This is a genomic window from Streptomyces sp. NBC_00876 (genome assembly GCF_045207435.1).
GTDB lineage: Bacteria > Actinomycetota > Actinomycetes > Streptomycetales > Streptomycetaceae > Streptomyces.
The window spans coordinates 5,225,628-5,282,122 of the sequence record NZ_CP108800.1 but is presented as its reverse complement, the minus strand read 5'-3'; the positions used below and the strand labels follow the sequence as shown (position 1 = coordinate 5,282,122).

Below are 56,495 nucleotides of genomic sequence, written 5' to 3'. Positions count from 1 at the left end.
GCCGGGGCCGGTGGACCGTACCCGGCCGGGTCAGACCGACAGTCAAGCCGGCCGACCCCAATCCCCGCTCCCGGAGGGTTCTTCCGTGCCGGCTGGAACGCTGTACCGCGGCCGGGAAGGCATGTGGTCCTGGGTGGCTCATCGAGTCACCGGTGTCCTCATTTTCTTCTTCCTGTTCGTACATGTCCTGGACACCGCACTCGTCCGCGTCTCCCCCGAGGCATACGACGACGTCGTGGCCACGTACAAGACGCCGATCGTCGCGCTCCTCGAATACGGCCTGGTGGCCGCGATTCTCTTCCACGCGCTGAACGGTCTGCGCATCGTCGCCGTGGACTTCTGGGCCAAGGGCCCGCGCGTTCAGAAGCAGATGCTCTGGGCCGTGCTGGGCATCTGGATCGTGCTGATGGTCGGGGCCCTGTACCCCGTCCTCGGTCACGCCGTACGCGAAGTCTTCGGGAGCTGAGGCACATGTCCACCGAAACTTCCGCGATCGGCGCCGTCGAAGGCGCCGCTCTGTACGACGTCGACAATCCGGCGCCCGTGATCGAGCCGCCGCGCAAGCGGACCGGCAAGACCCCCAAGGGTTCGCGCACCAACTTCGAGATGTACGCCTGGCTCTTCATGCGCCTGTCGGGCATCGTGCTGGTCGTCCTGGTCCTGGGCCACCTGCTGATCCAGCTGGTGCTGGACGGCGGTGTCTCCAAGATCGGCTTCGCCTTCGTGGCGGGCCGCTGGGCCTCGCCGTTCTGGCAGGTCTGGGACCTGGCGATGCTGTGGCTCGCCATGCTGCACGGCGCCAACGGTCTGCGTACGGTCATCAACGACTACGCCGAACGGGACAACACCCGCTTCTGGCTGAAGATGCTGCTGTACACCGCCACGGTGTTCACCGTCCTGCTGGGCACGCTGGTGATCTTCACCTTCGACCCGAACATCCGCTAGGCGCCGGGCCCGAAGACCAGAGGTAAACCATGCAGATCCACACGTACGACACCGTCATCGTCGGCGCCGGCGGCGCCGGCATGCGCGCGGCCATCGAGTCGACCAAGCGCAGCCGCACCGCCGTGCTGACCAAGCTCTACCCCACCCGCTCCCACACGGGCGCGGCGCAGGGCGGCATGGCCGCCGCGCTCGCCAACGTGGAGGAGGACAACTGGGAGTGGCACACCTTCGACACGATCAAGGGCGGCGACTACCTGGTCGACCAGGACGCCGCCGAGATCCTGGCGAAGGAGGCCATCGACGCCGTTCTCGACCTGGAGAAGATGGGCCTGCCGTTCGGCCGGACGCCCGAGGGCAAGATCGACCAGCGCCGCTTCGGCGGTCACTCCCGCAACCACGGTGAGGCCCCGGTCCGTCGCGCCTGCTACTCGGGCGACCGCACCGGCCACATGATCCTCCAGACGCTGTACCAGAACTGCGTCAAGGAGGGCGTGGAGTTCTTCAACGAGTTCTACGTCCTGGACCAGCTGGTCGTCGAGGAGGACGGCGTCAAGAAGTCCGCCGGCGTCGTCGCCTACGAGCTGGCCACCGGCGAGATCCACGTCTTCCGGGCGAAGTCGGTCATCTATGCCTCGGGCGGCACCGGCAAGTTCTTCAAGGTGACGTCGAACGCGCACACCCTGACCGGTGACGGCCAGGCCGCCTGCTACCGCCGGGGTCTGCCGCTGGAGGACATGGAGTTCTTCCAGTTCCACCCGACCGGCATCTGGCGCATGGGCATCCTGCTGACGGAGGGCGCCCGCGGTGAGGGCGGCATCCTCCGCAACAAGGACGGCGAGCGTTTCATGGAGAAGTACGCGCCCGTCATGAAGGACCTCGCGTCCCGTGACGTCGTGTCCCGCTCCATCTACACCGAGATCCGTGAGGGCCGCGGCTGCGGCCCCGAGGGCGACCACGTCTACCTGGACCTGACGCACCTGCCGCCGGAGCAGCTGGACGCCAAGCTCCCGGACATCACGGAGTTCGCGCGTACGTACCTCGGCATCGAGCCCTACACGGACCCGATCCCGATCCAGCCGACCGCGCACTACGCCATGGGCGGCATCCCGACCAACGTCGAGGGCGAGGTGCTGGCCGACAACACCACCGTCGTCCCGGGCCTGTACGCCGCCGGCGAGGTCGCCTGCGTGTCGGTGCACGGCGCCAACCGCCTCGGCACCAACTCGCTGCTCGACATCAATGTCTTCGGACGCCGGTCGGGCATCGCCGCCGCCGAGTACGCCGCGAAGAACGACCTCGTCGAGCTTCCCGAGAACCCGGCGCAGATGGTCATCGACCAGGTCGAGCGGCTGCGCGACTCCACGGGCACGGAGCGCGTCGCCGTGATCCGGCTGGAGCTGCAGGAGTGCATGGACGCCAACGTGATGGTGTTCCGCACCGAGCAGACGATCAAGACCGCGGTCGACAAGATCGCGGAGCTGCGCGAGCGCTACCTCAACGTGTCCATCCAGGACAAGGGCAAGCGGTTCAACACGGACCTGCTGGAGGCCATCGAGCTGGGCAACCTGCTCGACCTGGCCGAGGTCATGGCGACGTCGGCGCTGGCCCGCAAGGAGTCCCGCGGCGGTCACTACCGCGAGGACTACCCGAACCGCGACGACGTCAACTTCATGCGCCACACCATGGCGTACCGCGAGGTCGCCGACGACGGCACCGAGTCGATCCGGCTGGACTACAAGCCGGTCGTCCAGACCCGCTACCAGCCGATGGAGCGTAAGTACTGATGGCTACCCCCACCCTGGACAAGGCCGACAAGGCTCCCGAGCCCGAGGCCGGCTTCGCCGACTCGCCGTACATCACGGCGACCTTCCGTATCCGGCGGTTCAACCCCGAGGTCTCCGACGAGGCCCAGTGGCAGGACTTCCAGATCGAGATCGACCCGAAGGAGCGTGTGCTCGACGCCCTTCACAAGATCAAGTGGGACCAGGACGGAACCCTGACGTTCCGCCGCTCCTGCGCGCACGGCATCTGCGGTTCGGACGCCATGCGGATCAACGGCAAGAACAGGCTCGCCTGCAAGACGCTGATCAAGGACCTGAGCCCGGAGAAGCCGATCACGATCGAGGCCATCAAGGGCCTCACGGTCCTCAAGGACCTCGTGGTCGACATGGACCCGTTCTTCCAGGCCTACCGCGACGTCATGCCCTTCCTCATCACCAAGGGGAACGAGCCGACCCGCGAGCGTCTGCAGTCCCCCGAGGACCGCGAGCGCTTCGACGACACCACCAAGTGCATCCTCTGCGCCGCGTGCACGTCCTCGTGCCCGGTGTTCTGGAACGACGGCCAGTACTTCGGCCCGGCGGCGATCGTCAACGCGCACCGCTTCATCTTCGACTCGCGCGACGAGGGCGGCGAGCAGCGCCTGGAGATCCTCAACGACCGTGACGGTGTGTGGCGTTGCCGCACCACCTTCAACTGCACGGACGCCTGCCCGCGTGGCATCGAGGTCACCAAGGCGATCCAGGAGGTCAAGCGCGCGCTGATCACGCGTCGCTTCTGATCCCCCGGGCATCGCCCGAGCACTCCGGAGGCCCCGCCTCCCGCAGACACACTGCGGGAGGCGGGGCCTCCTGCCGTACGGCGGATTCCTCAGTCCCAGGCCGCGCCGCCCTTGTGCTCCGCGAACACCATGATGCGCCGCAGCATGTCGTTGAGCAGCGCGCGTTCGTCCTGGGGCAGGACGCCCAGCAGGCGCTCCTCCTCGTGCCCGAGGACCTCCATCGCACCCAGCCAGGTCTTGCGCCCCTCGTCGGTCAGCTCCACATCGACGCGGCGCCGGTCGGTGGTGGAGGGTGTGCGACGGGCGAATCCCCGGCGCTCCAGCGCGTCCAGCCGGCCGGTGACGGAGGCGGGTGCGAGGTCGAGGTCGGCGGCGAGTTCGGAGGGGGCCGCCTTGCCGCCCCGGCCGGCGAGCTTGTGCAGGGTGTCGAACTCCTGGCGGTCCAGGTCGAAGTCGACCAGGGACTGCTCGCGCACCCGGCGCAGATGGACGGAGAGCTTGTTCATCCGCGTCACCGCGCCCTCGACATCGGGATCGAGTTCGGGAAGCACCGGCTTCCACCGCTCCACGTGTCCGTCGGTCCAGTCGCGTTGCTGCATGGGCCACAGCCTACGCCGGGCCCCCGCATGCTTCGGGAAGCTCATATTTCGTTGACGAATAGTTCGACGGCGAAATAGATTCCCGCCCATGCCTCACCCCTTACACACGCGTTCCTTCCGCCTGCTCTACGTCGGACGCAGCCTCTCGCTGCTCGGTGACGCCGCGATTCCCGCCGCGCTCACCGTCGCCGTCTATCTGACCACCGGCTCGACCGGGGCGCTGGCCCTGGTACTCGCCTGCGCGATGGTGCCCAAACTGCTCCTGCTGCCGCTCGGCGGTGTGATCGGCGACCGCTTCAACGCCCGTACGGTGGCGCTGACCACGGATCTCGTACGGTGCGTCACCCAGCTCTTCGTCGGCGCGGAGCTGCTCTCCGGCGCCCCGGCCCTCTGGCAGATCGCCGTGGCCGAGGCCATCGGCGGCGCCGCCGGGGCCTTCGCGATGCCGACCTCCTCCCCGCTGATCCGCGGCACCGTGGCCGAGTCCGGACTGCTGCGCGCCAACTCCCTGATGGCGGTGACCGCCAGCGCGACCCGGATCGGCGGCCCGGCCGTCGCCGGGGCGCTGGTCCTCACCGCGGGGCCGGGCTGGGCCTTCGTGCTGGACGGGGCGAGCTTCGCGGTGAGCGCCGCGCTGCTGGCCGCGATCGAGGTCCGGCACGTCCCCATCCCGCGGCGTTCACTGACCGCCGACCTCAAGGAGGGCTGGAGCGAGGTCCGCAGCCGTGACTGGTACTGGACGAGCCTGATCGCCCACGCCGCCTGGAACGGGGCGGCGGCCGTCCTGATGACGCTCGGCCCGGCGCTCTTCCTGGGCGACCTGGGCGGCAAGGGCGTCTGGGTCGCCTTCCTCCAGACCGGTGCCGTCGGCCTGCTGCTCGGCTCCCTGGTGGCCGGCCGCTCCCGCCCGCGCCGCCCGGTCCTGATGGCCAATATGGGCGGCGCGCTCTACGCGCTGCCCCTCTGCCTGCTGGCCGCACACGCCCCCGTCGCCGTGTCCATCGCCGCGTACGGGATCGCCCTGGCCGGACTCGGCTTCCTCAACCCCGTCTGGGAGACCGCCGTCCAGTCCTCCATCCCCGCCCACGTACTGGCCCGCGTGACCTCGTACGACTGGCTGCTCTCCCTGGCTGCGATGCCACTGGGTTACGCCCTGGCTCCGCTCGCCGCTTCCGCCTGGGGCGCCGAAGTCCCGCTCGCAGCAGCCGGATTGATGGCCGGAGCGGCCTGCCTGGCCACTGCGGCCGTGCCGGGCGTACGGCATTTCAAGGCACCCTCCGACACCGTGACGCGGACCACGGGAGTCCCGGCTTGAACATGTTCAAAGGCAGGTCTACAGTCCATGACAACAGCATTTGAACGCGTTCAAGGGAGGGTGGGGCATGGACCTCACTGTTGTCGCGTACGTCATCTATCTGCTCATCAGCGTGGCGCTCACCATCTGGGTGGCCCGCACGCTCAGCCGCAACGGCAAGGTCTTCCTCGCCGATGTGCTGCACGGGAACGAGAAGCTCGCCGATGCGGTCAACCACCTGCTGGTGGTGGGCTTCTACCTGGTCAACCTGGGGTTCGTGACGCTCTATCTGAAGAACTCCGACGGTGTCGCCGACGCCCGCGAGCTCTTCGAGGCGCTGTCGGTCAAGGTCGGCGTCGTCCTGCTCGTCCTCGGGGTCATGCACCTGAGCAACGTCTACGTGCTCAACAAGATCCGCCGCCGGGGCCTGATGGAGCGCGAGCAGACCCCGCCCGTGGCGCCGCAGGGCTGGGCGGGCCCGGGTCAGGGACCGTGGGCCGCCCCCGCTCCCCGGGCGTGAGGGCCCGTCATGGCGGAGCGCACGTATGGAGGATGGCCGCCCGTCGAACGGCTCACCGTGCTCTACGACGCACAGTGCTCGCTCTGCGTCCATCTGCGCCAGTGGCTGATGAACCAGCGTCAGCTGGTCCCGCTCGACCTCGTCCCGGCGGACTCCGAGGAGGCGCACCGCCGCTTCCCGGGCCTCGACCACTCCGGGACGCTGGAGGAGATCACGGTGATCGGTGACCGGGGGCAGATCTACCGCTCCACCTCCGCGTGGATCGTCTGCCTCTGGGCACTGGCCGAGCACCGCCCCAGGGCCCACTGGCTGACCACCCCGGCGGGCCGGCCGTTCGCCCGTGCGACCGTCCTCGCCGCCGCCAAGTACCGCTCGCTGACCGCCGCGCCCTGCCGGGCGGACGGGGGCGGCGGGAGCGGGGACGGCGCGTGCCGGGTGCGGGGGCCGGGGCCGGAGACGTAGCCGTCCCGGATACCCTCGGGACCGTGGTGAAGGAAGAGAAGGACGTGAAGGAAGTCAAGGCTCCCAAGAGCGAGCAGACCCGCACACTCATCCTCGAAACCGCGCTCCGGCTGTTCCAGGAGCGCGGCTACGACAAGACGACGATGCGGGCCATCGCCCAGGAGGCGGGTGTCTCCGTAGGGAACGCGTACTACTACTTCTCGTCCAAGGAACACCTCGTCCAGGGCTTCTACGACCGGATCGCCGCCGAGCACGAGGCGGCGGTCCAGCCGGTCCTGGACGGCGACAAGGACCTCACGGTACGCATCCGCGGGGTCCTGCTCGGCTGGCTGGACGTATCCGAGCAGTACCACCGCTTCGCCGCGCAGTTCTTCAAGAACGCCGCCGATCCGGAGAGCCCGCTCAGCCCGTTCTCGCAGGACTCGGTCGCGGCCCGCGAGGCGGCGATCTCCATCCATGAGCGCTGCCTGTCCGGCTCCGGCACCAAGACCGACCCCGAACTGGCCGAACTGCTGCCGCAGCTGATGTGGCTGATGCAGATGGGCCTGGTGCTGTTCTGGGTGTACGACCGCACGGACAACGCCGAGCGCACCCGCCGGCTGGTCGAGCGCACCGCCCCGATCGCCGCACGGGCCATCGCCCTGTCCCGCTTCCGGGTGCTGCGGCCGCTCGTGCGCCAGGTCCACGAGGTGCTGGAGGAGTTCCTGCCCGGGGCCGCCGCACGGGCCGGCGACAAGTAGCGCCCGGAAACGGCCGGGCGGCCGCCCCGGGATTCCGGGACGGCCGCTCGGTGACGACGCTGTGCGGTGACGAAGCTCCGACGTGAAGCTCCGCGGTGACGGTCAGATCCAGCCCAGTTCCCACAGCCGCCAGATGCCGGTGCCGTCGGAGAGGTACTGCGAACCGGAGACGTCGGCCTTGGCGACCACGTAGTCCTTCTTCTGCCACAGCGGCACCAGCGGCACATCCTCGCCGACCAGCTTCTGGAGCGCCTTGAAGTCGGCCGAGGTGCGGCTGCGGTCGCTGTACTGCAGCGTGTTGCTGATCAGCTGGTCCATCTTCTTGCTGGTGTAGCCGTTGTGAAGGCTGGAGTCGCGGCCGACGAGCGGCTGGCTGAAGGTGTCGGGGTCCGGATAGTCGGGGAGCCAGCCGATCGTGTACGCGTCGTACTTGCCGGCGGCGTAGCCCTTCTGGAACGCCTGCCACTCCACGGCCTTCACATTGACCTTGAACAGGCCGTCCGCCTCCAGCTGGCGGCGGATCTCCGTGGTCTCCTTCGTGTACGCGTCGTCGGCGCGGTAGGCGAAGGTGATGTGCAGCGGCAGCTGTACGCCGGCCTCCTCCATCAGCTTCCTGGCCCGCTTCGGGTCCGGCGAGGGGTACTCGTCGAAGAACGGGGTGCTGTGCCCGATGTAGCCCTGCGGGATCAGCGAGTAGAGCGGGTCGACGGTGCCCTTGTAGACGTCGGACACCAGCGGACCGCGGTCGATGATCGACGCGATGGCCTGGCGGACCTTGCGGTTGGCGAGCGGGGACCCGTCACGGACGTTGAAGACGAGGTTGCGGATCTCGGCACTGTCCGCCTCCGTGATGCGCTTGTCGGCGTCACCGGGGTTCAGCTCGGCGAGCGTCGACGGCGGGAGCTGACGGTGCGTGACATCGACCTGGCCGGACTGCCAGGCCGCCAGGAGATCGTCCGACTGCTTGTAGTAGCGCACGGTGACCGGACCGCCGGTCTCCTTCAGCGCACCCCGGTACCTCGAGTTCGGCACCAGCTGGGCGCTGACGCCCGGCTTGTACGACTTCAGTACGTACGGCCCGGAGCCGCTGACCTTGTTGTCGGCCCGCAGCTTGTGCTCCGAGTAGGCGTTCTTCTCGACGATCGATCCCGCTCCGGTGGCGAGCTTCTGCGGGAAGGTCGCGTCACGCGAGGAGAGGTTGAAGGTGATGACCCGGCCCTCGGTCACCACGTTCTTCAGGCTGGGGAACAGGACGGAAGGACCGACGTCCGTCTTGATCTCGAGCATCCGGTCGAAGGAGTACTTGACGTCCTCGGCGGTGATCTCGGTGCCGTCGGAGAACGTCAGGTCGTCACGGAGCTTGCACTGGTACGTCTGAAGCTTCCCGCCCAGGAACCCACAGCTCTCGGCGGCGTCCGGCTCGGGGACGATCGCCCCGGACTTGAACGTCATGAGGGACTGGTAGACGTTGCTGTACATCGCCCAGGAACCGGCGTCGTACGCGCCCGCCGGGTCGAGCGAGGTCACTTCGTCGGTCGTGCCGACCGTGACCGGATCGGTGCTCCCCTCGTCCGAGGGAAGCAACTGCCAGGCGCCGACGCCTGCGATGACCAAAACCGCGAGAATCGCGAGAATCCGTATCCGGATCGACCGCATTGCCGTGCTCTCCCTTACCAGCCCCACCTCGGCGTCGCGCTCAGATACGCAGATCACCGCACGTTCGCGCTCACCCAATCACACGATTTTCACATCCGGAAGAGGAAATCAGAGGCCTATGGCCTTTTGTTCGTTAGTTGAAACCTTGGGTCGATACGTCGAATACAGAGGGTTCACAACCGGTCACCCGATCGGTGATTCCGGAGGTGTTCGCCCGCGATTTACGCCTGCCGGGACGCGAGTTCGACGACGGTGATGTCGGAGGGGGCGCCGACGCGCACGGGCGGGCCCCAGGCGCCCGCGCCGCGCGTGACGTACAACTGGGTGTCGCCGTAGCGCTCGAGCCCGGCGGACGTGGGATTGGACAGCTCCGAGATGTAGTTGCCGGGCCAGAGCTGGCCGTCGTGGGTGTGCCCGGAGAGCTGGAGGTCCACGCCGTGCTCGACGGCCTCGTCGATGACGACGGGCTGGTGGGCCATGAGGACGGCCGCGCGGGCAGGGTCCCGGCCGCCGAGGGCGCGGCCGAAATCGGGGCCCTGCCCTTCGCTCTCGCCCGCGATGTCATTCACTCCGGCCAGATCGAATCCGTCGATCTCGACCCGGGCGTTCTCCAGCGGGTGCAGCCCCAATTCCCGTACGTGATCAACCCATTGGGCCGCACCCGAGTAGTACTCGTGATTGCCGGTGACAAAGAACGCACCGTGCCGGGAGCGGAGCCGGGCAAGCGGTTCGGCGGCCGGGCCGAGATCGGCGACCGATCCGTCGACCAGATCGCCGACGACCGCGATCAGGTCGGGCCGGGTCCGGTTGACCGTGTCGACGATCCGCTGGGTGTGGGCCCGGCCCAGAACCGGGCCCAGGTGGATATCGCTGACGACCGCGATCCGGAAGCCGTGGGCGGAACGGGGCAGCCGGGCGAGCGGAACGGTGACCCGCTTGACCCGCGGGCCGCGCAGCACCCCGTAGGTGCCGTAGCCGACCGTACCGAACCCGGCGACGGCGGCGGCGCCCCCGACGGCCCGGGAGACGAACAGCCGGCGTGACGGGGTGTCGGCCGGGGAGGCGGGAGGCGCTGCGGCCGGCGGGGCGGTCACGGGCGTGACGGTCCTGGTGGCCGACGCGGGCGCTCCGGCGGTGGCGGGCGTCGCGGTGTCTCCCGGCGCCGCCGCGTCCTGTGCGCCCGGTGCGTCCGGTGCGCCTGGTGCGCCTGGTGCGCCTGGTGCGCCCGGTGCGTCCGCGGCCCGGCGGGCGAGCAGTCGTCGCAGCAGCGGGCGCAGCGCCTCGCCGGCCAGCAGGGCGAGCGTCAGATAGAGCAGCGCGGCCAGCCAGAGATAGCCCGGCCAGGCCAGCACCTGCTGGAGCCAGAAGGGTGCGCCCGCACGGCCGGAGACCAGGGCGCCGACGCTCAGCAGCGGCAGGACGTACGCCGCCACGGTGCCGGCTCTGCGCAGGGGGCTGCCCGCCGCCGTCGTGTCACCGACGAAGCGGCGCCACACATAGCGGTGCACCAGCACGAGCAGCGCGAGCACCACGGCCGCCACCAGAGCGAATCCCACGACCGCCATGCGCACCCCCTATTCCGAATGTCCGCTTTTGTCGCGCATAAGGATCCGGCCGAAAGGTGACGCCCTACGCGCCTTGGCTGCGCAGGGCCCTGATGCCACGGAACCCGATCACGCCCACCGCCGTCCCCAGGAGAAAGGACGTGATGGCGAGCAGCAGATGCACCCAGAAGTACGCAGTCGGATCGCCCGCGTCATCGAAGGCGAGACCACTGCCGTCTTTCCATAGGTTTTTTACGAAAGTGACCCAAATGACCCAGCTCCACACCCCGAAAGCGAGCAGGAACCAGGAGACGGGGCGGCTGAGCTTCATGGATTCAGTATCTCCGCCACGCTCCGGCCGGTTCGCCCGGGGTGGGCTGTCCCGGCGGTACGTGCGGCGGGTCATAGCGCCGGTATCCATATTCAGATCAACTGCATGTACGTTTTCGACCGTGTCAGCTCTCAAGAAGACCGCGCTCACGGTCACCTCTGCCGCTTTGCTGTCCGCTTTCCTCGTCACCCCTGCTTCGGCGGTCGGCCGGGACGACGCCGACGACGAGCCGAAGCCGCCCGCCGCCATGTCGCAGGTCGGTGGCGAACAGCTCGGCCGGACCGGCACCCAGGTCAACCTCGGCGCGGGCGCCCCGGTGCTGCCCAAGGACCTGACGGGCAGATCGTGGATGGTCTCGGACGCGGAGACGGGCGATGTGCTCGCCTCGCACAATCCGCACTGGCGGCTGCCTCCGGCCTCCACGCTGAAGATGCTCTTCGCGGACACCGTGATGCAGGACCCGGCGCTCCAGCCGAAGACCCGGGAGTACACGGTCAAGGACGAGGACCTCGCCGATCTCGGCGAGGGCAGCAGCCTGGTCGGCGTCAAGGAGGACCTCAGCTACACGGTGCACGACCTGTGGCTCGGGGTCTTCCTGCGTTCCGGCAACGACGCGGTGCACGTGCTGGCCGCGATGTACGGGGGCGTCCCCAAGACCGTCGACGCCATGCGGGCGCACGCGGAGGAGTTGCAGGCGCTCGACACGCACGTGGTCTCGCCCGACGGTTACGACGCGCCCAAGCAGGTCTCCAGCGCGTACGACCTCACGCTGTTCGCCCGCAGCGGGCTCCAGAAGGCGGACTTCCGGGAGTACTGCGCGACCGCCACGGCCCAGTTCCCCGGCGAGCAGAAGAAGGGCGAGGAGCGCGAGAGCTTCGGCATCCAGAACACCAACCGGCTGCTCACCGGGGCCGACGGCGTCACCGCGTACAAGGGCATCGCGGGCGTCAAGAACGGCTACACGACGCACGCCGGCAACACCTTCACCGGTGTCGCCGAGCGCAACGGCAAGGTGCTGCTCGTCACCGTCATGAACCCGTCCTCCAACGAGACGCACGCCGTCTACAAGGAGGCGGCGAGCCTGCTCGACTGGGGCTTCGCGGCGAGCGGCAAGGTCAAGCCCGTCGGCGAACTCGTCCCCCCGAAGTCCGCCGAGACCGGGACCGGGACCGGTACGGGCAAGGGCGCCCAGGCCGACAAGCCGGCCGCGGACAAGGGCGGCCACGGGCCGGAGCGGACCACGAAGACGGCGGCCGCCGGCGGTTCCAGCGGTGTCGGGATCGCGCTGGGCATCGTCGGCGGGGTGCTGGTGCTGCTGGCCGGGGCGGGGTTCCTGGTCAACCGGCGCTGGCCGCTGCCGGACCTGGTGCGCCGCCTCCCCCGCCGCTGAGGGTGCTGCCGCCGGCCTCCTCGCCACCGGCTTCCCTGCCACCGGCCTTGCCGCCGACGGACGCGGAGTCCCGCTCCGCGTCCGTCGTGTCCTGCCCGTCCGTCGTGTCCGCTGCCTGCCCGGCCTCCGCCTTGCCGGGCGTCGCCGTCCAGGCGGCGCAGAACAGCAGCAGTTTCGCGGTGAAGTTGATCCACAGCAGCAGGGCGATCGGCACGCCGAAGGCCCCGTACATGCTCTTCGACGCGACGCCCTGCATATAGCTGCCGAGCAGCAGCTTGAGCAGTTCGAAGCCGGCCGCGCCGATCAGCGCGGCCACCACCAGCCGGCGCCGCGGCGGTTCGACGCCGGGCAGCAGGGTCAGCAGGTAGAGCAGCAGCAGGAAGTCGGCGACCACCGCCACCGCCAGGGCCGCGATGCGCAGCAGGATGCCGCCCGCGCCGCTCGAAGGGATGTCGACCAGATCGGCGAACCGGCCGACGGCCACGGAGCCGACCGAGGAGATCGCCAGGGTCACCAGGGCCGCGCCGCCGAGGCCGAACAGCACTCCGGCGTCCTTGAGTTTGCGCAGGACCGGATTGCCCTGGTCCAGATCGTCCATCTCCCAGACCGCGCGCAGACAGTCCCGCATCGAGCCGACCCAGCCGATGCCGGTGAAGAGCAGCAGCGCACCGGCGACCAGCCCGACCGTTCCCGCGTGGGCCACCAGATTGTCGATGCCGAGCTGGTCCGAGATGCCGGGCACCTGGTCGGCGACCTTCTCCTCGATCGTTTCCAGCTGCTTGTCGGAGAGCAGCGCCGCGCCGATCGCCGCTGCGACCGCGATCAGGGGGAAGAGCGCCAGGAAGCTGATGAACGTGATCGCCGCGGCGAGCCTGGCCCAGTGGACCCGCTCCAGCGTCTCGTAGCTGCGCCAGAGATGTGTCTCCATCAGCCAGGAGACGAGCGGCCCGATGACGGGGAGTTTTTTCAGCCAGTCCATGTCGTACGACTACCCTCCCCGGCACCGAAATCAGGCGTCCCGTCCGCACCGTAGAAGATGACGACTCCTCAATCACCCATTTCGGTGAGTGTTGTAACAAATCCCTCAAAAGTGTTTTCTCGGGCTATACGGTCACCCTCATGTCTGTCGACACCGTGTCCCTGACCGGCTGGGGCCGTACCGCCCCGACGACCGCGCTGCGTTTTCGCCCGCGCAGCTACGAGGAGGCCGCGGCGACGGTGCTCGGCTGCGGGCCGCGTGGCTCGATCGCCCGGGGCCTGGGCCGGGCGCATGGCGACGCGGCGCAGAACGCCGGGGGTTCCGTCCTGGACATGACGGCGCTGAACCGCATCCGCACCATCGACGCGGGCGCCGGCGTCGTGGTGTGCGACGCGGGGGTGAGCCTGCACCGGCTGGTGGAAGTGCTGCTTCCGCTCGGCTGGTTCGTGCCGGTGGCCCCCGGCAGCCGGTACATCACCGTGGGCGGCGCGATCGGTTCGGACGTCCACGGCCGCGACCACCGCACCGCGGGCTCCTTCTCCCGTTACGTCACACAGTTCGAACTCCTCACCGCCGACGGCGAGGTCCGTACGGTCCTGCCCGGCACGCCGCTCTTCGACGCGACCACGGGCGGCATGGGCCTGACCGGGGTGATCCTCTCGGCCACGCTCCGGTTGTGCCCTGTCGCGACGTCCCTGATGTCGGTCGACACCGAACGGGCCACCGGCCTCGACGACCTGATGGCCCGGATGACGACGGGCGGCCGCCGCCACCGCTACGAGTCCGCCTGGATCGATCTGACCGCCCGCGGCCGGGCGACGGGGCGTGCCGTCCTGACCCGGGGGGAGCATGCACCCCTGCACGCGCTCCCCGCGCACGCCCGGCGCACACCGTTCGACTTCGTCACCGACCGGCTGCCCGCCGCCCGCTTCCCCGTACCGGACCTCGTGCCCGCGGGGCTGCTCGGCCGGATGTCCGCGGCGGCGCTCAACGAGATCCGGTACCGCCGCGCGCCCAGGTCCCGCACCGGTGAGCTCCAGCGGATCCCCGCCTTCTTCCATCCCCTGGACGCCGTGCCGCACTGGAACCGGCTCCATGGCCGGAGCGGCTTCGTGCACTACGAGTTCGTCGTCGGACAGGGGCAGGAGGAGACGCTGCGCCGGATCGTGGGACGGATCGCCCGGCGGCGCTGCCCGTCGTTCCTCGCCACGCTCAAACGGTTCGGCGAGAGCGGCCCCGGCTGGCTGTCGTTCCCGGAACCCGGCTGGAGCCTCGCCCTCGACCTGCCGGCCGATCTGCCGGGGCTGGCCCGCTTCCTCGACGGACTGGACGAGGAAGTGGCGGCCGCGGGCGGCCGGGTCAGCCTGACCAATGACTCCCGGCTGCGCCCCGGCGCACTGGCCACGATGTACCCGCGGCTGGCCGAATTCCGGGCGCTGCGGGCCGAGCTGGACCCGAACGGGGCGTTCCGGTCGGATCTGTCGCGCCGGCTGTCGCTCTGACGGCGCGCCGGCCGCCGCCCTCCACCGACCCCCTCATCCGCCTTCTGTAAGGAGCGTTCTCGTGAAGGATGCCTTCGGTGCCCCGCAGTCCCTGCTCGTCCTCGGCGGCACATCGGAGATCGGGCTCGCCACCGCACGCCGCCTGATCGCCCACCGCACCCGCACGGTCTGGCTGGCCGGGCGCCCCTCCCCCGCCCTGGACTCGGCCGCCGCCGAGCTGCGCGGCCGGGGGGCCTATGTCCGTACGGTCGACTTCGACGCCCTGGACACCGAGAACCACGAGACCGTCCTGGGCAAGATCTTCACCGAGGGCGACATCGACATGGTGCTCCTCGCCTTCGGCATCCCCGGCGACCAGGAGCGCGACGAGGAGGAGCCGCTCTCCGCGGTCCGGGTCGCGCAGACGAACTACACGGGGGCCGTCTCCGCCGGGCTGGTGTGCGCCGGCGCGCTCCAGGCGCAGGGACACGGCTCGCTGGTGGTGCTCTCCTCGGTGGCCGGGGAACGCGCCCGGCGCGCGGACTTCATCTACGGGTCGAGCAAGGCGGGCCTGGACGCGTTCGCGCAGGGTCTCGGCGACGCGCTGCACGGCACGGGCGTACATGTGATGGTCGTCCGCCCGGGTCCCGTACAGCCGACGGCCGGGACTGCGCGGTCCGGGGCGGCCGGCGCGAGCACGTACGGCACGGCGGCGGGGGCACCGCTCGCGACGATCCCGTTCACCCGTACCCCGCTCGTGACGACGCCCGAAGCGGTCGCGGACGCGATCGTGACGGGGCTGCGCCGGCGTTCGGAGACGGTATGGGTGCCGGGGGCGCTGCGGGCGGTGATGTCGGCGCTGCGGCACGTGCCGAGGCCGCTGTTCCGGCGCCTGCCGGTCTGAGCGGCCTGTGGCGAGGCGCCCCCGCCGTACCCGCTCAGGGGTGCAGGGAGGGCGCGTCCGCCGTGCTGCCGCTCTGGGCGGGTACGGCGGATGCGCCGCCGCCCGCTCCGAACGGGAACTCGTTGATCTTGCGCCAGACGCTGTCCTGGCCCTGCTCGTACAGCGCGAAGGCCCCGCAGGTCCAGGACGCCTCGTAGTCGCCGAGCTCCGCGTACGCCCGGTCCATCGCCTCTTCGGAGATGTCGTGCGCCACGGTGACGTGCGGGTGGTACGGGAACAGGAGCTCGCGCACCAGCGGCCCCGAGGCGTCCCGGACCCGCTTCTGGAGCCAGGAGCAGGCCGAGGCGCCCTCGACGACCTGGACGAAGACGACCGGCGAGAGCGGGCGGAAGGTGCCCGTGCCGGACAGCCGCATCGGGAAGGGGCGGCCGCCGGTCGCGATCGCGGCGAGGTGCGCCTCGATCGCGGGCAGGTCGGCCGCCTCCGCCTGGGTCGGCGGCAGGAGGGTGACGTGGGTGGGAATGCCGTGTGCGGCAGGGTCCCCGAAGCTCGCGCGCCGCTCTTGGAGCAGACTGCCGTAGGGCTCCGGGACCGCGATCGAAACGCCGAGCGTTACGGTCCCCACGTCGTTCTCCTCAATCCTCGATGGTCTGTTTTCAGCCACTGACAGCCGCAAGCTTCACGCCGCCAGTGTGCCGCCTGTGGAGGCCTTGACGCCAGGGTCCTTGGACTCAGTGCTTGGCGGGCAGAAGGCCCATCCGGTCATAGGTCCGCGCCAGGGTCTCGGCGGCGACGGCCCGTGCCTTCTCCGCTCCCTTGGCCAGGATGGAGTCCAGCGTCTCGGTGTCGTCGAGATATTCCTGGGTCCGGGTGCGGAACGGTGTGACGAAGTCGACCATGACCTCGGCCAGGTCCGTCTTCAGCGCGCCGTAGCCCTTGCCCTCGTACTTCTGCTCCAGGTCGGCCACGGAGGTCTTGGTGAGGGTCGAGTAGATGGACAGCAGATTGCTGACGCCCGGCTTCTCGGCCTGGTCGAAGCGGATCACCGTGTCGGTGTCGGTGACGGCGCTCTTCACCTTCTTGGCGGTCACCTTGGGCTCGTCGAGGAGGTTGATCAGACCCTTGGGATTCGCCGTCGACTTGCTCATCTTCGCGGACGGGTCCTGGAGGTCGTAGATCTTGCCCGTCTCCTTGAGGATGTACGGGTCCGGCACGGTGAAGGTGTCCCCGTAGGTGCCGTTGAACCGCTCGGCAAGGTTGCGGGTCAGCTCCAGGTGCTGGCGCTGGTCCTCGCCCACCGGGACCTGGTCGGCCTGGTAGAGCAGGATGTCGGCGACCATCAGCATCGGGTAGGTGAAGAGCCCGACCGTGGTGCGGTCGGCACCCTGCTTGCCGGACTTGTCCTTGAACTGCGTCATCCGGGACGCCTCACCGAATCCGGCCAGGCAGTTCATGACCCACCCGAGCTGGGCGTGCTCGGGGACGTGGCTCTGGACGAAGAGCGTGCAGCGCTCCGGGTCCAGTCCCGCGGCGAGCAGCTGGGCGACGGCGAGCCGGGTGTTGGCGCGCAGCCCGGCGGGGTCCTGCGGGACGGTGATCGCATGCAGGTCGACCACCATGTAGAAGGCGTCGTGGGACTCCTGGAGAGCCACCCACTGGCGGACCGCGCCGAGGTAGTTGCCGAGGTGGAACGAGCCTGCGGTGGGCTGGATTCCGGAGAGCACACGGGGACGTTCAGAGGCCATGCGAGCCATTGTCTCAGGTACGGAACCCATCTCGGGCAGCCGGTGCGGGAAAGCTGTGAGGACGTGGGAGGGGGCTCCGCGGACCCGCCGGGCGGGCCCCGCGCTCCCGGCGGACGGACGGCCCGCGCACCTCGCCGGACACCACGCGGCCCCCTCCCCGCGGGCGGGAAACGCGGGCGCGCCGTGAAGTGAAGGTTTCCTCGTGGGAGATCCGACCGACGATACAAAGTGGGCACGACCCCAGCCCACGCCGCACGACGAACGGAGATCCCGTGTCGACCACGGAAAACGCCATCGCCTCCGCCGAGGCGCACAGTGCGCACAACTACCATCCGCTGCCCGTCGTCGTCGCCACGGCGGACGGCGCCTGGATGACCGATGTCGAGGGCCGGCGCTATCTCGACATGCTCGCGGGCTACTCGGCGCTCAACTTCGGCCACGGCAACCGCCGCCTGATCGACGCGGCGAAGGCGCAGCTGGAGCGGGTGACCCTCACCTCACGGGCCTTCCACCACGACCGCTTCGCCGACTTCTGTACGCAGCTCGCCGAGCTGTGCGGCATGGAGATGGTGCTGCCCATGAACACCGGGGCGGAGGCCGTGGAGACCGCGGTGAAGACGGCCCGCAAGTGGGGCTACCGGGTCAAGGGCGTCCCCGACGGCATGGCGAAGATCATTGTGGCCGCCGACAACTTCCACGGCCGGACGACGACGATCATCAGCTTCTCCACGGACCACGAGGCCCGCGCGGACTTCGGTCCCTACACCCCGGGCTTCGAGATCGTGCCGTACGGGGATCTGACCGCGATGCGGGCGGCGATGACCGAGAACACCGTGGCGGTGCTCCTGGAGCCGATCCAGGGCGAGGCCGGGGTGCTGGTCCCGCCGCCCGGCTACCTCAGCGGGGTCCGGGAACTGACCCGTGAGCGGAACGTCCTGTTCATCGCGGACGAGATCCAGTCGGGGCTCGGCCGGACCGGGAAGACCTTCGCCTGTGAGCACGAGGGCGTCGTGCCGGACATGTACGTGCTGGGCAAGGCCCTGGGCGGCGGGGTGGTGCCGGTGTCGGCCGTGGTGTCGTCGGCGGCGGTGCTGGGGATCTACCGGCCCGGGGAGCACGGCTCGACGTTCGGCGGCAATCCGCTGGCCTGCGCGGTCGCGCTGGAGGTCATCGCGATGCTGCGCACCGGCGAGTTCCAGCAGCGCGCGGCGGAGCTGGGCGAGCACCTCCATCAGGAGCTGGGGCTGCTGGTCGGCGGCGGCGCGGTGGAGGCCGTGCGGGGGCGCGGGCTGTGGGCGGGTGTCGACATCGAGCCGGGCCGCGGCACGGGCCGGGAGATCTCCGAGAAGCTGATGGAGCGGCGGGTGCTGGTGAAGGACACCCACGGCTCGACGATCCGGATCGCCCCGCCACTGGTGATCAGCAAGGAGGACCTGGACTGGGGCCTGGAGCAGCTGCGCGAGGTCCTGCGCGGCTGAGTCCGGACCGGCCGGGCCCGGCGTCGGCGCGGCGTCGGCGCGGGGCGGGGCGGGGCGGCCCGGTGTCGGCGCGGGGCGGCCCGGCGTCGGCGTGGGGCGGCCCGGCGTCGGCGCGGGGCGGCCCGGCGTCGGCGCGGGGCGGCCCGGCGTCGGCGCGGGGCGGCCCGGCGTCGGCGCGGGGCGGCCCGGCGTCGGCGCGGGGCGGCCCGGCGTCGGCCCGGCGTCAGCGCGGGGCGGCCTGCGCGCCCCGCCGGTCCGTGCGCCCCGCCGGTCCGTGCGCCCCCACCGGCTCATGCGCCAGTAGAGTCCGGGTGTGCTCCTGGGGATGATCTGCGCGCTCGGTTCCGCGGTCTGCTTCGGTACGGCCTCCGTTCTTCAGGCCGTCGCCGCGCGGGCCGCGTCCGAGCCGGGGGCCGGGGCGGGGGTCGATCCGGCGCTGCTGCTGCGGGCCCTGCGCCAGTGGCGTTACGTGGCCGGGCTCGCGCTCGACGGCCTCGGTTTCGTCCTCCAGATCATCGCGCTGCGCTCCCTGCCCATCTACGCGGTGGGCGCCGCCCTGGCCGCGAGTCTCGCGGTGACCGCCGTCGTCGCCGCCCGTCTCCTCCAGGTCCGGCTGAGCGCCACCGAGTGGACGGCCGTCGCCGTGGTCTGCGCCGGTCTCGGCATGCTGGGGCTCGCCTCCGGCGGCGAGGGGCACCACAGCGGATCGGACGCGCTGCGGTGGTGGATGCTCGCGGTCGCAGTCGCCATCCTGCTCATCGGTACGGTGGCCGGCCGGCTGCCCGAGCGGTCGCGGGCCCTGGTGCTGGGGCTCGGCGCGGGCTGCGGTTTCGGGGTGGTGGAGGTCTCCGTCCGGCTGATCGACGACGTGTCGCCGGCCGCGCTCGCCGTGAATCCCGCGATGTACGCGCTGCTGGTGGGGGGCGGTTCGGCGTTCCTGCTGCTCACCTCGGCGCTCCAGCGCGGTTCGGTGACGACGGCGACGGCCGGGATGGTCCTGGGCGAGACGATCGGGCCCGCCCTGGTGGGTGTCATCTGGCTCGGGGACCGTACCCGCGAGGGACTCGGCTGGCTGGCGGTCACCGGATTCGCGGTGGCCGTGGCGGGCGCGCTGGCCCTGGCCCGGTTCGGCGAGGCCCCGGCGGACGCCCCGCAGCCGACGGCCCCGGGCACGACGGTCTGACGCCGCTCACGGCAGCACCCGGCACAGGGCGTCCAGCGTGCCCGCCCATGCGCTGTCGGTCGGTGTGCCGTAGCCGATGACGAGCGCCTCGCGCCGCACCTCGGCCTCCGGATGCCGGAAGAAGGACAGCCCCTGCACCGCGAGCCCCTGCCAGGCCGCCGCCCGGACCACCTCGGCCTCGCTGCCCTCCGGGAGTTCCAGCACGGCGTGCAGCCCGGCGGCGATCCCGCTGACCTCGATGGACGGGGCCCGCTCGGCCAGCGCCGCGACGAGCTCGTCGCGGCGGTTGCGGTAGCGCAGCCGCATGGAGCGCACATGCCGGTCGTACGCGCCGGAGGCGATGAACTCCGCGAGCGTCAGCTGGTCCAGCGCGCTCGACGCCCAGTCGCTCCACCCCTTGGCGGCGGTCACCTCGCCCAGCATCGGCTGCGGCACCACCATCCAGCCGATCCGCAGCCCCGGCGCCAGGGACTTGCTGGCCGTCCCCAGATAGACGACGCGTTCGGGGTCCAGGCCCTGGAGCGCGCCGACCGGCTGGCGGTCGTAGCGGAACTCCCCGTCGTAGTCGTCCTCCAGGATCAGCCCGCCGGTGCTCCGTGCCCAGTCGACCGCCGCGGCCCGCCGGTCGGGGTGGAGCGGCACCCCGGTCGGGAACTGGTGAGCGGGTGTCAGCAGCACCGCGCCCGCGCCCCGCATCCCGTTCAGTTCGCCGGTCCGGGAGCCGAGTCCGTCCAGCGGCAGGCAGGGGATGCGCAGCCCGGCATCGGTGAGCAGGTCCGTGTGCAGGTCCAGCCCGTACGACTCGACGGCCACCTCCCGCACCCGGCGCTCCCGCAGCACCTTGCCCGTCATCATCAGCCCGTGGACGAAGCCGGCGCAGATCACGATGCGTTCGGGGTCCGCGTAGACCCCGCGGGCCCGGGCCAGATACTCGGCGAGCACGGTGCGCAGCTCGATGCGGCCACGTGGGTCGCCGTAGCCGAAGGCGTCGTTGGGCGCGGCGGCGAGGGCGCGGCGGGCGGCCCTGAGCCACTCGGCGCGCGGGAACGTCGCCAGGTCGGGCGAGCCCGGCATCAGGCTGTAGGCGGGGCTGCTGCGGGGCGGCCGGGAGCGCGGCGCCCTGGAGGCCGCCGGACGCGGCTCGGCGCGCTGCGCCACCCGGGTCCCGGAGCCCTGCCGGGCGGTGAGCCAGCCCTCGGCGACCAGTTCCGCGTACGCGTCGGCGACGGTGTTGCGGGCGATCCCGAGGTCGGCCGCGAGTGTCCTGGACGACGGCAGCCGGGTCCCGGGCGCGAGCCGTCCCGTCCGGGCCGCCTCCCGCAGGGCCTCCATGAGCCCGGCCCGCAGCCCGCTCGCACCGGTCGGGTCGATGTGCAGGTCGGCGCCGAAAGTGGCCCAGGGATCCGTCATGGAAATGGACCATACAGGTGCGCCACCCGCGGCGTAGCGTCGTATCCATGACGACGAACGAGCACCACCACGCGACCTCCGAGTACGCCCCCGAGCACACCCCCCGCATGCAGTGGGCCGAGCACGCGCCCGACGTCTACAAGGCGATGGCCCGCCTCGAGGCGGCGTCGCGCAAGGGGCTCGACCCGGTCGTGGCCGAGCTGGTGAAGATCCGTTCCTCGCAGCTCAACCACTGCGCGTTCTGCCTCGACATGCACACCAAGGACGCGCTCGCCGCAGGTGAGTCCGTCGAGCGGATCGTGCAGCTCAGCGCGTGGGAGGAGTCGCGGCACTTCTACACGCCGAAGGAGATCGCGGCGATCGAGCTGACCGAGGCGGTGACCGTCCTGACCGACGGTTTCGTGCCGGACGAGGTGTACGCGAAGGCCGCCGAGCACTTCGACGAGGCCGAGCTCGCCCACCTCGTCGCCGCCATCATCACGATCAACGCCTGGAACCGGTTCGCCGTGACCACCCGCATGGTCCCGGGCCACTACACCCCCGGCGACCACCGCAGCTGACCCACACACGGACGCCACCGCCCCCGGCAGCTGACTGCTGCCGGGGGCGGTGGCGTCCGTGTGTCCCCGAGGGGACACGTACGGATCGGATCGTTCGCGTATCCCCGAAGGGCGTACGGATCAGATCAGGCCGAGCTCGCGGACCGCGTCGCGCTCCTCGGTGAGCTCCTTCACCGACGCGTCGATGCGCGCACGGGAGAACTCGTTGATGTCCAGGCCCTGGACGATCTTGTACGTGCCGTTCTCGGTGGTGACCGGGAAGGACGAGATGATGCCCTCGGGGACGCCGTAGGAGCCGTCCGACGGGATGCCCATGGAGGTCCAGTCGCCCGCGGCGGTGCCGTTGACCCAGGTGTGCACGTGGTCGATGGCGGCGTTCGCGGCCGAGGCGGCCGAGGACGCGCCACGGGCCTCGATGATCGCGGCGCCGCGCTTGGCGACGGTCGGGATGAAGGTGTCGGCCAGCCAGGCCTCGTCGTTGACGAGCTCGGCGGCGTTCTTCCCGGCGACCTCCGCGTGGAAGATGTCCGGGTACTGGGTGGCCGAGTGGTTGCCCCAGATCGTCAGCCGCTTGATGTCCGAGACGGCGGCACCGGTCTTGGCGGCCAGCTGCGAGATCGCGCGGTTGTGGTCCAGACGGGTCATCGCGGTGAAGCGCTCCGCCGGTACGTCCGGGGCGGCGGCCTGCGCGATGAGCGCGTTGGTGTTGGCCGGGTTGCCGACGACGAGGACCTTGATGTCGTCCGCGGCGTTGTCGTTGATGGCCTTGCCCTGCGGCTTGAAGATGCCACCATTGGCGGAGAGCAGGTCGCCGCGCTCCATGCCCTTGGTGCGCGGGCGGGCGCCGACGAGCAGGGCGACGTTGGCGCCGGCGAAGCCGACGTTGGCGTCATCGGTGATCTCGATGTTGCGCAGCAGCGGGAAGGCGCAGTCGTCGAGCTCCATCGCGGTGCCCTCGGCGGCCTTCAGCCCCTGCGGGATCTCCAGGAGACGCAGGTTGACCGGCACGTCCGGGCCGAGCAGGTGGCCGGAGGCGATGCGGAAGAGCAGCGCGTAGCCGATCTGGCCGGCTGCGCCGGTCACGGTGACATTCACGGGAGTGCGGGTCATGGCGATCTCCGTTAGACAGCTGGCGGTGGGGGCTCCTGGCCCCTGATGCTGGACATCCCTGAATCTTGATGTGAAGAGATATCCGGCGATCAGGCTATCCGACCCGGAACCCGGTGGCCGCCCGCCCCCCTGTGGCACCGCACACAACCGGTCACTCCCCGCTCATCCCGCCGGGCGCGCTCTTCCTCCCGTCCGGCCGGGCCCCCTTGCGCTCATTCAGCCGCTTCGGCCGTGCACCCCTGCGCTCATTCAGCCGCTTCGGCCGTGCACCCCTGCGTACCGGAGGCGAGCGTGGCGCACGCCCGGACGTCGGCGATCCGCTTCACGGCGACCATCGGGGTGTAGGCCTCCGCGGACGTGTCCACCGTGCCGTCCTGCCCTGCCGCGCCCGCACTGATCTCCACGGTGTCGCCGTTGGCCGCCTTGGTGATGCGGGCCCATGCCGCGGCGCAGGTCTTGCTGTAGCGCACCTCTATGACGCTTGCGCCGACCCTGGCGCTGGAGAGCGTACGGGCGTACTCGCCGCCGCAGCCCATCTCCTCGGGGTCCTGCCCGGCGCAGTCGGCGTCGCTGCACCCGACCCCGGCCGGAAGCTTCGGCGCGGCGGCCGTCGGCGTCGGGGAGGGGGTGGTGGCGGCCTCGGCACCCTCGGAGTCGCCGCCCAGGCCCGTCAGCAGCACCACGGCGATGACGATGAGCAGGACACCCACGACGGCTGCGGCGATCACCGCGGGCTTTCGGCCGCTCCCGGCCTTGCCCCGGCCGCCGCCCGCCTTGCCCCGGCCGCCCCCGGCTCTGCCCCGGCCGCCGCCCGCCTTGCCCCGGCCGCCCCCGGCTCTGCCCCGGCCGCCGTCGCGGCGCGCGGGCGGCGGCTGTCCGCCGATGCCCGCGACGAAGGCCACGGCGGGCGGCAGGCCGTGCCCCGGGGCGGCGTCCCGCCCGTCCGGCTGCTGCGGCACCTTCGGTGCCGTCCCGCGCTGGACCGGTACGGACGGTGCTCGGTCCTGGCCGGCCCCGCCCGGCTCCCGCTCCCTGCCGTCCTGGGCACTGCCGCCCTGCGTCGCGCCGCCCTGCGCCGTGCCGACGCCGCCGGAGGGACGGCTCCTGCCGTGACCCGGCGGGTTCCGCCCGGACTCACCGAGCGCCGCCCGCGCGTGGGTGATCCGGATGGCCTCCATCGTCATGTCGTGGCGCATCTCGGCACGGCTCCAGGCCCGCTCCGCCAGCTCCCACATGGTGTTCAGGTGCACATGGTTGGTGCCCGTCACCTCGGCGAGCGCGACGATCGCCCCCCTGGGCGCGAGCAGCCGGCCGTTCAGATACCGCTCCCACGACGTCTTGCTGTAGCCCGTGCGGTCGGCCACCGCGGCGATGCTCAGGCCACTGCGGTCCACGAGTCTGCGCAGCTGGCCGGTGAACTCCCGGATCTGCGGGTCGAGCTCCTGCGGCAGTGCCTTCCAACGAGGCATGACATCCCCCTGCTTCTCTCTCTGCTTCCGCGTCCGCTTCCCGCTCACGCCGGTCAGCTTCCGCTGCCCCCCGGCCGCTTCCCGCGTGCCGCACGCAGCCCTGCCCCCTGTCCGAACCGGTGGTCTTCCGTTCCGGACTACCCAGGTAGATGCGCGCACGCAGACGGCCAGTTCCCCGATCAGGAGCGCACGGTGGCGCAACGGCGTCCGGCGCGCACCGTCGCGCGCCCCCGCCCTGCCTGCCGGCCGGACGGCCGGGCCAGTCTGCCACCGTTGCCTGACGATCACACCGTGGCGGAATGGTCACTTCCGTGCCACAGGCCACAGCCATCCCTTGAACCGGAGTGCCCCGTCCACAAGGCTGGAGAAAGGACGGGGCAAGGCCGCTCAAGTCGCCACTTTCCGGAGCATTTCACTCCGGTGTGTCCCGCCCTCCGGTGTCCGTCTCTCCTCGGGGGAGGGGACGGGCACCGGTCCGCACGGACGTCGGCGAACCCGCGTCAGCGAATCGTGAAGTGGACCGCGTCCTCGAGGATCGGGATGTCCAGCCACGGCTTGGGCTGCGCCATCAGCGAGAGCATCACGATGAGGACGCCCAGCAGTCCGTACGTCACCAGGTCGGTGAAGCGCGAACGCACCGCGAGCATGCCCACCGACGGGACCACCAGACGCAGGACCGCACCCCCGATGAGTGCCGCGCCAATCAGTATCGTGCCGATCCGGAAGGCCTCTTCGAAGGGGTCGGTGGCCACGATCAGCAGACCGGCCGCGGCGGTGCAGAGCACCGTGAGCAGCGGCCACTGACGGGCCGGTGCGGGAGCGTCCCCGGCGGCGGCCCGGCCGCCGCCCTCGGGCCGCGCGGTGTCCCGGGTCAGCGAGAACCGCCGCGAACGGCGCACCTCGGAGGACGTACCGGGGCCGGATGCCTGGTGACTGCCCGAGCGGCCGTCCGGAGCGCCGCCGGCACCGTCGGCCGCGAATGCTTCCCCGGCCGCCACTCCGGCCGCTGCTCCGGTTGTTCCTCCGACCACATCCGCGGCTTCTTCCCCTGCCGCTTCCTCTGCCGCTTCCCCGGATGGGACACCGGCGGCCACGCCGCCGCCCGGCGCACCGGCAGGCGCGTCGGCCGTCTCCTCGGACGCGGTGTCGGCCGTACCGCCCGAAGGCACGGCGGCCTCGGCCGCGTCGGTGGCCGGCCCGGTCGCCGACGCGGCCCGGTCGGCCGGACTCGTATCAGCACCCATGGGGTTCCTTCCGGATCGGATCAGCCGGCGGCGACGGCGTCGGCGGCGTCACGCTCGGCCGCCTCGACCACATTGACGAGCAGCTGGGCGCGGGTCATGGGACCGACACCGCCCGGGTTCGGCGAGATCCAGGCGGCGACCTCGGCCACACCGGGGTGGACGTCGCCGACGATCTTGCCGTTCTCGTCCCGGCTCACGCCGACGTCGAGCACGGCCGCGCCCGGCTTCACGTCCTCGGGCTTGATGATGTGCGGCACGCCCGCGGCGGCGACGATGATGTCGGCCTGACGGAGGTGGGAGGAGAGGTCACGGGTACCGGTGTGGCACTGGGTCACCGTGGCGTTCTCGGACTTGCGGGTCAGCAGCAGCGGGATCGACCGGCCGATGGTGACACCGCGCCCGACGACCACGACGTTGGCTCCGTTGATCTCGACGCCGTGGTGGCGGAGCAGTTGCACGACGCCCTGCGGGGTGCAGGGCAGCGGGCCCGTCTCGTTGAGCACGAGCCGCCCCAGGCTCATCGGGTGCAGACCGTCGGCGTCCTTGGCCGGATCCATCAGTTCCAGAACACGGTTGGTGTCGATCCCCTTGGGCAGGGGAAGCTGCACGATGTAACCCGTGCACGCGGGGTCGGCGTTGAGTTCGCGGACGACGTCCTCGATCTCCTCCTGCGTGGCGGTGTCGGGGAGTTCGCGCTGGATCGAGCCGATGCCGACCTGGGCACAGTCCTTGTGCTTGCCGTTCACGTACCACCTGCTGCCCGGGTCGTCCCCGACCAGCAGGGTTCCCAGGCCGGGGGTGATGCCCCGGGCCTTGAGGGCCGCCACGCGGACGGTCAGTTCGGACTTGATCGCGGCTGCGGTGGCCTTGCCATCGAGAATCTGGGCAGTCATGGACCCATACTCGCGGATGACCCCGCCCGCGGACCAATTCCAGGTACCGCCGTGGACGCAAGGTTGCACTTGGACAACTTCTTACGCAGCCACTGGACAAACTTACTTCCCGCTTATAACGATGAAGGCCGCAGTGCCGCAGAAGTACCCGGGGGGCGGACCGCTGACGTTTTCTTTCCTCCGCGCGGCCGCATTCGTCCCCGTACGTCCGTTGGAGGAACGCCCCAGATGAGCTTCGGCGACCCGAACCCGAACAACCCCTACGGGCAGCAGCCCGGTCAGCCCCCGCAGGGACAGCCCGGCTACGGCTACCCGCAGCAGGCCCCGCAGGGCGTCCCGCCGCAGGGTCAGCAGCCCGGCTACGGCTACCCGCAGCAGCAGCCCGGCGTGCCCCCGCAGGGACAGCCCGGCTACGGCTACCCGCAGCAGCCGGGCGGCACCCTCCAGGCCAACAACGGCTTCATCAACGTCGCGGGCCTCGGCACCGTCGAACTCGCCACGATGGGGCGCCGCCTGGGCGCGCGTGCGCTGGACGGCGTCGCGTACGGCATCCTCTACGCGATCTTCTCGGCGATCGGCATCGCGGGCCTCGTGGGCGCCTCGAAGTCCCTCGACGACTGCAACGGCATGGAGTACGGCACCTCCGCGTACAACCAGTGCGTGAGCGACGCGGCCGACGCCAGCGTCGGCATCCTCGCGGGCTTCTTCGGCTTCATCGCCGTGTTCGCGCTGATCGCGCTGCTCTACGAGTGGCTGATGGTCTCCATCTGGGGCGCCACGCTCGGCAAGATGGTCCTCAACGTCAAGGTCGTCAAGGAGAGCACCGGCCAGGCCCCCGGTCTGGGTGCGGGCTTCATCCGCTGGATCATCCCGATGGTCGGCTCGCTCTTCTGCGGTCTCGGCACGCTGCTGGTCTACCTCTCCCCCTTCTTCGACAACTCCGGCAAGCTCCAGGGCTGGCACGACCGTGCGGGCAGCACGATCGTCATCAAGACGAAGTAGGCATGCCGAAGGTGTAACCACCCTCACCGCATGGCGAAGGCCGCCGATTCCCCACTCTTTCCGGGGAATCGGCGGCCTTCCGTCGTACCCGGGCAACCCGGGTACGACGCGTATCGGTTTCGGTATCCGTATCAGTGGAAGAAGTGCCGCGTGCCGGTGAAGTACATCGTCACGCCCGCCTTCTTCGCGGCCTCGACCACCAGCTCGTCGCGGACCGAACCGCCCGGCTGGGCCACGGCCTTGATGCCGGCGGCGGTCAGGATCTCCAGGCCGTCGGGGAAGGGGAAGAAGGCGTCGGAGGCCGCGTACGCGCCCCGTGCCCGCTCCTCGCCTGCGCGCTCGACGGCGAGCTTCGCGGAGTCGACGCGGTTGACCTGGCCCATGCCGACGCCGACCGAGGCGCCGTCCTTGGAGAGCAGGATCGCGTTGGACTTGACCGCGCGGCACGCCTTCCACGCGAACTCGAGCTCACGGAGCTCGTCGGCGCTCAGCGCCTCGCCCGTGGCGAGCGTCCAGTTGGCCGGGTCGTCGCCGTCCGCCTGGAGGCGGTCGGTGACCTGGAGCAGCGCGCCGCCGTCGATCGGCTTGACCTCGACCTCGGCGGACGGGGCGTCGGGGCAGCGCAGCACGCGGATGTTCTTCTTGCGGGCGAGCACCTCGACGGCGCCGTCCTCGTACGCCGGGGCGACGATGACCTCGGTGAAGATCTCCGCGACCTGCTCGGCCATCGCGACGGTCACCGGGCGGTTGACGGCGATGACGCCGCCGAACGCCGACAGCGGGTCACAGGCGTGCGCGTTGCGGTGCGCCTCGGCGACGTCGTCGGCGATCGCGATGCCGCACGGGTTGGCGTGCTTGATGATCGCGACACACGGCTCGGCGTGGTCGTACGCGGCCCGGCGCGCGGCGTCGGTGTCCGTGTAGTTGTTGTACGACATCTCCTTGCCGTGCAGCTGCTCCGCCTCGGCCAGGCCACCGTCGCCGGAGGTGTAGAGCGCGGCGGGCTGGTGCGGGTTCTCGCCGTAGCGCAGGACGTTCTTGCGCTCGTACGTCGCACCGGTGAAGTCGGGGAAGCCCGAGTCGTCCGCGGCGGCGTAGCCGGCGGCGAACCAGGAGGCGACGGCCACGTCGTACGCGGCGGTGTGCTGGAAGGCCTCGGCGGCGAGCCGCTTGCGGGCGGTCAGGTCGAAGCCGCCCGCCTTGACGGCGGCGAGGACGTCGGCGTAGCGCTCGGGGCTGGTGACGACGGCGACCGAGGGGTGGTTCTTGGCGGCGGCGCGGACCATCGACGGGCCGCCGATGTCGATCTGCTCGACGCACTCGTCGTCCGAGGCGCCGGAGGCGACGGTGGCCTTGAACGGGTAGAGGTTGACGACCACCAGGTCGAACGGCTCCACGCCGAGCTCGGCGAGCTGCTCACGGTGGGCGTCCAGGCGCAGGTCGGCCAGGATGCCGGCGTGGACGCGCGGGTGCAGCGTCTTGACGCGGCCGTCGAGGCACTCGGGGAAGCCGGTGAGCTCCTCGACCTTGGTGACCGGCACTCCGGCGGCGGCGATCTTTCCGGCGGTGGAGCCGGTGGAGACCAGCTCGACACCCGCCTCGTGCAGACCGCGCGCGAGGTCTTCGAGCCCCGTCTTGTCGTAGACACTGACCAGGGCGCGACGGATGGGCTTATTCACCGACATGACCGAGATGAACCTTTCGTCCCTCAATGCGATAGCCGTCACGGGCGAGCCGCCCCACAGCCTCGACGAGCAGCTTGCGCTCGATTTCCTTGATGCGTTCATGGAGGGCCGCTTCGCCCTCCGGGGTGTCCTCTTCGGTCACCTCGACCACGCCCTGCGCGATGATCGGACCGGTGTCGACGCCGTCGTCGACGAAGTGGACGGTGCACCCGGTGACCTTCACGCCGTACGCGAGCGCGTCACGGACGCCGTGGGCACCGGGAAAGCTGGGAAGCAGGGCGGGGTGGGTGTTGATGAACCGGCCGCCGAACCCGGCGAGGAACTCCTTGCCCACGATCTTCATGAATCCCGCGGAGACCACGAGGTCCGGGTGGTGCTCGGCGGTGGCCGCCGCGAGCGCGGCGTCCCACTCCGCACGCGTCGCGTGGTCCTTGACCCGGCACACGAAGGTGGGGAGCCCGGCGCGCTCGGCCCGTTCCAGGCCGGCGATGGAGTCCCGGTCCGCGCCGACGGCCACGATCCGGGCGCCGTACCCCTCGGGATCGTCACCGATCGCGTCGAGCAGGGCTTGGAGGTTCGTACCGGAACCGGATACCAGAACGACCAGTCGGGCCGGACCGGCGGAGGAGAGCGGGGAGGCCACGGCTGGGCCCTTTCTCGCGTGTGGAGCGGTTCGAAGCGGCCGCACCACACGCCGCGTTACGGGAGCGGCGGCACGACGGCCATGCTGTTTGTACGGTCGTACGAAAGAATCACGCCCCCCGATACGGGGAACTCTACGAACGAGCCGACCGTCAGCAACGATACCGGCACCTCGCCGGACCCTTGCCTGACGGGGGTGAGGGACCGGTGGCCACCGGCCCGGCAGGGGCGGGGACGCCGGGATGACAGCGTTCGGCCACGACGCCTGTACTCCCCGCTTTCGGCCCCTCCTCACCGGGAGGTAGCGTCAGGGGACAGCGAACCGTCCGCCGGGCGGAAATGACGAGATGGGGAAGACGTTCACCATATGCCGGACCGACGCCGCCGCACCGCCTTCCGCCGCCCGCTGCCCGAGGGGTCCTCACTGCTGATGCGGGAGCGCCAGTCCCCCACGCCGGGCTCCCCTTCCTCTTCTTCCTCTTCTTCCTCTTCCTCTGCGCCTTCTTCCTCTTCGCCTTCTTCACCGTCCGGTTCGGCCGGGGCCGGAGGTCCGGGGGACGACAATCCGTTCGCCGCGCCCCCGGAGGACCGCCCAGACCAGCCGTGGCAGCCGCGCCACCCGGTCAACGGCGGCTCGAACGGCAACGGCAACGGCAACGGCAACGGTGAGGGCAACGGAAACGACGGGGAAGCGCCCACCGACAACCGGCCCGTCTGGGGCGGCCAGTGGAGCAGCCGGCAGCCGGGGCGCCAGAACGGCGGCTTCGGCAGCCGTCCGGACGGGCCCGGCGGTCCGAACGGAAAGGGCGGCCCGCAGGGCTCCCCCGGCGGCATGCGCTGGGACCCGACCGACCCCGCCCAGCGCCGTGCCCGCTACGCACTGCTCGGCGGCATGTGGGCCTTCTTCTTCGCGATCTTCGACTTCCCGGAGATCGCCCTGCTGCTCGGCGCGCTCGCCACGTACTGGTCGATCAGCGCGCTCCGGGCCAAGCCGACGGAGCCTTCAGCGGCCGGAACGGCCGCGGCTCCCACCGCCGGCGCCGCCGGTCCGGGGCAGAACGCCGAGCCCGGTACCCCGTCGGGACCGGCCCGGGTCCCCGGATCCGCGGCCGCGCCCGGCGCGGGCTTCCCCCAGCGCACCAGCCGGCAGCAGACGACGGCCGCGGTCAGCGGTCTGGTGACGGCGCTGGTCGCGCTGGCCATGGTCGCGACGACGTTCACCGTGCAGCTGGTCTACCGGGACTACTACACCTGCGTGAACGACGCCCTCACCAAGTCGGGCCAGCTCGCCTGCAACGATCTGCTCCCGAAGCCGCTGGAACCCTTCTTCGGCGTCAAGGAGTAGCGTCCGGCGGGGCGGCGGGGCCGGTCGCTGATACATCCGAGGCCGGGGCGGCCGTCGTGGCCTCTGCGGGCCGGGCGGGCCGCTTCCGGGCCCCCCTCGCATGCCAGGGGTCGGTGGGCAGGAAGTCGTACGGCTCGAAGTCCTCGCCGGCTCCGTCGTCCCCGGCTCCCGGGGCAAGGCCACCGGCGGACGCGGCGGGCCGGGAGGCCGGCCCGGGGACGGTCGCGGAGCCCCGCCCGCCGGGCACGAAGACCTCGTCCGTCCCGCCCTCTTCCGGCCGGCTGCCGCGCCACGGCCACCACCTGCGCCGGGCGGCCCCGGCCGCCTGTGCCGCCTCCCCGGCCCCCTGCTCCTTCTTCGCGCGGTCCGGCCCCGCCCCTGCCTTCTCCTTCGCGGCCCCGGACTCTGCCTCTCCGGACTTCGCGGATCCGGGCTTCGCGGATCCGGGCTTCATCGCCCCGAACATCGCGGCCCCCCACCTCGCCACCCTGCTCTTCGCCGCCCCGCCCTTCGCGCCCTCCGCCTGATCAGCCTCGGCCTGCTCGGCCTGCACGGCCTGCTCGGCCTCGGTACGTCCGCGCAGCCGCCAGGCCCGCAGCAGGAGCGCCATCGGGACGCCGAGCGCCGCCGTCCACACCAGGGCCGCCGCCCCCGTCAGCCACCACACCGGCCCGAACTCCGCCAGGGCCCGGGTTCCGAGCGGGCCCCCGGCCGCCGCCGCCAGCAACGCCGCGCCGATCCCGCACCCGGCCGCCCCCAGCCCGGCCGTGAGCGCCGTCTCCCGCAGGCTCCACGCGTCCTCACGTACGCCATGGGCGGGCGCCGCCCTGCGTACGGTGAACCAGGCGACCGTCAGCGCCGCGGCGACGGGCACCGCCGCTGCCGCCCAGTTCAGCGGCGCCCCCTGCCCCTGGGCCGGCAGCGCGGCCAGCAGGGGGAAGTCCGGCACCACCGGGCGGCCCGTGAAGGCGACCGGGGTGACCGTGGAAGCCGTACCGAGCGCGAAGCCAGGGCCGAGCCCGTACGCCGCACCCCACACCGCCGCGTTCGGCACCAGCCCCAGCGCCAGCAGGAGCACCGCGAACCGCCCGCCCCAGTCGCCCGAGAGCCGCAGGAAGGATTCCTGGACCGGCTCCGCGTGCCACACCAGCGCCGCCGCGGTGACCAGCGCGCCGCCGCCCAGCAGGACCGCCACCCCGGCCGCCGCGGCCCGGCCCACCACCTCCGCGCGCCGCGCGAAGAGGGTGCGCGCCATAGCCTCGTGCAGCCGGACCGGCGCCCAGGAGGGCGGCGGACCGACCGGGCGGCCGGCGGCCGTCCACACCCCGGCCGCCGCGGCACCCGCCACCACCAGGACCGAAGGGAACAGGAGGGACAGCGGTTCCGCGGACAGCGAGGCACCCCTCGCGTAGAGCGCGACGGCGGCCCCGACCAGCAGATATCCCCCGGTCACCAGGGCGAACGCACCGGCGGGCGACGGAGCGCCGCGCCCCTCGTCGGGCTCCAGCACATCCCTGGCCGCCCGGTGCACCAGCCAGACGGGCAGGACCGCCAGCAGCAGCGGCACCATGCCGACGGGGGCCGGTGTCCCGGTCAGCGTGTCGGTCCTGATCAGCTCGGCCCCGTGGGCGAGCAGCCAGAGTCCCGCGGCCGCGTGAAAGGCCTCGCCGGGTCCGCTGTCGGGGGCCGGGGAACTGATCCACAGCGCCACGACGAGCACGGCCACGGAGCCCAGTCCGAGCCCCGCGGCGACCGCCCCGCGCAGCAGCGCCGAAGCCAGTACGGCGGACCGCCCCTGCTCTGCCGACAACGACGGGCTGTGTTCGGTCATTTGGGTCACGCCGCAATGCTCCCAACGACACGCGCTAATTCCGTGTAACGGGCGAATGGCCGTTGTGTCGCTCAATATACGTTTATGTACTTTTTCGCCCAGTGCAGGTCGCGCGGGGGGCCCCGATGACGCAGAGCACGACCGGTACGGCTGGAGCCCATCCGCTTCCCTCCCCCAAGGAGCGACGCAGACTGCGGGAGGCCAGGTCACTGAGTGAGGAGCAGGTCGCAGCCGCCGTGGGCGTCACCCGGGCAACGGTCCGGGCCTGGGAGACGGGCCGCACCAGCCCGCGCGGACGCAAGCGCCAGGCGTACGCCAGGCTGATCGGGACCGGTGGCACGCACTCCTCCTCGCCGGCCTCCCCGGTCAAGCCGGCGGCACCGAACACCCGGCCGAAGGGTGCGGAACCCCCGCGCGGGCGAACGGCGACACCCTCCCCGGAGCCCGCCGAACCGGGTGAGCGGGGCGAGGCGGCCGAACGGGTGAAGGCCGCGACGTCATCACGCTCCCGCACACAGCCCCGTCCGCCGACCCCCGCAGAAGCCCCCGGGAGCGACGCCATGGACCCGACCGAGTCCGGCCGCACCACAACCGAGCCACCCGGCGCCACCGGCACGCCCGTGACCGGCGAGGCCGATGAGACCACCGAGGCTGCTGAGACCACCGAGGCCGCTGAGACCACCGCGGCCGCGGACGCCGCCGGAACCGGAACGGGGCCCACGCCCGCCGAGGCGTTCGATGCCCTGTACCGGCACTCCGCCGCCGCGCTCTACCGCCAGACCTATCTGCTGACCGGCCGGCGCAATCTCTCCCGCGAGGCCGTGGCCAAGGCCTTCGAGCTGGCCTGGCATCGCTGGCCGGAGGTCGCGGTGGACCGGGACCCGGTGGGCTGGGTGCGGGCCGCCGCCTACGAGCACGCGATGTCGCCGTGGCACCAGCTGCGTCGCGGGCACCGTCGCCCCGACCCGCCCCCCGAGGCGCCCGGCCCGCGGGCCCTGCTCGACGCGTTGCTGGCCCTGCCGCCCGCCTACCGCCGCACCCTGCTGCTGCACGACGGCGTGGGGCTGGGGCTGCCGGAGACCGCCGCGGAGACGGAGGCGAGCACCCCGGCCGCGGCCGGGCGGCTGGTGACCGCGCGGGCCGCCGTCGCCGAGCAGCTGCCCGAGCTCGCGGAGCCCTCGTCCGCGGCCGAGCAGTCCGCGCTGATGCACGAGCACCTCGGTGAACTCGCGCGCACCCAGCCCGTCTCCTCCCTGCCGGTTCCGGAGCTGATCCGTACCGGCGGTGAGCGCAAGGCGCAGCTCTGGACCCGGGCGGCCGTCGCGTTCACCGTGCTGATCATCGGCCTGACGCTGATCACCCTGGCGACGGCTCCGAGGAAGTACGAGACGCCCCAGTCGCCGGCTCAGAAGGTCGGCGGGGTGCCGCCCGTCGGCGGTCCGCAGAAGCTGACGCCGAGGGACATGAAGCTGCAGAAGAAGCTCGGCGGCGAGCTGGTGCACGGTCCGGCCCGGCTGGTCCCCCGGGCCGGCTGACCCGGAGGGCCCCCGCACATGACGCGGGCCCGTACCCCTGATCGGGGTACGGGCCCGCGTCGTTCGTGCGGTGACGCGCTACAACGGTGGTGCGTCAGGCGCCGAGGATCTCGCGCGCCAGCTTGGCGGTCTCGGTCGGCGTCTTGCCGACCTTGACGCCTGCGGCCTCGAGGGCCTCCTTCTTCGCCTGCGCGGTGCCGGAGGAGCCGGAGACGATGGCGCCCGCGTGGCCCATGGTCTTGCCCTCGGGGGCGGTGAAGCCCGCGACGTAACCGACGACCGGCTTGGTGACGTTCTTCGCGATGAAGTCCGCCGCACGCTCCTCGGCGTCGCCGCCGATCTCGCCGATCATGACGATCAGGTCGGTCTCGGGGTCGGCCTCGAACGCCGCGAGGGCGTCGATGTGCGTCGTACCGATGACCGGGTCGCCACCGATGCCGACGGCGGACGAGAAGCCGATGTCACGGAGCTCGTACATCATCTGGTAGGTCAGCGTGCCGGACTTCGACACGAGACCGATGCGGCCGGGCTTGGTGATGTCGCCCGGGATGATGCCGGCGTTGGACTGACCGGGGGTGATCAGGCCGGGGCAGTTCGGACCGATGATCCGGGTCTTGTTGCCCTTGGCGTTGGCGTACGCCCAGAAGGCGGCCGAGTCGTGAACGGCGATGCCCTCGGTGATCACGACGGCGAGCGGGATCTCGGCGTCGATCGCCTCGACGACGGCGGCCTTGGAGAAGGCCGGCGGCACGAAGAGGACGGACACGTTCGCGCCGGTCTTCTCCATCGCCTCGGCGACGGAGCCGAAGACCGGTACCTCGGTGCCGTCGAAGTCGACGGTCGTGCCGGCCTTGCGCGGGTTCACGCCGCCGACGATGTCGGTGCCGTCGGCGAGCATGAGCTTGGTGTGCTTCATGCCCGTCGCGCCGGTCATCCCCTGGACGATGACCTTGCTGTCCTTGGTGAGGAAGATAGCCATGGTGGTCTGAGTCCCTCTTCCTTACTTCGCAGCCGCGGCGAGCTCGGCGGCCTTGTCGGCCGCGCCGTCCATGGTGTCCACGCGCTGGACCAGCGGGTGGTTGGCGTCGGAGAGGATCTTGCGACCCAGCTCCGCGTTGTTGCCGTCAAGGCGCACGACGAGCGGCTTGGTGACCGCCTCGCCCTTGGTCTTGAGCAGCTCGAGCGCCTGGACGATGCCGTTGGCGACCTCGTCACAGGCGGTGATGCCACCGAAGACGTTGACGAACACGGACTTGACGTCCGGGTCGCCGAGGATGATCTCCAGGCCGTTCGCCATGACCTCTGCGGAGGCGCCGCCACCGATGTCGAGGAAGTTGGCGGGCTTCACGTTGCCGTGGTTCTCACCGGCGTACGCGACGACGTCCAGGGTCGACATGACCAGACCGGCACCGTTACCGATGATGCCGACCTCGCCGTCGAGCTTGACGTAGTTGAGGTTCTTGGCCTTGGCGGCAGCCTCGAGCGGGTTGGCTGCGTCCTTGTCCTCGAGCGCCTCGTGACCCGGCTGACGGAAGTCGGCGTTCTCGTCGAGAGACACCTTTCCGTCCAGCGCCAGGATCCGGCCGTCCTTGGTCTTCACCAGCGGGTTGACCTCGACGAGGAGGGCGTCCTCGGCGACGAAGGTGTCCCACAGGGTCACCATGGCCTCGGCGACACCCTCGGCCACGTCGGCCGGGAACTTCGCCTGGGCCACGATCTCGCGGGCCTTGACGATGTCAACCCCGTCGACGGCGTTGACCGGGACCTTCGCGAGGGCCTCGGGGGTCTTCTCCGCGACCTCCTCGATGTCCATGCCACCCTGCACCGAGGCCATGGCCAGGAAGGTGCGGTTGGTGCGGTCGAGGAGGTACGAGACGTAGTACTCCGCCTCGATCTCCGGGGACAGCTCGGCGATCATCACCTTGTGGACCGTGTGGCCCTTGATGTCCATGCCGAGGATGTCGGTCGCCCGGGCGACCGCCTCGTCGGCGGTGGCGGCCAGCTTCACGCCACCGGCCTTGCCGCGGCCACCGACCTTCACCTGCGCCTTGACGACCGACTTGCCGCCCAGCCGTTCGGTCGCCTCGCGGGCTGCCTCAGGCGTCTCGATCACTTCACCGGCCAGCACCGGTACACCGTGCTTGGCGAAGAGGTCCCTCGCCTGGTACTCGAACAGGTCCACGCGCGTCCGTCCCTTATCAAATGGTCTCGCGGTTGGTTTTCTGCGTGGGCGTGCCGCGAGGGGCAACGTGACTGCTCTGTCACAACGAAGGCGCACACGGTGACCGAATACGCGGCATGTCCGTCTCGCAGGTTATCCCCGAGCCCCTCCGGACCCTAAATCGCAGATCACACCTGGGCGGTGATTACGGTCACAGATCGCGCTGGTGGCCGGGTCGCAGTGGACAAAACGGCAGGGGCGCGGCGGTGGAGCGCCCCCGGTGGACCGGGCGGTCCCCGCTGGTCCGGAGCGGTGACAGGGGGCGCCGGGGACGCAAGGGGGTGCCCGAGGTCAGCCCCTGAGCGCCTTCGCGTCGGTCTCCCTGTCCGGTACGGGCAGCGGCCGCTTCTCGATCGCGGCTGCCATCACGTCCGGGAAGAGATCCGGCGTACAGGCGAAGGCCGGAGCGCCCAGCGCGGAGAGTGCCGCCGCATGGTCGCGGTCGTAGGCGGGCGCGCCTTCGTCGGAGAGGGCGAGCAGCGTCACGAACTGCACTCCGGACGCCTTCATCGCGGCGACCCGCTTCAGCATCTCGTTGCGGATACCGCCCTCGTAGAGGTCGCTGATGAGCACGACGACGGTGTCGGCGGGGCGGGTGATCCTCGACTGGCAGTAGGCCAGCGCCCGGTTGATGTCGGTGCCGCCGCCGAGCTGGGTGCCGAAGAGCACATCGACGGGGTCGTCGAGCTGATCGGTGAGATCGACCACCGCCGTGTCGAAGACGACGAGCCTGGTCCGCAGAGCGCGCATGGAGGCGAGCACCGCGCCGAACACCGACGCGTAGACCACGGAGGCCGCCATCGAGCCGGACTGGTCGATGCAGAGGATGACGTCCTTCTTCACGGACTGCGCGGCACGCCCGTAGCCGATGAGCCGCTCCGGGACGATCGTCCCGGCGCCGTCCTCTCCGGGCAGGGTCAGGTAGTTCTTGAGGTTGGCCCGGATGGTGCGGTCCCAGTCGATGTCGTGGTGACGCGGCCGGGCGATCCTCGCCGAGCGGTCCAGCGCACCGGTGAGCGTGGCCCGGGTACGCGTGGTGAGCCGCTTCTCCAGCTGCTCGACGACCTTGCGGACGACGGCTCTCGCGGTTTCCCTCGTCGTCTCGGGCATGACCTTGTTGAGGGAGAGCAGGGTGCCGACCAGGTGGACGTCCGCCTCGACGGCCTCCAGCATCTCCGGTTCGAGCAGGAGCGCGGAGAGGCCGAGGCGGTCGATGGCGTCGCGCTGCATGACCTGGACGACGGAGCTGGGGAAGTACGTCCGGATGTCCCCGAGCCAGCGGGCCACGGACGGCGCCGAGGCGCCGAGACCCGCCGAACGTCCGGTGCTGCCCCGGCCGCCGGGTTTGCTGCCGCCCTCGTACAGCGCGCTCAGCGCACCGTCCATCGCGGCATCGCGTCCGGTGAGCGTGCAGCCGGTGCTCTGCGCACTGTCCGCACCCAGCACCATGCGCCAGCGCCGCAGCCGCTCCCCGACGTCCGTCGCCGTCCCGCTGTCTGTCGTCATCCCGTTGCCCCCAGGGGTTCCTGTTCGATACCGGGTGCCTTTTCGTTGCCGGGTGCCTCTGCCGGCCCTTCCGCTTCCGAGCCCGGGCCGAGGAGCAGGCGCAGTACCGGCACGACCGCGTCCGCGCGGGCCACGTCCAGGACCGGTCCGAAGCCCGGTGCGGTCGCCTCGCCTCCCGGGACCGCGCCGGTGCCCGCGGCTCCGGCGGGCACCGGGCCGCGCCGGACGAGCTCGCCCAGCGTGCGCCGTACGCCCGGCTCGTACGCCGAGAAGGTGCGGCGCAGCAGCGGCAGCACATCGGTGAAGGTGGCGGCGGGGACGCCGGTGAGCCAGGAGTCGACGAGGGCGAGCAGCCGTTCGTCGTGGATCAGGAGCATGCCGCCGCCGGCCGCTCCGCCGACGAAGCCCTCGATCCAGGCGGCGGCGTCGGCGGGCGGTGTGCCGGGCGACAGGGCGAGGCCCATCAGCCGGGCCGCGTCGTCCTGTGCGAGGTGCCCGTCGTCGAGCAGCAGCCGGGCGGCCCGGCCCCTGATGACACCCGCGACCGCGTCCCGGGCCGCGAGCTTGTGCAGCACCGCCCTCCAGCGCTCGCGCAGCCCGTCCGCATTGGCCGGTACGGCACCGGCGAGCAGCCCGATCGCCGTGTGGACGCCGTCCACCTGCCGGCGCAGCGCCTCGGCCCCGTCGGTGTCGAGCCCGGAGCAGGCGGGAGGCAGCCCGACACAGATCCGCTCCGCCAGCCCGGCCGCGACCTCCCCGAGCGCCGCGGTGTCCGTCGAGCGGACGTCCCCGTAGCGCAGGGTGCGGGCCAGGGCGGGCAGCGCGTCGGCGAGGTGGCCGACATCGGTGTCGAGCGCGGCGCGGTCGGCGAGGACCCGCATCACGACGGGCAGGGCCTCGGGCAGCCCGGCCAGCAGGCACCGCTCGGCGAGGGCGGTCACCTCGGCGAGGGCGGTGGCCGCCAGGGCGTCCGACTCGGCGCGGGCGGTCGCGGCGGCGAGCACGGTGGTGCCCCAGACCCCGGCCTCCGCGACGCGCACGTACAGCTCGGGTTCCCAGCGCAGCCGCCAGCTCTCCCGGAAGGTGCCGGTGCTCCCCCGGCCCGCGGTGGGTTCGCCCCATCCGACGCCGAGGACGCGCAGCCGGTGCAGCAGCCGGCTGCGGTCCGCGTCGGTGTCCTTGCGGAGGTCGAGCTCCATCTCCCGCTCGGACGCCTCGGGTTTGAGCCGCAGGGTGCGCTGCTGACGGACGAGGTCGCGCTGCAGCGGCACCGCGGGGGCGGTGTCCGGGACCTCGCCGAGGGTCCCGCCGACGATCAGGCGCTCCCGGACGAGGGCGAGCGGTACGTCGGAGCCCTCGCACATCACGGCCCGGACGGCGTCGGTCGTCTCGCTCAGTCCGGCGAGCGGCCTGCCCCGCATGGCGGCGAGGGTCTCGGCGAGCCGGACCGCTTCGATCACATGGGCGGACGACACGAACCGGTCCTCGTCGCGCAGGAGTCCGGCTACCTTCGTCATCCAGCGCTCGACCGGGCGGTCCGGGGCGGCGAAGAGGTGCGCGTACCAGCCGGGCGAGTCGATCCCGGCCCCGTATCCGCTGTGCCGGGCGAGCCTTTCGTGGGTCCATGGCACCCAGGTCAGTTCGGCCTTGACCTTGGGCAGCCCCTTGAGGAGGGCCCGGTCCGCGGTGAGCGTCGTCCGGGCCCGCAGCGCGGGCACGTGCCAGGCACCGCACACCACGGCGAAACCGTCGCCGAACTCCTTCACCGCCGCGCGCAGTTGGATGCGCATGTACGCCTCACGCACCGCGTCCCTGGGGTGTCCGCCGTCCCCGTACACCTCGCGCAGGGCGGTCATCGCCTCACCGAGCGCGGCGAACGCGGCGAGCGGGCCGGTGTCGGCGGCGCCGGGGACGCGGTGTTCGACGACGTCCTCCCACCACCGCTCGGGGTCGTCGTATCCCGCTGTCTCGGCCAGTACCCGGATGGGGTCGACGGGCACGGGCCGGGGCTCGTCGTCCCCCTCCGCACCCTGGGCCGGCCGGTCGTCCCGCTCGCCCTCCTCCATGGCCAGGGAGTGCGCCGCGGGCAGGTCGATGAAGCGGACCGGGACGCCGTGCGCCAGGGCCCAGCGGATCGCCACCCACTCGGGCGAGAACGCGGCGAACGGCCAGAACGCCGCCCGGCCCGGGTCGTCCACCGCATGGGCGAGCAGGGCGACGGGCGGCCGCATCTGCTCGTCGGCCGCGAGCGGCAGCAGTGCGTCGCCCTCGGGCGGCCCCTCGATGAGCACCGCCCGCGGGCGGGCGGCGTCCAGGGCGGCGCGGACGGCGCGGGCGGACCCCGGGCCGTGGTGCCGCACCCCCAGCAGCAGCGGCCCCGCGGGGTGGGTGCCGGTCATACGGAGACCTCACGGCAGGCGCGGTAGAAGTCCTTCCAGCCGTCCCGCTCGCGCACCACGGTCTCCAGATACTCCTGCCAGACCACACGGTCGGCCGCCGGGTCGCGGACGACCGCGCCGAGGATGCCGGCCGCGACGTCCCCGGGGCGCAGCACGCCGTCGCCGAAGTGGGCTGCGAGGGCCAGGCCGTTGGTGACGACGGAGATGGCCTCGGCCGTGGACAGCGTCCCCGAAGGGGACTTGACCTTGGTGCGGCCGTCGGTGGTGACGCCGTCGCGCAGCTCTCGGAAGACCGTGACCACACGGCGGATCTCCGCGAGGCCGTCGGGCGCGGGCGGCAGGTCGAGCGAGCGCCCGACCTGGTCGACGCGCCGGGAGACGATGTCGACCTCCGCCTCCGGGGTGGCGGGCAGCGGCAGCACCACGGTGTTGAACCGGCGGCGCAGCGCGCTGGACAGTTCGTTGACCCCGCGGTCGCGGTCGTTGGCCGTGGCGATGACGTTGAACCCGCGGACGGCCTGGACCTCCTGGCCCAGTTCGGGCAGGGGCAGTGTCTTCTCCGACAGGATCGTGATCAGCGAGTCCTGCACATCGGCGGGGATGCGGGTCAGTTCCTCGATGCGTGCGGTCATTCCCTCGGACATGGCGCGCATCAGCGGGCTGGGCACCAGCGCGTCACGGCTGGGGCCGTGCGCGAGCAGTTCCGCGTAATTCCATCCGTAGCGGACGGCTTCCTCGGGGGTGCCCGCCGTGCCCTGGACGAGCAGGGTGGAGTCGCCGCTCACGGCGGCCGCGAGATGCTCGGAGACCCAGGTCTTGGCGGTGCCGGGCACACCGAGGAGCAGCAGCGCACGGTCGGTGGCGAGTGTGGTGACGGCGACCTCGACGAGCCGGCGCGGGCCCACGTACTTGGGCGTGATCACGGTGCCGTCGGGCAGCGTGCCGCCGAGCAGGTACGTGGCGACGGCCCACGGCGAGAGCCGCCAACGCGCGGGCCGGGGACGGTCGTCGGCGGCGGCGAGCGCCTTCAGCTCATCGGCGAAGGCGTCCTCGGCATGCGGGCGCAGAGCCTCGCCGCCGATGGCTGCGGTGGTTTCGGACACGGTCATGGATCCCCCTCCAGATCGGTCGGCCTGGTGTGGTTCCCACGGTGCACCATGCCACTGACAATCGGCCTTTCCCCAGGTCGGGGCCGGTTGTCAGTGGCGCGGCCTACCGTCGTTCCCATGCTGCTGACTGACGGGGGAGAACCCTTGGGCGCCGCTGCTCCGGTGGCGCGCTGGACGGTGGAGCAGGTCCTGGCCCTGGCTCCTGACGACGCTTCACGCAAGGCGGGGAACAAGCTCGGTTCGGCCGGTCCGTGGTCGGACACCGGGCGGGACGGTTCGGGTGCGGTCTGGGGGCTGTGCAGAGGAAGCGGGAGCAAGCCGTACCGGACGGTGATCGACACCACGGGCCCCGCGTACAAGTGCAGTTGCCCCAGCCGGAAGTTCCCGTGCAAGCACGCGCTGGGCCTGCTGCTGCTCCGCGCGTCCGACGGGCCGGCCGTGCCCGCAGCGGATCCGCCGGACTGGGCCGGCGACTGGCTGACGGACCGTCGCGCCCGCGCGCAGGACAAGCAGCGGCCCGACCGGGCCGACGGCACGGCGGGCGGGCCCGCCGACCCGGAGGCTGCCCGGCGGCGGGCCGAGCGCCGGGCCGAGCGGATCGGCGGCGGCGCACTGGAGCTGGAACAGCGGCTGACCGACCTGCTGCGTGGCGGTCTGGCCGCGACCGAGCAGTCGGGATACGGGCTGTGGGAGGAGACGGCGGCCCGCATGGTCGACGCGCAGGCGCCCGGTCTCGCGGGCCGGGTCCGGGAGCTGGGCGCGATACCGGCGTCCGGGCCGGGCTGGCCGGTGCGGCTGCTGGAGGAGTGTGCGCTGCTCCATCTGCTGGACAGGGCCTGGCTCGGCCTCGACCGGCTGCCCGACCCGCTGGCCGCGACGGTCCGCACGAGGGTGGGACTGACGACCCCGGCACAGGGCCCGCCGGTCCGCGACCGCTGGCTGGTCCTCGCCCAGTACGACACCCCCGACGGCAAGATCGTCACCCGCCGCATCTGGCTGTACGGAAGGGACTCGGGCCGCACCGCGCTGCTCCTGTCCTTCGGGGCAGCGGGGCGCTCCCCCGGCCAGGCCCTCCCGGTGGGCGTCACGATCGACGCCGAGCTGACGCCGTACCCGGGGTCCGCGCAGCTGCGGGCCGAGCTGGGCCCGCAGTTCGGGGCGCCGGAGCAGACCGGTACGCCGCCGCCGGGTGTCACGGTCACCGAGGCGATCGCCGCGTACGGCAGGGCCCTGGGCGACGACCCGTGGCTGGAGTCCTGGCCCGTGACGCTGCGCGATGTCATACCGGTGGCGGCCGCGGACGGCTGGCAACTGGCGGACGCGCAGGGCCGTTCGGCGCTGCCCGTCGCCGCCGTCGCCCTGTCCCGGCCGGCGCTGTGGAAGCTCGTCGCGGTCTCGGGCGGCGGACCGCTCACCGTCTTCGGTGAATGCGGCCACCGCGGTTTCGATCCGCTCGCCGCCTGGCCGTCCGGACGCGAGGGCGGCGACACCGCCACGTCTGCCGGTTCTGCCGCTGCTCCGCAGGCCGCCGAGACCGTACCGCTCATCTGACCCCTGAAGGAGGAGCGATGCCCCGCACCACCCCGCCCGCACCGGTACCCACTCCCACTCCGACTCCCGCCTCGTCCACCCGGATGCCCGCACCCACGCCCGCCACACCCGTGTCCACGCCCATGTCCGAGTCCGCCGACGTGGCCGTGTCCGCCCCGTGGGAGGAGCTCGTCACTTCCGCGCTGCTCGGTACGGACCGCCGCCCGCCCGGGACCTCGGCCGGTACGGGACCGGACGGCGCGGCGGTGGCGCTGCTGGACGCCGCGGCGCTGCACACGGTGCGCCGCCGGGCGGGTCTGCTGCCCGCTCCCGCGGCTCCCCTGCCGGACCCCGCACCCGCCGATCCGCGGCCGCCGCTGCCCGCGGCCGCCCGGAGCCGGCTGGCGCTGCTGCTCGCCGACCGGGCGGCGGCCGGCGGGTCGGGCGGCAGGCGCGGCGCGGCCCCCGATCTGACGGAACTGATACCGCAGTGGCTGGCCACCGCCAACCTGCACGGCTACCGGGCACCCGACGCGGTACTGCCGCCCCTGCTGGACGCGGCCAGGGCGCGGACCGATCTGCGGCCCCAGGCCCTGGAGTTCGCCGGTCCGCGCGGGCTGTGGCTGGCCGGGATGAACCCGGAGTGGAAGTTCGCGCTGCGTGGCTCGTCGGGCAGTTCGCTGCTGCCCTCGGTGACCGATCAGGAGGCGGTGCGCCGGTTGTGGGAGGAGGGCCTGTTCGCGGAGCGGGTCGCGCTGCTCGCGGCCGTACGGGCGCATGACGCGGACGCCGCCCGCGCCCTGCTCGCCACGACCTGGTCCACCGAGCGGGCCGAGGACCGGCTGATGTTCGCCGACTCCCTGCGCACCGGGCTGTCCGGTGCGGACGAGGAGTTCCTGGAGCAGGCGCTCGCCGACCGCAGCCGCAATGTCCGGGCGACGGCCGCCGAGTTGCTGTCGGCGCTGCCCGGATCGGCGCTCGCCGGCCGGATGGCGGCCCGCGCCCTGTCCTGTGTGAGTCCCGGCCTCACCGGCACCGAGCCGTCCGTGGCGGTGGAGGCCCCGCACGAATGCGATGCGTCGATGCAGCGCGACGGAGTGGTGGCCCTCCCGCCGTCCGGCCGTGGCGAACGGTCGTGGTGGCTCGGCCAGTTGGTGGAGTCCTCACCGCTCTCCGTCTGGACGGCGCGGTTCGGCGGCCGGGGTGTGCGGGAGATCGTCGCGCTCCCCGTGGCGGACGGCTGGGGCGAGGAACTGCACGCGGCCTGGTGCCGGGCGGCCGTGCGGCAGCGGGACCCGGAGTGGGCGCGGGCCCTGCTCGGCGCCCCGTCCACACCTCCGTCGAACGGCCCCGGCACGGCCTCGCTCGCCGAACGGTCCAAGCTCCTGGCCGTGCTGCCCGCCGGGGAACGGGCGGCCTGGGTGGCGGACTTCATCGCCGCGCACGGCCTGTCGGAGGCGTTCCAGCTGCTGGGCGTCTGCCCGGTGCCATGGGCCGGTCCGCTCGGCCGGTCCGTCGTCGACGCCCTCGACATCGCCCGGGACGCGGGCAGTTATCCGTGGAGCTTCAGCGGCGTGATGGGCCTGGCCGAGCGCTGCCTGGATCCGGCCGAGGCGAACCGGCTGGAGGTCCTCACCACGACCCCGGACGAACCCGCGGACGCCTCACCCGGTGCGAACGGCTACTGGTCGGAGGCGTTCCAGCGCCTGGTCTCCACCCTGCGCCTGCGGGCCGCGATGGACAGGGAGCTGGCGCCGGACCGGTGAGACGGACGGGCGGAGGGCGGAAGGCGGAAGGCGGAGGGCCGACAGACGGAAGGCCGGCAGACGCGTCGGCCCCCGCCCCGTCCCGCAGCGCCCCGCCCGCCCCGTCCCGCAGCGCGGCGCGACGGGTCCGGGCGTCGCGCCCCGCCGGCGGCGGGGTCGGACACCCCCGGCGACGGGGTCAGGGGGCAGGGGGCAGCCCCCACCCCCGACCTGGCAGGGGTCAGGCTCCCGCCGGCTGGCGGACGTGTGCGTTGACCCACTCGACGATCGCGACGGTCGTCGCGCCGGGGGTGAAGATCTCCGCGACGCCGAGCTCCTTCAGCGGGGCGATGTCCGCCTCCGGGATGATGCCGCCGCCGAAGACCTTGATGTCCTCCGCCTCGCGCTCCTTCAGCAGCTCGATCACCTTCGCGAAGAGCGTGTTGTGCGCACCGGAGAGGATCGAGAGACCGATCGCGTCGGCATCCTCCTGGATCGCGGTGTCCACGATCTGCTCGGGCGTCTGGTGGAGCCCCGTGTAAATGACCTCCATACCGGCGTCGCGCAGGGCCCGCGCGATCACTTTGGCCCCGCGGTCATGGCCGTCGAGGCCCGGCTTGGCCACCACCACACGGATCGGACCGGTCACACCCATCACTGCCTCCACATGCGTCTCCCGTACCGGAAGGGCCGGGGATGTGAACGAACGTTATCCACAGCATCCCGCAAGCCGCCGTTTCGCGGTGGACCGGGAGGGGGAAATCACACCTGGGACATGTTCACCGGGCACCGTTCCCGCGGTAGACGGCAGACCTGCCGCGCGGGACCGGCGCCTGGGGAGCCGCATCGAGGTCGTCGTATCACCGCGCCGTCAGCCGCACGGCACGGTGGTACGGCTCACCATCTGCCCTCCGGCCGGTCACGGAAGGTGATCCGGAAAGCACGGCGGGCGGCCGGTCCCGGCCGGCGACACACCGGACCGGGCCTCCGACACGGCACCCCATGAGGGCATACGGGGCACGGAGCCGCCTCACCCCGGGTGCCGGAGCAGGAGGTCGACGATGAAGACCCTGCCTTTCCTTCCCCTACTGCTGCGCCGCACCTGCCTGCGCACCGCCTGGCTGCCAGCCGCCTGGTTGCCGGCCGCCCGGCTGCCGGCCGCACTGCTGAGAGCGACCGCCCTGGAACTCGTGGTGCTCGCCGGACACGTGCTCCTGTATCCCACCGGAATCACCGGTGAGCGGCGCCCCGGACCGGCCCCCACCGATTCGGCCCCCGCACCGGCCGGGACCGCCACCCTGCCCGCCGGGCGCCCCGACCGGCCGCCCGTCGTGCTCCTGCACGGCTTCATCGACAACCGCTCGGTGTTCGTCCTGCTGCGCCGCTCGCTGACCCGGCACGGCTGGCGCCACGTGGAGTCGCTCAACTACTCCCCGCTGACCTGTGACATCCGTACGGCCGCCGAGTTGCTGGGCCGGCACATCGAGGAGATCTGCGCCCGCACGGGACACCGCGAGGTCGACATCGTCGGGCACAGCCTCGGCGGTCTCCTGGCGCGCTACTACGTGCAGCGCCTGGGCGGTGACCGGCGGGTGCGCACGCTGGTCACCCTCGGCACACCGCACGCGGGCACGGCCGTCGCCCCGCTGGCCAGCGCTCACCCCATCGTGCGGCAGATGCGCAGTGGCTCGGTCCCGATCGAGGAACTGCGGCTGCCCGCCCCCGGCTGCCGTACCCGGTTCGTCAGCTTCTGGAGCGAGCTGGACCAGGTGATCGTCCCGGCCGAGGCGGCCTGTATCGACCACCCGGACCTCGACGCGCTGAACGTGCGCGTCAGCGGAATCGGGCACCTCGCCCTGCCGGTGCACCCGGCCGTTGCCGCCGGAGTCCGTCAGGCGCTCGACGTACCCGAGCCGGCCCTCGGATCAGCCGGCGCCGCTTCCGTGGCCTGAACCGGCCGAATCCGGGCATCGAGACGCGCCCGGCCGGCACCCCGCCTGCGCCACGAATAGAACGGGTTTCGAACATAGAGCCAAGGCTGTGTGAGCAGCCCGCCGAAAGACGGCCGATTGCCCGTTTCCTGAGCGCCGGGAAGCCGTCGAAGATTGTCGGCGTCGCGTACCGCCGGGTACAGTCGCGGCCACTGCTTTCCCCCGGGGTCCCCCGTCGGCCCCCGGACACTGGTCCTGCTGCCGAGGCGAGAGAGAAGTTGGTGAACGACCAGCCCCCCCACGCCGGGTACGCCGGATACGACAGCCACTCCACGGGCAGCTTCGACAGCGACCCGCTCTTCGGCTCCCTCCCCGGCGGCTACGACGGCACGTACGACACCGCGCCGGGCTACGACGCCTCCTACGGCAGCGGACAGGCCGCGTACAGCGGCTCGTACGACTCCGCCCAGTGGGACACGGGCGCGCACCGGACGGCCGCCTACGACCACTCGGCCGACTACACGGCCTACGCCGCCCAGGCCCAGCAGCACCCCCAGTACGACGCGGCCGCACAGTACGACGCAGCCCCCCCGTACGACGTGGCTCCGCAGTACGACACCACCGCGACCTGGATGCCCGCCGACGGCTACGGCGCGACGATCCCGGCCCAGGGCGGCGCCCCCGACTCCTCCGGCCAGTGGGACACCACCGCCTGGCACCCGAACGGCCAGTGGGCAAGCACCGACACGGCGGGATACGACACCGGCGCGTACGACGCCACCGCCTGGAACACCGGCGCCACGCCCGAGCACGAACAGCAAACGGTGCAAACCGGGAACACCCCGTACGAAGCCGAACAAACGGCGCAGCATTCGTACGAAACGCACGAGGCATACGGATCTCACGAGGTACATGAGACCGGCGGGACGTACGAGAGCGACGAAACGTACGAGCCCCGCGCAACGTACGAGCCCGGCGGAACGCACCAAACCACCGGATCGTACGAGCAGGTCTCCTACGATCCGCACGATCTGCTCGATCCGTACGAGCCCTACCGCACCGCCGAGGCCGGTCCCGCGGAGACGGACCTCGACGCCGACGGCCCCGAGGCCGACGCGGACGACCGCACCGACCGCGCCCGGGCCGCCGAATCCGCCGCCCCGGCCGACGCCCACCGCACCGCAGGCCGCCCCGCCACCCGCAGTGGCGGCAGTCGCAGCCGCAGGCGTTCCCCCGCGAAGCGCTCCGCACTCCTGACCGTCGCCGTTCCCTCTGCCTGCGTGATGAGCGTGGCCGGGATCGCCGCCGCCTCCGTCGGCGGCATGGGCGGTGGCGAGGAGAAGAAGGACGACACCACGTCCATGGCCGCCGCCGACCCCGGCACGGTCAAGCCGGTCGCGGCCAACAACAAGCTGGACACCCAGCTCGCCAATCTCAGCGCCGACGCGGAGAACTTCGCCGACCGGGCCAGCCGCACCCAGGAGCGCATCGACCTGAAGGAGCGGCAGGCCGCCGACAAGAAGAAGCGTGAGGCGGAGGCCGCCCGCAAGGAGGCCCTGCGCCCCAAGTACGTCATGCCGGTCGCGCAGCACGGCCTCAGCGCGTACTTCGGCCAGGCGGGCGTCAACTGGATGTCCGTGCACACGGGCATCGACTTCCCCGTCCAGCTCGGCACTCCGGTGATGGCGGCGACCGACGGCACCGTCCGTACGCAGTTCAACACCGCCTACGGCAACATGGCCATCGTCACCATGGCCGACGGCACCGAGACCTGGTACTGCCACCTGAGCAGCACCCGGATCCGCTCGGGCTCCGTCAAGGCCGGTGACGTCATCGCGTACTCCGGGGACTCCGGCAACTCGACCGGCCCGCACATGCACTTCGAGGTGCGGCCCGGCGGCGGCGCGGCCATCGACCCGCTGCCGTGGCTGCGCAGCCACGGCGTCAACCCGAACTGAGCGACACGGCCGGGCCGGAGCTCGAATGCTCCGGCCGGGCCGCTCACGGGCGTTACAGCTTCTGGACCGGTGCGTACCGCAGGAGCAGCTTCTTCGGCCGCTCGTCGCCGAAGTCGACCGTGGCCTTCGCCTGGTCGCCGATGCCCTCGACCGCCGTCACCGTGCCCAGACCGAACTGGTCGTGGGTGACCCGGTCGCCGGCCACCAGCGTGATCGTCGGCTTGTCCGAGGTCCGCCGGGTCGCGAAGCCCGAGGGGCCGGAACGCGAACGGGACGCGGAGAGCGACGAGGTGATGCCCGACGTCGGTCCCGCCGGGGCCGCCATGGGGCCCTTGCGCTTCCACTCCAGGTGCTGGTCCGGGATCTCCTCGAGGAACCGCGACGGCGGGTTGTACGCGGGCTGGCCCCAGGCGCTGCGCATGGCCGCCCGGGTCAGGTAGAGCCGTTCACGGGCGCGCGTGATGCCGACGTACGCGAGCCGTCGCTCCTCCTCCAGCTCCTTGACCTGGCCCAGCGCCCGCATGTGCGGGAAGACGCCGTCCTCCATGCCGGTCAGGAAGACCACCGGGAATTCGAGGCCCTTGGCGGTGTGCAGCGTCATCAGCGTGACGACACCGGAGCCGTCCTCGTCCTCGTCGGGGATCTGGTCGGCGTCGGCGACCAGCGCGACCTTCTCCAGGAACTCGGCGAGCGTGCCCGCACCCTCCTCCTCCGCCCGCTCCTGCTCGAATTCGAGGGCGACGGAGGCAAGCTCCTGGAGGTTCTCGATGCGGGTCTCGTCCTGCGGGTCGGTGGACGCCTGGAGCTCGGCGAGATAGCCGGTCCGCTCCATGACGGCCTCCACCACGACCGCCGGTCCGGCACCGGACTCCACGACCGTGCGCAGCTCCTCCATCAGCGTGTTGAACCGCTTGACGGCGTTGGCGGAACGGGCCGCCATCCCGTACGCCTCGTCGACGCGGCGCAGCGCCTGCGGGAAGGTGATCTTCTCGCGCAGGGACAGGGCGTCGATCATCGCCTCGGAGCGGTCGCCGATGCCCCGCTTGGGCACATTGAGGATGCGGCGCAGCGGGACGGTGTCCTCGGGGTTGGAGAGGACCCGGAGGTAGGCCAGGACGTCCCTGACCTCCTTGCGCTCGTAGAAGCGCACCCCGCCGACGACCTTGTACGGCAGGCCGACGCGGATGAAGATCTCCTCGAAGACACGGGACTGCGCGTTCGTCCGGTAGAAGATCGCCACATCGCCGGCCTTGGCGTCGCCCGCGTCGGTCAGCCGGTCGATCTCGTCGGCGACGAACTGCGCCTCGTCGTGCTCGGTGTCCGCGACGTATCCGGTGATCCGGGCGCCGGAGCCGGCGTTGGTCCAGAGGTTCTTCGGGCGACGGCTCTCGTTGCGCTCGATGACCGCGTTGGCCGCGGACAGGATCGTCTGCGTGGAGCGGTAGTTCTGCTCCAGCATGATCGTGGTCGCGTTCGGATAGTCCTCCTCGAACTGGAGGATGTTGCGGATGGTCGCGCCGCGGAAGGCGTAGATCGACTGGTCCGCGTCACCCACGACGCACAGCTCGGCGGGGGCGTCCTCGGGACCGGCCGGGCCGACCAGCTCCCGTACGAGGGTGTACTGGGCGTGGTTGGTGTCCTGGTACTCGTCGACGAGGACGTGCCGGAAGCGGCGGCGGTAGTGCTCGGCGACGTCGGGGAACGCCTGGAGCAGGTGCACCGTCGTCATGATGATGTCGTCGAAGTCCAGGGCGTTGGCCTCGCGCAGCCGGGACTGGTAGAGCGCGTAGGCCTGGGCGAGGGTCTTCTCGAATCCGTCGGCGGCCTGTCCGGCGAAGGTCTCCTCGTCGATCAGCTCGTTCTTCAGGTTCGAGACCTTCGCCGTGAACGACTTCGGCGGGAAGCGCTTCGGGTCGAGGTCGAGATCGCGGCAGACCAGGGCCATGAGGCGCTTGGAGTCGGCGGCGTCGTAGATCGAGAACGAGGAGGTGAAGCCGAGCCGCTTCGACTCGCGGCGCAGGATCCGTACGCACGCGCTGTGGAAGGTCATGACCCACATGGCGTTGGCGCGCGGTCCGACGAGCTGCTCGACGCGCTCCTTCATCTCGCCCGCGGCCTTGTTGGTGAAGGTGATCGCCAGGATCTGGCCCGGGTGCACCCCGCGCTCGGCCAGCAGATGGGCGATGCGGTGGGTCAGCACTCGGGTCTTGCCCGAACCGGCTCCGGCGACGATGAGCAGCGGCGAACCGGCGTGCACGACGGCGGCGCGCTGTTCGGTGTTCAGCCCGTCGAGCAGCGCGGCGGCGTCGATCACCGGGCGGTGGGCACCGTCGCGGTAGTACGCGTCGCGGGGCGGCGGCGGCCCGTCGAACACGCCCGCGAAGAGGTCCTCCGGCACCGCTTCGGGTGCGGAGTCCTCGGGGGGCGGCGGGGGGCCTTCGTCCGTGTGCTGGAGGCCGGCCAGGAAACTGTCGTCAAAGAGGCTGCTCATCGCTGTCCGAGTCTAGAGCGCCGCACCGACACCCAGGGGCCGCATGCCGAACCGCGCACCGGAGTCCGGGCACGCACAGCAATACGGGGACCGCGTTGCGTAGGGGAATCCCGTATCCCGCCTGCCCGGACCGCCCCGATGCGCCAAGGTCACGAAAATGTATCGGGCATATCGAACATCAACCTTCACAGCGGCACCATGAGTTGGCTAGCGTGCTCGTTCGGACGGCCCGTACCCCCAAGGCGAACCACGCCGAGCGGGCGGTCCACGCCGAATCCGGGCTGCCCGCAGCGGGAGTCCGGAACCGGGGACCCACACGCAGCACCGGGGTGAATCGGTCCGCATCCCCCACCTGGACCGTAGGGCAGCCTTCCGTTCCGCCCGAACCCGACAGCTAACCCGGTAGGCGGTCCACGGAAGGAGATGCCGGCCTTGGCGTCGCATCGCAAACCGCGCCCCCGGGTGCGCACCACCGCCCCTGCCGTCGGGCTCACCTCGGCCGCGCTGGCATCGGTGACCCTGCTGTCCTCGCAGAGCGCGCTGGCCGCGCCGGCCCCGAAGCCCGGCATCGAGGACGTACAGAAGAAGGTCGACGACCTCTACCGGCAGGCGGGCACCGCGACCCAGCAGTACAACCAGGCGAAGGAGGCGACCACCAAGCAGCGTTCCAAGGTGGACACGCTCCTGGACGACGTCGCCAAGCGCACCGCGAAGATGAACGAGGCCCGCAGGACGCTCGGCACCTACGCCGCGGCCCAGTACCGCGACGGCGCCCTCGCACCGACCGCCACGTTCTTCCTGGCCGACGACCCGCAGTCGTTCTTCGACCAGACCCACCTCATGGACCGGATGGCCACGCGCCAGCAGCAGGCCGTCACGGACTTCCGTACGGAGCAGGTGAAGGCGTCCAAGCAGCGCGCCGAGGCCGTGGCGAGCCTGGAGACGCTCACCGAGTCGCAGGCCACGCTGCGCACCAGCAAGCAGAACGTCCGGACGAAGCTGGCCGAGGCCCGCACGCTGCTGTCGAAGCTGACCGCCGAGGAGAAGGCGCGCCTGGCCGAGCTGGAGCGCAAGAAGGAGGCGGAGGCCGAGCGCAAGGCCGAGGAGCTGGCGAAGAAGCAGGCGGCCGCGAAGGCGGAGGCCGCGCGCAAGGCCGAGGAGGCGGGCACCGGGAGCGGCACGGACACCGGTACGGGTTCGGGCTCCGGTACGGGGTCCGGTTCGGACAGCAGCGCCACGACGAAGGCCGAGAAGGTCCTGGCCTTCGCCCGTGCGCAGCTGGGCAAGCCGTACGTCTGGGGGGCGACCGGCCCGGCCTCGTACGACTGCTCGGGACTCACCCAGGCGGCCTGGAAGGCCGCGGGCGTCGACATCCCCCGGACCACCTGGGACCAGGTGAACGTCGGCACCCGGGTCGCCACGGCGGATCTGCGCCCCGGTGACCTGGTCTTCTTCTACGACGACATCAGCCACGTCGGCATCTACAAGGGCGACGGCATGATGATCCACGCGCCGAAGCCGGGGGCGAACGTGCGCGAGGAGTCGATCTACTACATGCCGATCTACGGCAGCGTGCGGCCGTCCTAGGCGGCCTTGAAGCGCGAAAACGCTGCTGCCCGGACCTCTTCAGGTCCGGGCAGCAGCGTTTTCGCGGCCGTGCTCCCTGCTCAGGTCCAGAGCGTGGCGATGAAGATGTTGACGACCGTCAGCCCGCCGACCGCCGCGAAGAGGCCCTTGTCCACCTTCTCCTCGTCCCGCTTGACGTAGACGATCCCGAGGATCACGACCAGGATCAGCAGCTTGATGGCGATCTTGACGTTGTTCACCGGGTGGTCGTCGGCCTGGTTCAGCCCTACCAGGGCGATTCCGGTGACCAGCATGGTCAGCGCACCGTGCAGCATGCCCGGGACGAATCGCGCCGTGCCCGCCCCCATCGCCTTCATCTGGGTGAGGAAACCGCCCAGCAGGGCGGCGATGCCGATGATGTGCAGGGCGACGAAGACATCGATGAGTACACGCATGGTTCCGCAGCCTAGCTGCGGCCATATCAGCACTTCGCAGGCGGGTGAGCCTTACCGACCGCTTAACTGGCGAATGCACCAATTGCCTTACTCTGGTGCAATTTTTCCGGTCAGCCAACGACAACACAGCGCTAAATTCGGGCAATAAGCATCATTACGACTCTTCCCCGTGCCCCGGGTTTAGCGTCCCTTTCCAGGTGACCGGCTCACCGCCCGCTCCGCACCCGGACGGCGCCGCCGCTCACCCCGCCGGGGTTCCGGCGGCGGGCCGCTCCCCCTGTTGGCGGCCCGCCGGCGGACCCGGGCGGGTCCGCCGGTAGGCCCCGGCGGGCAGTCGACAGGAAGGACGCCCGCCCTCGTGGCAGCGCACCGGAAACCCAAGCAGCGCCCGTACACCGGCTCTGCTGCCCGCACCGCCGCGACACTCGCCTTCGCCGGCGCCGCCACCGCCGCCGCCGCGCTGCCGGGATCCGCACACGCCGATCCGGCGCCGACCACCGCCCAGGTCAGGGCCGAGGTGGACCGCCTCTACCGGGAGGCCGAGGTCGCCACCGAGCAGTACAACGGCGCGAAGGTGGAGGCGGCCGCCACCGCCAGGTCCGTGAACGCCCTGCGCGACGAGGCCGCCCGCAGGACCGAGCGGCTCAACACCGCACGGGACGCCCTCGGTTCGTACGCCGCCGCGCAGTACCGTTCCGGCGGCCTCGACCCCGCCGTCCAGCTGGCGCTCTCCTCGGACCCCGACCAGTACCTCGAACGCGCCTCCTACGTGGAACGGGCCGGTGAGCGCCGCGCGACCCGGCTCCGTGCCGTGGAGCGCCAGGTCGCCGATGTGTCCCAGCTGCGCGCCGAGGCCGCGGGGCAGCTGACCGAACTAGCGACCCGCCAGGCCGACCTGCGCAGGCACAAGGCGACGGTCCGCACCAAGCTCGCCGAGGCGCAGCGGCTGCTGGCCCGCCTCTCCCCGGCCGAACGCGCCTCCTACGACGCCTCGGAGGGCGGCCGCGGCGCCGCCCACGCCGACCGCGGAGCCCCGCGCGGCGCCGTCCGGGCGCCCAACGCCCGTGCCGCCGAGGCCGTCGCCTTCGCGTACACCGCGCTGGGCAAGCCGTACGTCTGGGGCGCGACCGGCCCCTCCTCGTTCGACTGTTCCGGCCTCACGCAGGCCGCCTGGCGCTCCGCGGGTGTCTCGCTCCCCCGGACCACGTACACCCAGATCAACGCCGGACAGCGGGTCTCCCGCTCCGAACTCGCCCCCGGGGACCTGGTGTTCTTCTACTCGGGCATCAGCCATGTCGGTCTGTACATCGGCAACGGCCAGATGATCCACGCCCCGCGTCCGGGCGCCCCGGTCCGCATCGCGCCGATCGACCAGATGCCCTTCGCGGGAGCGACCCGGGTGGCCTGAGCGCCCCGGGCCTCAGACCAGCCGTCGGGCCGTCGCCCATCGCGTCAGTTCGTGCCGGTTGGAGAGCTGGAGCTTGCGCAGCACCGCCGAGACGTGCGACTCGACCGTCTTCACCGAGATGAACAGCTGCTTGGCGATCTCCTTGTACGCGTATCCGCGGGCGATCAGCCGCAGCACCTCGCGCTCGCGCTGGGTCAGCCGGTCGAGGTCCTCGTCGACCGGGGGCGCGTCCGTCGAGGCGAAGGCGTCGAGGACGAAGCCGGCCAGCCGGGGCGAGAACACCGCGTCGCCGTCCTGGACCCGGAAGACCGAGTCGACCAGGTCGGCGCCGGTGATGGTCTTGGTGACATAGCCCCGGGCGCCGCCGCGGATGACGCCGATGACGTCCTCGGCGGCGTCCGAGACGGACAGCGCCAGAAAGCGCACCGGGTTCTCCACCGCGCCCATGAACGGGGCGCAGCGGCGCAGCACCTCGACGCCACCACCGCCCGGGAGGTGGACGTCGAGGAGGACGACCTCGGGGCGGGTCGCCGTGATGACGGTGACCGCCTGGTCGACGTCGGCGGCCTCGCCGACGACCTCGACACCGGTCTCCTCGGTGCGGCCGATCTCGGCCTGCACTCCGGTGCGGAACATCCGGTGGTCGTCGACGAGCACGACTCGTACCCGGCGCTCCGGGCCCTCGTGGCCCCCGGTCGCCTCAGTGGTCCCGTTCATCGCTCGTCCTCTCCATCTCCAGCTCGACTTCCGTGCCCCCGCCGGGCACCGAACGCAGCCGGGCACTGCCGCCGTTGCGCTGCATCCGGCCGATGATTGATTCTCGTACGCCCATTCTGTCCCCCGGTACGGAATCCAGATCGAATCCGGGACCGCGGTCGCGGACCGAGACGAAGACCGTGCGGCCCTCGACCTCCGCGAAGACCTGGACGGCGCCGCCCTCGCCACCGTACTTGGCGGCGTTGACCATGGCCTCACGTGCGGCCTGCATCTGTGCGGTCAGCTTCTCGTCGAGCGGGCAGTCGCCGACGACGACGACCTCCAGCGGGACGCCGTGCTTGTCCTCGACCTCGGCGGCGGCGCGTTTGACGGCCTCGGCCAGGGTCTCGGGCTCGTCGTCCTCGTCCTTGCCGGTGCCCTCGGGGTTGTACAGCCAGTTGCGGAGCTCGCGTTCCTGGGCGCGGGCCAGCCGGCGGACCTCGCCCGCGTCCTCCGCGTTGCGCTGGATCAGGGTGAGGGTGTGCAGCACCGAGTCGTGCACATGGGCGGCGACCTCGGCCCGTTCCTGGGCCCTGATGCGCATGAGGCGTTCCTCGGAGAGGTCCTGGGTCATGCGTACGAGATAGGGGCCGGCCAGCAGGGCGATGCCGGTGAGCACGGCGATGGCCGCGGTGAGGACGTTGCCCAGCTGGGCGGCGGAGCCGCGTACCACCATGAAGCCGGCCAGGCCGAGGCCGACCAGGGCGACCCCGGCGAGGCCCCGGGCCAGGTGCAGGACGCGGCGGCGGCTGCCGACCTCCATCCAGCGGGCCCGGCGGGCGTTGTCGGCCTGCCGCCACACCAGGACGGAGCCGGCGCCGATGAGCAGGGTGGGCCAGATGTAGCGGTCGGCCTTGCTGCCCATGTCGACGTTGCCGACGAA

48 protein-coding genes and 1 riboswitch (1 of these 49 only partly in view) are annotated in these 56,495 nt (G+C 71.6%); of the genes, 23 read left to right on the top strand and 25 right to left on the bottom strand.

Annotation, left to right across the window (positions count from 1 at the left end):
- Window positions 1–85: 85 nt before the first annotated feature.
- Genes sdhC through OG782_RS23305 form a run of 4 tightly spaced genes read left to right on the top strand, consistent with a single transcriptional unit; the run spans window position 86 to window position 3,505 of the window.
- Window positions 86–466, top strand: a complete 381-nt coding sequence (sdhC, locus tag OG782_RS23320) for a succinate dehydrogenase, cytochrome b556 subunit (protein WP_406453930.1) — start codon at window positions 86–88, stop codon at window positions 464–466.
- A 5-nt stretch (window positions 467–471) separates the two neighbouring features.
- On the top strand, window positions 472–945 hold the full coding sequence (locus tag OG782_RS23315) for a succinate dehydrogenase hydrophobic membrane anchor subunit (protein WP_406453928.1): 474 nt from the start codon (window positions 472–474) through the stop codon (window positions 943–945).
- 29 nt (window positions 946–974) lie between these two features.
- Window positions 975–2,729 carry a succinate dehydrogenase flavoprotein subunit gene (sdhA, locus tag OG782_RS23310; protein ID WP_406453926.1) on the top strand — a complete coding sequence of 585 codons (1,755 nt, stop codon included), beginning with the start codon at window positions 975–977 and terminating at the stop codon, window positions 2,727–2,729.
- Window positions 2,729–3,505: a succinate dehydrogenase iron-sulfur subunit gene (locus tag OG782_RS23305; protein ID WP_018101096.1), complete on the top strand. Its 777-nt coding sequence runs from the start codon at window positions 2,729–2,731 to the stop codon at window positions 3,503–3,505. The genes sdhA and OG782_RS23305 overlap by 1 nt, the downstream gene beginning before the upstream one ends.
- 89 nt (window positions 3,506–3,594) lie before the next feature.
- On the opposite strand, the gene OG782_RS23300 is transcribed toward OG782_RS23305, so the two are convergent.
- On the bottom strand, window positions 3,595–4,104 hold the full coding sequence (locus OG782_RS23300) for a MarR family winged helix-turn-helix transcriptional regulator (protein ID WP_406453924.1): 510 nt from the start codon (window positions 4,102–4,104) through the stop codon (window positions 3,595–3,597).
- A gap of 88 nt (window positions 4,105–4,192) precedes the next feature.
- On the opposite strand from OG782_RS23300, the gene OG782_RS23295 reads away from it, so the two are divergent.
- From OG782_RS23295 to OG782_RS23280, 4 genes are all read left to right on the top strand, one after another.
- Window positions 4,193–5,419 (top strand): MFS transporter, encoded by a 1,227-nt coding sequence (locus tag OG782_RS23295; protein ID WP_406453922.1) that lies wholly within the window; start codon window positions 4,193–4,195, stop codon window positions 5,417–5,419.
- 67 nt (window positions 5,420–5,486) lie between these two features.
- On the top strand, window positions 5,487–5,918 hold the full coding sequence (locus OG782_RS23290) for a hypothetical protein (RefSeq protein WP_406453920.1): 432 nt from the start codon (window positions 5,487–5,489) through the stop codon (window positions 5,916–5,918).
- 9 nt (window positions 5,919–5,927) lie between these two features.
- Window positions 5,928–6,380, top strand: a complete 453-nt coding sequence (locus OG782_RS23285; RefSeq protein WP_406453918.1) for a thiol-disulfide oxidoreductase DCC family protein — start codon at window positions 5,928–5,930, stop codon at window positions 6,378–6,380.
- Window positions 6,381–6,403: 23 nt separating this feature from the next.
- Window positions 6,404–7,120 (top strand): TetR family transcriptional regulator, encoded by a 717-nt coding sequence (locus OG782_RS23280; RefSeq protein ID WP_406453916.1) that lies wholly within the window; start codon window positions 6,404–6,406, stop codon window positions 7,118–7,120.
- 102 nt (window positions 7,121–7,222) lie between these two features.
- Here OG782_RS23280 and OG782_RS23275 read toward each other — a convergent pair whose 3' ends face one another.
- The 3 genes from OG782_RS23275 to OG782_RS23265 all read right to left on the bottom strand — a co-directional run bounded on the left by OG782_RS23275 (window position 7,223) and on the right by OG782_RS23265 (window position 10,651).
- Window positions 7,223–8,776 carry an ABC transporter substrate-binding protein gene (locus tag OG782_RS23275; RefSeq protein ID WP_406453914.1) on the bottom strand — a complete coding sequence of 518 codons (1,554 nt, stop codon included), beginning with the start codon at window positions 8,774–8,776 and terminating at the stop codon, window positions 7,223–7,225.
- A gap of 221 nt (window positions 8,777–8,997) precedes the next feature.
- Complete coding sequence (locus tag OG782_RS23270) at window positions 8,998–10,341, bottom strand: metallophosphoesterase (RefSeq protein ID WP_406453912.1); 1,344 nt, start codon at window positions 10,339–10,341, stop codon at window positions 8,998–9,000.
- 64 nt (window positions 10,342–10,405) lie between these two features.
- Window positions 10,406–10,651, bottom strand: a complete 246-nt coding sequence (locus tag OG782_RS23265) for an SCO4848 family membrane protein (protein ID WP_406453910.1) — start codon at window positions 10,649–10,651, stop codon at window positions 10,406–10,408.
- A 121-nt stretch (window positions 10,652–10,772) separates the two neighbouring features.
- On the opposite strand from OG782_RS23265, the gene OG782_RS23260 reads away from it, so the two are divergent.
- Window positions 10,773–12,041, top strand: coding sequence for a D-alanyl-D-alanine carboxypeptidase family protein (locus OG782_RS23260; RefSeq protein WP_406453908.1), 1,269 nt, complete (start codon window positions 10,773–10,775; stop codon window positions 12,039–12,041).
- Here the strand turns inward: OG782_RS23260 and OG782_RS23255 are convergent.
- The gene (locus tag OG782_RS23255; RefSeq protein ID WP_406453906.1) at window positions 11,989–13,020 is read right to left on the bottom strand and encodes a YihY/virulence factor BrkB family protein; all 1,032 of its coding nucleotides are present in this window, start codon (window positions 13,018–13,020) and stop codon (window positions 11,989–11,991) included. The two genes, OG782_RS23260 and OG782_RS23255, sit on opposite strands and share 53 nt — an antisense overlap.
- Before the next feature lie 140 nt (window positions 13,021–13,160).
- Between OG782_RS23255 and OG782_RS23250 the strand changes: the two genes are divergently transcribed.
- Entirely contained in the window at window positions 13,161–14,522 is a 1,362-nt protein-coding gene (locus tag OG782_RS23250) for an FAD-binding protein (RefSeq protein ID WP_406453904.1), read from the top strand.
- A 61-nt stretch (window positions 14,523–14,583) separates the two neighbouring features.
- Window positions 14,584–15,405: a decaprenylphospho-beta-D-erythro-pentofuranosid-2-ulose 2-reductase gene (locus OG782_RS23245; protein ID WP_406453902.1), complete on the top strand. Its 822-nt coding sequence runs from the start codon at window positions 14,584–14,586 to the stop codon at window positions 15,403–15,405.
- 34 nt (window positions 15,406–15,439) lie between these two features.
- On the opposite strand, the gene OG782_RS23240 is transcribed toward OG782_RS23245, so the two are convergent.
- Both OG782_RS23240 and trpS read right to left on the bottom strand, forming a co-directional pair.
- Window positions 15,440–16,030, bottom strand: a complete 591-nt coding sequence (locus OG782_RS23240) for a 2'-5' RNA ligase family protein (RefSeq protein ID WP_406453900.1) — start codon at window positions 16,028–16,030, stop codon at window positions 15,440–15,442.
- Between the two features lie 106 nt (window positions 16,031–16,136).
- Entirely contained in the window at window positions 16,137–17,150 is a 1,014-nt protein-coding gene (gene trpS / locus OG782_RS23235) for a tryptophan--tRNA ligase (protein WP_406453898.1), read from the bottom strand.
- Window positions 17,151–17,422: 272 nt separating this feature from the next.
- On the opposite strand from trpS, the gene rocD reads away from it, so the two are divergent.
- Together rocD and OG782_RS23225 are read left to right on the top strand one after the other, a co-directional pair.
- On the top strand, window positions 17,423–18,628 hold the full coding sequence (gene rocD / locus OG782_RS23230) for an ornithine--oxo-acid transaminase (RefSeq protein WP_406453896.1): 1,206 nt from the start codon (window positions 17,423–17,425) through the stop codon (window positions 18,626–18,628).
- Window positions 18,629–18,953: 325 nt separating this feature from the next.
- A complete protein-coding gene (locus OG782_RS23225) occupies window positions 18,954–19,811 on the top strand; it encodes a hypothetical protein (RefSeq protein ID WP_406459231.1) in 858 nt (285 codons plus the stop codon).
- A gap of 6 nt (window positions 19,812–19,817) precedes the next feature.
- Here the strand turns inward: OG782_RS23225 and OG782_RS23220 are convergent, their stop codons facing one another.
- The gene (locus tag OG782_RS23220) at window positions 19,818–21,221 is read right to left on the bottom strand and encodes a PLP-dependent aminotransferase family protein (RefSeq protein WP_406453894.1); all 1,404 of its coding nucleotides are present in this window, start codon (window positions 21,219–21,221) and stop codon (window positions 19,818–19,820) included.
- 47 nt (window positions 21,222–21,268) lie between these two features.
- Here OG782_RS23220 and OG782_RS23215 point away from each other — a divergent pair, with 47 nt between their 5' ends.
- Entirely contained in the window at window positions 21,269–21,781 is a 513-nt protein-coding gene (locus OG782_RS23215) for a carboxymuconolactone decarboxylase family protein (protein WP_406453892.1), read from the top strand.
- Window positions 21,782–21,901: 120 nt separating this feature from the next.
- Here OG782_RS23215 and OG782_RS23210 read toward each other — a convergent pair whose 3' ends face one another.
- The 4 genes from OG782_RS23210 to OG782_RS23195 form a co-directional block, all read right to left on the bottom strand.
- The gene (locus OG782_RS23210) at window positions 21,902–22,891 is read right to left on the bottom strand and encodes a malate dehydrogenase (RefSeq protein ID WP_406453890.1); all 990 of its coding nucleotides are present in this window, start codon (window positions 22,889–22,891) and stop codon (window positions 21,902–21,904) included.
- Between the two features lie 245 nt (window positions 22,892–23,136).
- Window positions 23,137–24,360 carry a DUF2690 domain-containing protein gene (locus OG782_RS23205; protein ID WP_406453888.1) on the bottom strand — a complete coding sequence of 408 codons (1,224 nt, stop codon included), beginning with the start codon at window positions 24,358–24,360 and terminating at the stop codon, window positions 23,137–23,139.
- Between the two features lie 500 nt (window positions 24,361–24,860).
- On the bottom strand, window positions 24,861–25,604 hold the full coding sequence (locus tag OG782_RS23200) for a DUF3017 domain-containing protein (RefSeq protein ID WP_406453886.1): 744 nt from the start codon (window positions 25,602–25,604) through the stop codon (window positions 24,861–24,863).
- Window positions 25,605–25,624: 20 nt separating this feature from the next.
- Entirely contained in the window at window positions 25,625–26,497 is an 873-nt protein-coding gene (locus OG782_RS23195) for a bifunctional methylenetetrahydrofolate dehydrogenase/methenyltetrahydrofolate cyclohydrolase (RefSeq protein ID WP_406453884.1), read from the bottom strand.
- Between the two features lie 228 nt (window positions 26,498–26,725).
- Between OG782_RS23195 and OG782_RS23190 the strand changes: the two genes are divergently transcribed.
- On the top strand, window positions 26,726–27,499 hold the full coding sequence (locus tag OG782_RS23190; RefSeq protein ID WP_406453882.1) for an RDD family protein: 774 nt from the start codon (window positions 26,726–26,728) through the stop codon (window positions 27,497–27,499).
- Between the two features lie 131 nt (window positions 27,500–27,630).
- Here OG782_RS23190 and purH read toward each other — a convergent pair whose 3' ends face one another.
- Window positions 27,631–29,184, bottom strand: a complete 1,554-nt coding sequence (gene purH / locus OG782_RS23185) for a bifunctional phosphoribosylaminoimidazolecarboxamide formyltransferase/IMP cyclohydrolase (RefSeq protein ID WP_406453880.1) — start codon at window positions 29,182–29,184, stop codon at window positions 27,631–27,633.
- Window positions 29,171–29,827 carry a phosphoribosylglycinamide formyltransferase gene (purN, locus tag OG782_RS23180; protein WP_406453878.1) on the bottom strand — a complete coding sequence of 219 codons (657 nt, stop codon included), beginning with the start codon at window positions 29,825–29,827 and terminating at the stop codon, window positions 29,171–29,173. The genes purH and purN overlap by 14 nt, the downstream gene beginning before the upstream one ends.
- Before the next feature lie 366 nt (window positions 29,828–30,193).
- On the opposite strand from purN, the gene OG782_RS23175 reads away from it, so the two are divergent.
- Window positions 30,194–31,171, top strand: coding sequence for a hypothetical protein (locus tag OG782_RS23175; RefSeq protein WP_406453876.1), 978 nt, complete (start codon window positions 30,194–30,196; stop codon window positions 31,169–31,171).
- Here OG782_RS23175 and OG782_RS23170 read toward each other — a convergent pair.
- Window positions 31,161–33,002 (bottom strand): DUF6350 family protein, encoded by a 1,842-nt coding sequence (locus OG782_RS23170; protein WP_406459229.1) that lies wholly within the window; start codon window positions 33,000–33,002, stop codon window positions 31,161–31,163. The two genes, OG782_RS23175 and OG782_RS23170, sit on opposite strands and share 11 nt — an antisense overlap.
- A gap of 125 nt (window positions 33,003–33,127) precedes the next feature.
- Between OG782_RS23170 and OG782_RS23165 the strand changes: the two genes are divergently transcribed.
- Window positions 33,128–34,537, top strand: a complete 1,410-nt coding sequence (locus OG782_RS23165; RefSeq protein ID WP_406453874.1) for a helix-turn-helix domain-containing protein — start codon at window positions 33,128–33,130, stop codon at window positions 34,535–34,537.
- 94 nt (window positions 34,538–34,631) lie between these two features.
- Here OG782_RS23165 and sucD read toward each other — a convergent pair whose 3' ends face one another.
- The 5 genes from sucD to OG782_RS23140 form a co-directional block, all read right to left on the bottom strand.
- Window positions 34,632–35,516: a succinate--CoA ligase subunit alpha gene (gene sucD, locus OG782_RS23160; protein WP_406453872.1), complete on the bottom strand. Its 885-nt coding sequence runs from the start codon at window positions 35,514–35,516 to the stop codon at window positions 34,632–34,634.
- A gap of 21 nt (window positions 35,517–35,537) precedes the next feature.
- A complete protein-coding gene (gene sucC / locus OG782_RS23155; protein ID WP_406453870.1) occupies window positions 35,538–36,719 on the bottom strand; it encodes an ADP-forming succinate--CoA ligase subunit beta in 1,182 nt (393 codons plus the stop codon).
- A 330-nt stretch (window positions 36,720–37,049) separates the two neighbouring features.
- Window positions 37,050–38,264: a VWA domain-containing protein gene (locus OG782_RS23150; RefSeq protein WP_406453868.1), complete on the bottom strand. Its 1,215-nt coding sequence runs from the start codon at window positions 38,262–38,264 to the stop codon at window positions 37,050–37,052.
- Window positions 38,261–40,663: a DUF5682 family protein gene (locus OG782_RS23145; RefSeq protein WP_406453866.1), complete on the bottom strand. Its 2,403-nt coding sequence runs from the start codon at window positions 40,661–40,663 to the stop codon at window positions 38,261–38,263. Before OG782_RS23145 ends, OG782_RS23150 begins: the two co-directional genes overlap by 4 nt.
- Window positions 40,660–41,772, bottom strand: a complete 1,113-nt coding sequence (locus tag OG782_RS23140; RefSeq protein ID WP_406453864.1) for an AAA family ATPase — start codon at window positions 41,770–41,772, stop codon at window positions 40,660–40,662. Before OG782_RS23140 ends, OG782_RS23145 begins: the two co-directional genes overlap by 4 nt.
- A gap of 117 nt (window positions 41,773–41,889) precedes the next feature.
- On the opposite strand from OG782_RS23140, the gene OG782_RS23135 reads away from it, so the two are divergent.
- Together OG782_RS23135 and OG782_RS23130 are read left to right on the top strand one after the other, a co-directional pair.
- Entirely contained in the window at window positions 41,890–43,323 is a 1,434-nt protein-coding gene (locus OG782_RS23135; protein ID WP_406453862.1) for an SWIM zinc finger family protein, read from the top strand.
- A gap of 122 nt (window positions 43,324–43,445) precedes the next feature.
- Window positions 43,446–45,068 (top strand): DUF5691 domain-containing protein, encoded by a 1,623-nt coding sequence (locus OG782_RS23130; RefSeq protein WP_406459228.1) that lies wholly within the window; start codon window positions 43,446–43,448, stop codon window positions 45,066–45,068.
- 220 nt (window positions 45,069–45,288) lie between these two features.
- Here OG782_RS23130 and OG782_RS23125 read toward each other — a convergent pair whose 3' ends face one another.
- Window positions 45,289–45,702: a cobalamin B12-binding domain-containing protein gene (locus tag OG782_RS23125; RefSeq protein WP_406453861.1), complete on the bottom strand. Its 414-nt coding sequence runs from the start codon at window positions 45,700–45,702 to the stop codon at window positions 45,289–45,291.
- Window positions 45,703–46,108: 406 nt separating this feature from the next.
- Between OG782_RS23125 and OG782_RS23120 the strand changes: the two genes are divergently transcribed.
- The gene (locus OG782_RS23120) at window positions 46,109–46,999 is read left to right on the top strand and encodes an esterase/lipase family protein (RefSeq protein ID WP_406453859.1); all 891 of its coding nucleotides are present in this window, start codon (window positions 46,109–46,111) and stop codon (window positions 46,997–46,999) included.
- A gap of 260 nt (window positions 47,000–47,259) precedes the next feature.
- Window positions 47,260–48,936: a M23 family metallopeptidase gene (locus tag OG782_RS23115; protein WP_406453857.1), complete on the top strand. Its 1,677-nt coding sequence runs from the start codon at window positions 47,260–47,262 to the stop codon at window positions 48,934–48,936.
- A gap of 52 nt (window positions 48,937–48,988) precedes the next feature.
- Here OG782_RS23115 and pcrA read toward each other — a convergent pair whose 3' ends face one another.
- Complete coding sequence (pcrA, locus tag OG782_RS23110; protein WP_406453855.1) at window positions 48,989–51,427, bottom strand: DNA helicase PcrA; 2,439 nt, start codon at window positions 51,425–51,427, stop codon at window positions 48,989–48,991.
- A 258-nt stretch (window positions 51,428–51,685) separates the two neighbouring features.
- A riboswitch (cyclic di-AMP (ydaO/yuaA leader) is annotated at window positions 51,686–51,852 on the top strand.
- On the opposite strand from pcrA, the gene OG782_RS23105 reads away from it, so the two are divergent.
- A complete protein-coding gene (locus tag OG782_RS23105) occupies window positions 51,851–53,014 on the top strand; it encodes an NlpC/P60 family protein (RefSeq protein ID WP_406453853.1) in 1,164 nt (387 codons plus the stop codon). (Overlaps the previous riboswitch by 2 nt.)
- A gap of 80 nt (window positions 53,015–53,094) precedes the next feature.
- Here OG782_RS23105 and OG782_RS23100 read toward each other — a convergent pair whose 3' ends face one another.
- Window positions 53,095–53,448 (bottom strand): hypothetical protein, encoded by a 354-nt coding sequence (locus tag OG782_RS23100; protein WP_406453851.1) that lies wholly within the window; start codon window positions 53,446–53,448, stop codon window positions 53,095–53,097.
- Window positions 53,449–53,806: 358 nt separating this feature from the next.
- Between OG782_RS23100 and OG782_RS23095 the strand changes: the two genes are divergently transcribed.
- Window positions 53,807–54,856, top strand: coding sequence for an NlpC/P60 family protein (locus OG782_RS23095; protein WP_406453849.1), 1,050 nt, complete (start codon window positions 53,807–53,809; stop codon window positions 54,854–54,856).
- A 12-nt stretch (window positions 54,857–54,868) separates the two neighbouring features.
- Here the strand turns inward: OG782_RS23095 and OG782_RS23090 are convergent, their stop codons facing one another.
- Together OG782_RS23090 and OG782_RS23085 are read right to left on the bottom strand one after the other, a co-directional pair.
- Window positions 54,869–55,573: a response regulator transcription factor gene (locus tag OG782_RS23090; RefSeq protein WP_136327611.1), complete on the bottom strand. Its 705-nt coding sequence runs from the start codon at window positions 55,571–55,573 to the stop codon at window positions 54,869–54,871.
- Window positions 55,557–56,495: the 3' portion of a PspC domain-containing protein gene (locus OG782_RS23085; protein WP_406453847.1), read on the bottom strand. It continues 360 nt past the right edge of the window; only the last 939 of its 1,299 coding nucleotides appear in the window; its start codon lies beyond the right edge, outside the window; it ends in the stop codon at window positions 55,557–55,559. The genes OG782_RS23090 and OG782_RS23085 overlap by 17 nt, the downstream gene beginning before the upstream one ends.

What these genes read in the sequence shown, in the direction of transcription:
- OG782_RS23315 (WP_406453928.1), top strand. Translation starts at nt 472, where the DNA reads ATGTCCACCGAAACTTCCGCGATCGGCGCCGTCGAAGGCGCCGCTCTG.
- sdhA (WP_406453926.1), top strand. Translation starts at nt 975, where the DNA reads ATGCAGATCCACACGTACGACACCGTCATCGTCGGCGCCGGCGGCGCC.
- OG782_RS23305 (WP_018101096.1), top strand. Translation starts at nt 2,729, where the DNA reads ATGGCTACCCCCACCCTGGACAAGGCCGACAAGGCTCCCGAGCCCGAG.
- OG782_RS23300 (WP_406453924.1), bottom strand. Translation starts at nt 4,104, where the DNA reads ATGCAGCAACGCGACTGGACCGACGGACACGTGGAGCGGTGGAAGCCG.
- OG782_RS23295 (WP_406453922.1), top strand. Translation starts at nt 4,193, where the DNA reads ATGCCTCACCCCTTACACACGCGTTCCTTCCGCCTGCTCTACGTCGGA.
- OG782_RS23290 (WP_406453920.1), top strand. Translation starts at nt 5,487, where the DNA reads ATGGACCTCACTGTTGTCGCGTACGTCATCTATCTGCTCATCAGCGTG.
- OG782_RS23285 (WP_406453918.1), top strand. Translation starts at nt 5,928, where the DNA reads ATGGCGGAGCGCACGTATGGAGGATGGCCGCCCGTCGAACGGCTCACC.
- OG782_RS23275 (WP_406453914.1), bottom strand. Translation starts at nt 8,776, where the DNA reads ATGCGGTCGATCCGGATACGGATTCTCGCGATTCTCGCGGTTTTGGTC.
- OG782_RS23270 (WP_406453912.1), bottom strand. Translation starts at nt 10,341, where the DNA reads ATGGCGGTCGTGGGATTCGCTCTGGTGGCGGCCGTGGTGCTCGCGCTG.
- OG782_RS23265 (WP_406453910.1), bottom strand. Translation starts at nt 10,651, where the DNA reads ATGAAGCTCAGCCGCCCCGTCTCCTGGTTCCTGCTCGCTTTCGGGGTG.
- OG782_RS23255 (WP_406453906.1), bottom strand. Translation starts at nt 13,020, where the DNA reads ATGGACTGGCTGAAAAAACTCCCCGTCATCGGGCCGCTCGTCTCCTGG.
- OG782_RS23250 (WP_406453904.1), top strand. Translation starts at nt 13,161, where the DNA reads ATGTCTGTCGACACCGTGTCCCTGACCGGCTGGGGCCGTACCGCCCCG.
- trpS (WP_406453898.1), bottom strand. Translation starts at nt 17,150, where the DNA reads ATGGCCTCTGAACGTCCCCGTGTGCTCTCCGGAATCCAGCCCACCGCA.
- OG782_RS23225 (WP_406459231.1), top strand. Translation starts at nt 18,954, where the DNA reads ATGATCTGCGCGCTCGGTTCCGCGGTCTGCTTCGGTACGGCCTCCGTT.
- OG782_RS23220 (WP_406453894.1), bottom strand. Translation starts at nt 21,221, where the DNA reads ATGACGGATCCCTGGGCCACTTTCGGCGCCGACCTGCACATCGACCCG.
- OG782_RS23215 (WP_406453892.1), top strand. Translation starts at nt 21,269, where the DNA reads ATGACGACGAACGAGCACCACCACGCGACCTCCGAGTACGCCCCCGAG.
- OG782_RS23210 (WP_406453890.1), bottom strand. Translation starts at nt 22,891, where the DNA reads ATGACCCGCACTCCCGTGAATGTCACCGTGACCGGCGCAGCCGGCCAG.
- OG782_RS23205 (WP_406453888.1), bottom strand. Translation starts at nt 24,360, where the DNA reads ATGCCTCGTTGGAAGGCACTGCCGCAGGAGCTCGACCCGCAGATCCGG.
- OG782_RS23200 (WP_406453886.1), bottom strand. Translation starts at nt 25,604, where the DNA reads ATGGGTGCTGATACGAGTCCGGCCGACCGGGCCGCGTCGGCGACCGGG.
- OG782_RS23195 (WP_406453884.1), bottom strand. Translation starts at nt 26,497, where the DNA reads ATGACTGCCCAGATTCTCGATGGCAAGGCCACCGCAGCCGCGATCAAG.
- OG782_RS23190 (WP_406453882.1), top strand. Translation starts at nt 26,726, where the DNA reads ATGAGCTTCGGCGACCCGAACCCGAACAACCCCTACGGGCAGCAGCCC.
- purH (WP_406453880.1), bottom strand. Translation starts at nt 29,184, where the DNA reads ATGTCGGTGAATAAGCCCATCCGTCGCGCCCTGGTCAGTGTCTACGAC.
- OG782_RS23175 (WP_406453876.1), top strand. Translation starts at nt 30,194, where the DNA reads ATGCCGGACCGACGCCGCCGCACCGCCTTCCGCCGCCCGCTGCCCGAG.
- OG782_RS23170 (WP_406459229.1), bottom strand. Translation starts at nt 33,002, where the DNA reads ATGACCGAACACAGCCCGTCGTTGTCGGCAGAGCAGGGGCGGTCCGCC.
- OG782_RS23165 (WP_406453874.1), top strand. Translation starts at nt 33,128, where the DNA reads ATGACGCAGAGCACGACCGGTACGGCTGGAGCCCATCCGCTTCCCTCC.
- sucD (WP_406453872.1), bottom strand. Translation starts at nt 35,516, where the DNA reads ATGGCTATCTTCCTCACCAAGGACAGCAAGGTCATCGTCCAGGGGATG.
- OG782_RS23150 (WP_406453868.1), bottom strand. Translation starts at nt 38,264, where the DNA reads ATGACGACAGACAGCGGGACGGCGACGGACGTCGGGGAGCGGCTGCGG.
- OG782_RS23145 (WP_406453866.1), bottom strand. Translation starts at nt 40,663, where the DNA reads ATGACCGGCACCCACCCCGCGGGGCCGCTGCTGCTGGGGGTGCGGCAC.
- OG782_RS23140 (WP_406453864.1), bottom strand. Translation starts at nt 41,772, where the DNA reads ATGACCGTGTCCGAAACCACCGCAGCCATCGGCGGCGAGGCTCTGCGC.
- OG782_RS23135 (WP_406453862.1), top strand. Translation starts at nt 41,890, where the DNA reads ATGCTGCTGACTGACGGGGGAGAACCCTTGGGCGCCGCTGCTCCGGTG.
- OG782_RS23130 (WP_406459228.1), top strand. Translation starts at nt 43,446, where the DNA reads ATGTCCGAGTCCGCCGACGTGGCCGTGTCCGCCCCGTGGGAGGAGCTC.
- OG782_RS23125 (WP_406453861.1), bottom strand. Translation starts at nt 45,702, where the DNA reads ATGGGTGTGACCGGTCCGATCCGTGTGGTGGTGGCCAAGCCGGGCCTC.
- OG782_RS23120 (WP_406453859.1), top strand. Translation starts at nt 46,109, where the DNA reads ATGAAGACCCTGCCTTTCCTTCCCCTACTGCTGCGCCGCACCTGCCTG.
- pcrA (WP_406453855.1), bottom strand. Translation starts at nt 51,427, where the DNA reads ATGAGCAGCCTCTTTGACGACAGTTTCCTGGCCGGCCTCCAGCACACG.
- OG782_RS23105 (WP_406453853.1), top strand. Translation starts at nt 51,851, where the DNA reads ATGCCGGCCTTGGCGTCGCATCGCAAACCGCGCCCCCGGGTGCGCACC.
- OG782_RS23100 (WP_406453851.1), bottom strand. Translation starts at nt 53,448, where the DNA reads ATGCGTGTACTCATCGATGTCTTCGTCGCCCTGCACATCATCGGCATC.
- OG782_RS23090 (WP_136327611.1), bottom strand. Translation starts at nt 55,573, where the DNA reads ATGAACGGGACCACTGAGGCGACCGGGGGCCACGAGGGCCCGGAGCGC.